The following is a 57,671-nucleotide window of genomic DNA, read 5'->3' as shown; positions in this document are numbered from 1 at the left end:
ACTTCCCCGACGGCGTGCTCTACGCCGACCTGCGCGGCTTCGGCGCGGGTGACGCGCGCCGCCCGCGCGACCTGCTGGCCCGGTTCCTGGGCGATCTGGCCGACGGCGGCGCGCCGGGCACCGGCGGCGCGCTGCCGCTGCCGGACGACCCGGACGACCTGTCGGCGCTGCTGCGGCAGGCGCTGCACGGCCGCCGGGTGCTGCTGGTGCTGGACAACGCGGGCGACGCGGCGCAGGTGGTGCCGCTGCTGCCGGGCCGCGGCGACAGCGCGGTGATCGTGACGAGCCGCAGGACGCTGGCGGATCTGCCCGGAGCGGTACGGCTGCCGCTGGAGCCGCTGGGCGCGGAGGAGCAGCACCGGCTGCTGGTCGCGGTGTGCGGGCAGCAGCGGGTGGCGGCCGAACCTGCCGCGGCGGCAGGGGTGTTGGCGGCCTGCGGCGGACTGCCGCTGGCGCTGCGCATAGCGGGCGCCCGGCTGGCGGCCCGCCCCAACTGGCCGCTGACCGCGCTGGCGGAGCGGCTGGACGGCGCGGGCGACCGGCTGCACGCGCTGTCCGCGGGCGGCCTGGCCGTGCAGGACACCTTCGCGATGAGCTATCTCGCGATGCGCGACAGCCCGCAGGCCGCCGAGCGCGAAGCGGCCCGCGCCTTCCGGCTGTTGGGCCTGTGGCCGGGCCACCCGCTGGACCTCGTCCCGGCCGCCGCGCTGATCGGCCGCGACCCCGCCCCGGCCGAGGACCTGCTCGAAGCGCTGGTCGACACGCACCTGTTGCAGACTCCGCGGGCCGGCCACTACTCCTTCCACGACCTGCTGGGCGAGTACGCGGCGACCCGCGCCGCCGAGGAGGTGCCGCCGCGGGTCCGCGAGAACGGCCTGCGCCGCCTGCTGGTCTGGTACACGGTCACGGTCGCCGGGACCGCGGCCCTGCTCGCGCCCGAGGGCCATCCGATACCGCCGCTGCACGAGCAACCGGCCGTGCCCCCGCTGGAGTTCGACAGCGAGGAGGCCGCGCTGCGGTGGTGCGTCAAGGAGCTGCCCGCGATCAAGGAGGCGATACGGCTGGCGGCGGCGCGCCGCTGGCCCGACGTGGCGTGGCGGCTGGCGGCGGGTCTGTTCGGCTACGCGCAGGCGTACTGGTGGACCGGTGAGTGGGACCTGTGCCTCCAGGAGGCGATGGCCTGCGTGGAGGAGACCGGGGACGTCCAGGGCCGGGCGTGGATGCACAGCAGGCTCGGCGTCGCGCACGGCATGGCCGACCGGGTGGACCCGTGCCTTGAGCATCTGGGCGTCGCCCGGCGGTACTTCGAGGCGGCGGGCGACCTCCAGGGGCAGGCGGCGATCCTCAACAACCTCTCGGGACTGCACCACGCGCTGGGCGACCACGATCTCGCGCTGGAGTACGGCAGGCAGTCGCTCGACCTGCATTACGCGGTGGGCGACGCCGACCGGGTCGCGACCGTGCTGGGCAATCTCGGTGACGCGCACCTGGGCGCAGGCGACCCGGCCGCCGCGATCGCCTGCTACCGGCGGGCGTTGGGGATGTGGCGCGAGCGCGGGCTGCTGACCAGCACGGCGCGCAGCCTCACCAGCCTCGGCGAGGCGCTGCGCACCGTGGGCCGGTACGACGAGGCGGTCGCGGCGCTGGAGGAGACGGTCGCGATCCTGGACCGGCTCGGGGACCGCGGTACGGCGGCCGACACCCTGGAGGTGCTGGCCCGTACGCACTTCGAGCGCGGCGACCCCGCCTCCGCCCGCAAGCACTGGGACCGGGCCCTGGAACTCGCCCGCACCTACCGCCTGGAGGCGAAGGCGCGGACGATACTGGCGGGCCTGGCGCGACTGGACGCGTGCGAGTCGGCGTGCGTGCGGCAGAGCGAGGACGGGGTCGCGTAGCAGCGGGGCCGGGCGCCCGGCCCGAACTCCGCCGCGCGGCAGGGGCCTTGGGCCCGCGGGCCCGGTGGTCAGACGGCCATCTCGCGCGGCACGGCCGCCAGCGCGTCCTGGATCGCGGTGATCAGCGCCCGCGCGGAGTCCGCGGTCAGCTCCAGGGCGACGCGGGCCGAGGGCCCCTTGGCGGGGGCGGCGAAGTCGATGTTCAGGGTGTGCTCGGCCAGCGCGTGCACGGGGTGGTCGAAGTAGACGGTCACGTCGGTGACGTGGAACCAGGAGCCGCCCGGCCCCTTGGCGCTGCCCTCGACCTCGGCCTTGACGGTGGAGTACGTGCACATGGTCAGCCCTCCAGGTGCTTGCCGTAGAAGTCCGCGATGCGCTCCCAGCCGTCCTGGACGGCGGGCACGTTGTAGTTGGGGCGGTCGACGGCGAAGAAGCCGTGCCCGGCGCCCTCGTAGCTGTGGAACTCGTACTCCTTGCCGAGGTCGGTGAGGATGCGCTCCAGCTCGGCGACCTCGGCGGGGCTCGGGTGGCTGTCGGCGGCGCCGAACAGGCCGAGCAGCGGGGCGCCGAGGCTGGGGAGCTGGTCGACGAGGTTGGTGATCCGCAGGACGAAGCCCTCGGGGACGGTGCCGGTGACGAAGGCGCCGTAGCAGTCGACGGCGGCGTCCACGTCGAGGTGGCAGGCGCTGAGCACGGCCTGACGGCCGCCCGAGCAGTGGCCGATGACGCCGGCCTTGCCGTTGGAGGTGGGCAGGGCGCGCAGGTACGCGACCGCGCCCTCGACGTCGCCGACCAGCCGCTCGTCCGGGACCCCGCCGTTGGCGCGGCCGACCGCGGCGGCGTCGTCGGGGGCCGCGCCGGGGGCCTCGCGGTGGAAGAGGTTGGGGCAGACGGCGTCGTAGCCCATCTCGGCGAACCGCCGCGTCATCTCCTTGGTCGGGCGGTCGTATCCGGGCAGGTGGTGGATGACGACGACACCGCCGCGGCGGTGGTCGCCCTCCGGTCGGGCCACGTACGCCTCGATCTCGTCGCCGCCGTGGCCGGTGATCGTGACGGTGGTGGCGGTCAGCGAACCGCTGGGGGAAACAGTCATGCGCCAGCTATACCATAAGCCTGGACTGATAAGTTTATACTGATCATCATGACGACCAGCAGCGACGCGGCTGGCACCGCGGCCGACGCGACCGGCACGGCGGCGAGCCCGGACGACCCGGCGGGTCCGGGTCGTCCGGCCGAGGCCGGACGCATCGCGGTGGACCTGCGCGTGGCGCTGAGCCCGCTGGTGCGGCGGCTGCGGCAGGTGAAGCCGGACGGGGAGCTGACCTTCTCGCAGATCTCGGCCATGGTCCGGCTGGACCGGGAGGGCCCGGCCACCGCGACGGAGCTGGCCGCGGGCGAGGGCATCAGGCCGCAGTCGATGTGCACGATCATCGGCGTGCTCCAGGAGCGCGGCCTGGTCGTCCGCGACCCCGACCCGTCCGACGGCCGCCGCATCGTCGTCTCCCTCAGCCAGGCCGGTCTCGACGGCCTGCGCGGCGCCCGCGCCGAGCGCGCCCGCCGTCTGGCCCGCGCGATCGACGAGGAGCTGACCCCCGAGGAGCAGCGGCTGCTGGCCGACGCGATTCCCCTGCTGGAGAGGATCACCCGCCGTGTCTGACCCCGCGGAGCCCGACCCCTCGGACATACCCGCCCGCGCCGCCCCGCCCGGCCCCGCGGGCACCCGCCCCGACCGCTACAAGTGGATCGCGCTGTCGAACACCAGCCTCGGGATGTTCATGGCGACCGTGGACTCCTCGATCGTGATCATCTCGATGCCCGCGATCTTCCGCGGCATCCACCTGGACCCGTTCGCGGCCGGGAACATCAGCTACCTGCTGTGGATGATCATGGGGTATCTGCTGGTCACCGCGGTCCTGGTGGTCACCCTCGGGCGGCTCGGCGACATCGTCGGCCGGGTGCGGATCTACAACCTCGGCTTCGTCGTCTTCACCCTCGCCTCGGTCGCGCTCTCCTTCGACCCCGCGCACGGCGGCGCGGGCGCGATGTGGCTGATCTGCTGGCGGATCGTCCAGGCCGTGGGCGGCTCCATGCTGATGGCGAACTCCGCCGCGATCATCACCGACGCGTTCCCCGCCGAGCAGCGCGGCATGGCGCTGGGCATCAACCAGATCTCGGCGCTGTCCGGCCAGTTCGTCGGCCTGGTGCTGGGCGGGCTGCTGTCGGCGTGGGACTGGCGGGCGGTGTTCTGGGTCAATCTGCCGTTCGGCATCCTCGGCACCGTGTGGGCCTACCGCTCGCTGCGCGAGACCTCCACGCGCAGGCAGTCCCGTATCGACTGGTGGGGCAATCTCACCTTCGCCGTCGGCCTCGGTCTGCTGCTGGTCTCCATCACCTACGGCATCCAGCCCTACGGCGGCCACACCATGGGCTGGCTGAGCCCGAAGGTGCTGACCGGGCTGATCTCCGGCGTCGTGCTGCTCATCGTCTTCGTGGTCGTCGAGACGCGCGTGGCGCAGCCGATGTTCCGGCTCGCGCTGTTCCGCAGCCGCGCCTTCGCCGCGGGGAACGCGGCCTCGCTGCTGGCGGCGGTCGCCCGCGGCGGCCTCCAGTTCATGCTGATCATCTGGCTCCAGGGCATCTGGCTGCCGCTGCACGGCTACGCGTTCGACGACGCGCCGCTGTGGGCCGGGATCTTCCTGCTGCCGCTGACCGCCGGGTTCCTGATCGCGGGGCCGCTGTGCGGGTGGCTGTCCGACCGGTACGGCGTACGGGCGTTCACCACCGGCGGTCTGCTGGTCTTCTCGCTCAGCTTCGTCGGCCTGCTCCTGCTGCCGATCACGTTCTCGTACTGGGCGTTCGCGCTGCTGATCATGTGCAACGGGATCGGCTCGGGGATGTTCTCCGCGCCGAACACCTCGGCGATCATGAGCAGCGTGCCCGCCACCGACCGCGGCGCGGCGTCCGGGATGCGCTCGACGTTCCAGAACTCCGGGATGTCGCTGTCGATCGGGGTGTTCTTCTCGCTGCTGATCGTGGGCCTGGCCGACCGGCTGCCGTCGGCGCTGGACAGCGGGCTGCGCGCGCAGGGCGTGCCGCCGGACGTGGCCCACCACGCGGCGTCGCTGCCGCCGGTCTCGACGGTCTTCTCGGCCTTCCTCGGGGTCAACCCGGTGCAGACGCTGCTCGGGCCGACCGGTGTGCTGGACACGCTGCCCGCGCACAACAGGGCGGTGCTGACCGGGAAGGAGTTCTTCCCGCACCTGATCTCCGCGCCCTTCCACCACGGGCTGGTGATCGTCTTCGCGACGGCGGCCGGGATGGGCCTGCTGGCCGCCACCGCGTCGCTGCTGCGCGGTGGACCCGCGACGCGGGCGGTGACGGCCGAGGCCACGCCGCCCCAGGTCAGGGCCGGTTCAAGACGATCGAGTTGACCGGGGTGAGGTTGTACGACCAGTGGTCGTTCAGCTCCAGGGTGATCCGGCAGTCGCCGCCGTTGTACTGCCAGCAGAGCTGCGAGCGCGGCGGCGCCCCGCGTGATCCTGCGCATGGTGATGTCCCTCCGTCCGCGGCCGGACCCCCGCCGGCCGTCGCGTCGGCGGCCGGGTCCCGCCGGCCGCCGTCACCGCCTGACGCTAGGAGAGGCCGGGCCCGGTCCGCTCCTGACGAATGACAGGGACCGGCGCGATGGTGCCGTCGAGGCGGACCTGGAGGGCGGGGTGCGGCGGGGTCGCGAAGCCGAGGCCGGTGTAGAGACCGGCGCCGTCCGCGGTCGCGTTGAGGTTGATCACCCGCGCCTGGGTCTCGTCGGCGAACCAGTCGAGCACCGCCTCCATGCAGGCCCGCGCGTAACCGCGGCGCAGGCGGCGCGGGTCGGTGCAGACGTTGGAGATGTGGCCGTGCAGACCGCTGAGGTTGGTCGGGCCCGGCGCGTGCCGGTCGCAGGCGCCCACCGCGTTGCTCACCACGCCCAGTTCGGGGTCGTCCACGACGAAGGCGGCGAACTCGCCCGTGGCGGCGAGGCGTTCGGTGAACCACGTACGGGCCCGCGCCCGCCACGGCGCGTCGTCCCCGCCGACCCGCGTGCCCATCGCGTCGAGCATCACGGCTCTGAGGCGTACGAGGGCGTCCGCGTCGGCGGCCGTCGCGCGGCGCACGATCACGTCGGGGGCCGAGTCCGAGGCGGCCGGGTCCGGGGCGGCCGGGCCTGAGACAGCCGGGTCCGAGACAGCCGGGTCCGAGCCCAAATCCCGCTCGGGCGCGGGGAGTTCACCGTCGGTGCCGATCTTCATACGGCGCATTGTCACTCATACGGACAGCGCACGGCATCTCAGTTCCCCGAGCCCTTCACAACAGCGCTCAGGAGTGGTAGGTGGGGCGGATGGTACGTGAAGGTGGTACGGGCGGCCTCGCGGTCGTCCGTACCACCGGGTTCCGGAGTCGGTGCTCCGGACTCAGTACCGGATCAGCGCTCGGGATCGATCCTTCGCTCGGGGTCGATCCTCCGCTCGGCGCCCAGCCCACGGTCGGAACGCGCACCGCGGTCCGTGCTCATCGCGCGGTCCGAGCTGAAGCCGCGCTCCGCGCGGTCCGAGCCCATCCGGCCGCCGCCGGCCGGGAGCCCACGGCTCCTGGACCGGCTACGGCCGAGCATGCCCATGCCCATCGTGGCGAGTCCGACCAGGCAGATCACCGCTCCGGTGATCACGTTGCTGAGGATGGTCTTGTGCACGTGGGGGCTACCGGACACCACCCAGGGTGCGACGATCGTGAACGCGCCGATCACCACGGCGGCCCAGCCCAGTCCGTGCGTACGTTCCAGGACGGAGCCGAAGCCCAGGGCCAGGACGGCCAGGGCGATGCCGAGGATCAGGTTGGTCACGGTGAGAGCGTGGAAGCCGGTGAATCCGGCCACCCACGGCGAGATCGCCAGGTAAAGCCCGGCCAGCAGGGCCAGACCTTCAACGAGACCGGCCCATGGCTTCGCCGCCGCTTCCTCGTACCGGCCCCGAAGGGCCATCAGGTCCGGGTGGGTATCGATTCCCGTCGTCGGGTTGGTCGATTCGGTGGCCATTCCAGCCACCTCCTTTGCTGAGTGCAGTCGCTTCTACCACCGGATGTCCTTCGGGTCTCCGCCCCGAAGCTGCCGCATCCTCACACAGCGTAAATCGCCTGATACCACTCAGGCCACTCGGATGGCGTACATATCTCCTCATATCGCCCCGCGGCCCCCCGCCGGACCCTTGCGACGACCGCCCAAGGGCGTTCCTCGCCGATTTCCTCACCGAATCGCGGGGCAGGGGTGCCAGCGGCGGCGCGGGCGGGGGTGCGGGCGGGGGCGGCCCGGCCCGGGACCCGGCGGATCACGGGCGGGGGGTGCGGGCGAGGGGTGGCCGGGGCGCACGGCCTCGGCTCGGCCCGGCCCGGCTCGGCTGATGGCTCGTCGCCCCGGCCGTACGCGTCAGGCGGTCGGGGCTCAGCGGGCGCCGAGCGCCTCCACCGTACGGACCAGCGGCGCGAGTTCGGGCTCGCGGGCGGCCTCGTCGAGGGCTTCGCGCAGGGCGCGGTCGTTGGTGGGGCGGGCCTCGGCGAGCAGGGCGAGCCCGGTCTCCGTGACGTCGGTGTAGATGCCGCGGCGGTCGGTGTCGCAGAGGTAGCGGACCAGCAGGCCGCGGTCCTCCAGGCGGCTGACCAGCCGGGTCGTGGCGCTCTGGCTGAGCACGACCGCGTCGGCGACCTTCTTCATCTGGAGGTGGCCGCCGGGGCCGTTGTGCTGCTTGCTGAGCACGTCGAGCAGCGAGAACTCGCGCACGCTCAGCTCGTGCCCCGCCTGGAGCGCGCGCTCGATGTGCGCCTCGATCCTGCCGTGCAGCAGGGACAGCGCGCACCAGCCCTGGGCCAGCGCCACGGTCTCGGTCATCCTCGGCTCCTCCACCGGCCTCGCGGCGGCTCGCACCACCCTCGTCCCCGACCGGCCGGTTCGCGCCGGCCGGTCCCGCGGTCGTCGTCGGCCGCGTCTTCAGGATAGCCCGCTTCCGCAATAGGCGGCGTTTGCACTTATCCCGCGTCTGCAATTATTGTGGGCGCTGGTTAACCGCGCACCGGTCCCGTACCCGTCCGTACCGCCGGTTCCGTCCCCTCTCCTCCGGAAGGTGTTTCCCATGCCGCTCGCGCTGCTCGCCCTGGCCCTCGGGGCCTTCGGCATCGGCACGACCGAATTCGTGATCATCGGGCTGCTGCCCGACATCGCCGGGGACTTCGGGGTGTCCATCCCGACCGCGGGCTTCCTGGTGACCGGCTACGCGCTCGGCGTCGTCGTCGGCGCGCCGCTGATGACCGTGCTCGGCACCAAGACCTCCCGCAAGCGGATGCTGATGCTCCTGATGGGGCTCTTCATCGCCGGGAACCTCGTCTCCGCGGTCGCGCCCACCTTCGCCCTCATGCTGGCGGGCCGCATCGTGGCCTCCCTCGCGCACGGCGCCTTCTTCGGCATCGGCTCGGTCGTCGCGGCCGGTCTGGTCGCCGCGGAGAAGAAGGCCGGGGCCATCGCGATGATGTTCACCGGCCTGACCGTGGCCAACGTGGTCGGCGTACCGCTGGGCACCTTCGTCGGGCAGTCCGCCGGGTGGCGCGTCACCTTCTTCGTCGTCGCCGGTTTCGGCGTCCTCGGCCTCGCGGGCATCGCGAAGCTCGTCCCCGAGATCCCCCGGCCCGAGGGCGTACGCCTCGGGCACGAGCTGGCCGCCTTCCGCAACGTCCAGGTGCTGCTCGCCATGGCCATGACCGTGCTCGGCTTCGGCGGCGTCTTCGCCGCGATCACGTATCTCGCGCCGATGATGACGAACGTGACCGGTTACGCGGACTCGTCCGTCACCTGGCTGCTGGTGCTCTTCGGGCTCGGCATGGTCGGCGGGAATCTGCTCGGCGGCCGGTACGCCGACCGGCGGCTGATGCCGATGCTCTACGCCACGCTCGGCGGGCTCTCGCTCGTCCTCGCGCTCTTCACCGTCACCGCGCACAACAAGGTGGCCGCCGCCGTGACCGTCTTCCTGATCGGCGCGCTCGGCTTCGCGACCGTCCCGCCGCTCCAGAAGCGGGTGCTCGACCAGGCGTCCGGCGCCCCGACGCTCGCCTCCGCCGTCAACATCGGCGCCTTCAACCTCGGCAACGCGCTGGCCGCGTGGCTCGGCGGGCTCCTTCTCTCGGCCGGGCTCGGCTATACCGCCCCGAACTGGCTCGGCGCGGCCCTCGCCGCGGCGGCGCTGGCGCTGGCCGTGACCTCGGCCGCCCTCGGCCGCGGCTCCGCCCCCTCCGGCCGACGGCCGGGAAGCGTCACGGCCGCGCGCGCCCCGAAGGAGCGCGGGGAACCGCGCGAGCAGCCCACCGCCGGGCCGGTGGCCCGACGACAGCCGGACTACCCCGCTGGGGCCGGTGGTGAACTGCGCGAACACCGTGGCTGAGCGCGCGGTTCCCCGCGCCCCCGAAAAAGGCCGGCTCGCCGTCGCGCCCAGGGCACCGGCCCCGCGGGGGCCGGCGGGCGACCCGTGGAGGCCGGCGGATCGCCCGTGGGGGCCGGCGGATCACCCGTGGGGGCGCGTCGGCGCAAGGTAGTGACGGAGTGTCAGCGTCCGTGCAAGAGTAGTGAGTTATGACTCATGGGGACGGGGAGCCGGGCCGCAGGATCCGGATTCGGGTCACTGGCGACGACGCGCAGGATCTGGAAGCGCTGTACCGCTGGCTGAGCCTGGAGGACTGGTTCGCGCAGGCCGAGGCCGCGCATCAGCTCACGGCGGAGGTCCGCGAGTACGACGGCGGGCGGCACGACCCGGAGGAGCGGCGGGACGGCCCGCCGATGAGCGGCGGCCTCGTCGAACTGGTGCTGGTGATCGCGGGCGCGGCCATCACCCCGGTCTTCGAGGACCTCTACAACCGCGCGAAGGTCGCCGCCCACGCGTGGGCGGCCAACAGCAGCAGCGACGACCACCCCATGGTGACCGACGTCCAGGCGGACGGCGCGGGCGACGGGGTCGACGGCGGCGACGGGGACGGGGCCGGGGACGGGGACGGGGACGGGGACGGCGCAGCCGACGGGGGCAACGGGGCGGACGACACGGACGACGCCGACGAGGAGCCGGAGGACGACGAAGGCGGAAGGAACACCTAGCCATCGTGTCCTCGCATGCTTACGACCCACGCGGCAAGGCCAATCGCGCACTGCTCTTCGGGGTGTACCGGTACGACCACTTGGACGACCTGCCGGGCGTGCGGCACAACCTCGGCCAGTTGGTCGAAACCCTGATGGCCGGAGGGGTGTTCGGGGCCAACGAGGTCCGGCAGGTGCTCCCCAGGACCCAGCTCGAATTCCTCTCGCACCTGGAGAACGAGGCCAAGGCCGCCGAGGGCCTGTTCCTGCTCTACTTCGCCGGGCACGGCGGAGTGGACCGCAACGGCGACAATTTCCACCTGCTGGTCGGCGAGTCCCGCAGGATCGGCCGCGACGACTACGCGGAGGCGGTGTCCTGGAGCAGCCATGTGCTGCCCAGGCTCAGGGACATCGCCGAACGCCGGCTGGTCGACCGGATCGTGGTGATCCTGGACTGCTGCTACGCGGGCAACGCGCTGCTCGAATTCAAGCCGGGCACGCTGCACCGCGGCAGGGACCGTATCTCGGTGCTGACCGCCGTCCAGATCAACCGCCGGATACCGGGGGGCAACGGGCACGAGCCGACGCCGTACACCAAACAGCTCATCCGGCTGCTGCACGACGGGCTGCCGAGGACCGATGAGGACGTCGGGCCGGAAGAGGCCGCGCGGATCGAGCTGATCCCGCTGTCGGCCGCGCTGTACGAGGCGATGCGGCACAAGTTCACGGAAGGCGGCGACGACCCGTGGGTGCCGCGTCACCACGCCGCCGAGTCCCGGCAGGACGTGCTGCTCGGGCTCTCGCCGCGGCTGCTGGAGGAGATCGACCGGCGGAACGCCGCGGGCCGGGCGGCCTGGTGGCGGGCGGCGCTCGCGGCGGCCGGGATCGGCGCGGGCGAGGGGCGTACGGGGCGGGGCCGTCGCGGAGAGCGCGGAAGCCGCGGAGAACGGGGCCGTCGCGGAGAGCGCGGAAGCCGTGGAGAACGGGGTGGTCGCGGGGAGCGGGGAAGCCGTGGGGAGCGCGGCCGTCCTGGGGAGCGCGAGCAGCGCAAGGGCCGTCCCCGTAAGGAGAGTTCGGGCACAGCCGGTCCCGGCAAGGGCCACAACCTCAAGGTCCTGATCCCGCTGTTCACCGCCTTCGCGGTGCTCCTCGCCGGAGGCGGCTACGGCGTCTACACCTGGGTCGGCGGGAGTACGGCCTGCGCGCCGCCGGTCGAACTGCGGCTGCTCACCGACCCGGACGCGGCGCCGACCGTGAAGAAGGCCGTGGCCGCGTATCTGACCTCGGGCGCCAACCATACGGGGAGCGGCTGCCGCCGCTCCGGGATCAGCCTGGTCGACCCCAAGTCCGCCGACGCGGTGACCGGTTTCCAGCACGCGGCCGACTGGCGTACGCCGCGCTCGACCGGTGAACTGCGCCCGCAGCGCGACATCGGCGCGCAGCCGGACATCTGGATACCGGGCTCCGACGTCACCCTGGCCCGCGCCAAGTCCCTTGTCGGCAAAGGCGACGACGTGGAGCTCGGCTCGCTCGGCCCGGTCGCGTACACCCCGGTCGTGCTGGCCATCCCGACGACCCTGGCCAGTACCCCGGCCTCGGTCACGGGCACCCCGCTCGGTCAGCTCCTCGACCAGCTCAAGCGCAACAACCCCAAGACGGTGCCGGTGCTCCGCGCCGATCCCGAGTCCACGGATTCGGCGCAGCTCGCGACGGTCGGGGTGTACGGGCAGAACGGCGTCGCGCCCGTGAGCGACGCGGTCGTCGGGCAGTTCGAGCGGCAGGCGGCCCAACTGCGGCCCGCGCAGCCCGACTCGTACGCGCTGATGTGCGCGCTGGCCGGGGCGGACCCCGAACTGAAGGACAACGCGGCGGTGTTGGTGCCCGAGCAGGTGATGACGCAGTTCAACACGCACGCGGACGCCAAGGCGCGGGTGGGCTGCGACAACAACAGGCTCCATCCCCGCGCGCCGCAGTATCCGGCCGATGTCGCGCCGCTCGACCTGCCGTTCGTGCACGTCACGTGGAAGGGCGCGGAGCGCGACGCGACGGCCAGGAAGGACGCCGTCGACCGTTTCCACACCTGGCTGACCGGCGCGGCCGGGCAGAAGGTCTTCACCGACGACGGCTACCGGACGGCCGGGGGCGCGACCGGCACCACCAGCGGTTCCGCGAGCGGCACGGCGACGGACACGGGCTCCGGGGCCGTCGTTCCCGGCAGTACGGTCATGCCCGGCACCTACCCGCCCGACGCCCAGTGGCTGGCGAGGTACGCCGCCGCCGTGGGCAGTGCGCTGGACCGCTACCGGCACGCGCTCGGCCCCGGCCGGGTGCTGTATCTGCTGGACAAGTCCAGCTCGATGGACACCTACTGGAGCAATTCCGCGGGCGCCCTCGACCTGCTGTCGCAGTCGCTCGACACCTTCGGGCCGGACGACGCGTACGGCGTGTGGACGGTGGTCGACAAACCGCCGACGCAGCAACTGGTGCCGCTGGGCAGGCATTCCGACCTGGCCGGTATCCGCCGCGAGGTCAAGGCGACGAAGCTGGTGGACGAGGAGTCCTACCCGGGACCCGCGCTGGACGCCGCGCTCACCGAGATGACGGAGCGCCAGAAGGCCACGGGCGGGGCGCAGTTGATCGTCTACATCACCGACGACGAGGACGACGAGCACTTCAAGGGCCGGGATCTCCCCGACCTGCTGGCGCGGATCGCCGCCCGTCCCGTACCGGTGGAGTGGGTGTCCCTGGCGCCGGGCGGCGGCTGCGCTGCCGGTTCGGTCGGCGCGCAGATCGCCAGGACCAGCGGCGGGCGCTGTCTGAACGCGTCGAGCAGCCAGGTCTCGGAGCTGCGCGACGACGTCGCCCGCGCGGGAACGGGGAACGCCCGGTGAGGCGGCGTCGCGCGGCGACCGCCGCCGCCCTGTGCCTGCTCGCGCTCGCCGCCGCCGCGTGCACCGGCGGGGGCGGCGGGGGCCGTGCCGCGCAGCCCACGACGACCGGCGGCGGCGAGATCATCGTGGCCAGCGGTCTGGACGTGACCGGCAGCGACGGGGTGCGCCAGCAGCTCATCGAGCAGTGGAACGGGACGCCGGAGGGCAGGCGGCACCCGGCGCGGCTGGTCGAGCTGCCCGGCGAGGCCGACCAGCAGCGCAGCCAGTTGCTCGGCGCGCTCCAGTCCGGCAGTTCCGCGTACGACGTGGTGAATCTGGACGTCACCTGGGTGCCGGAGTTCGCGCAGGCCGGGCTGATCAGCCCGCTCGACCACCAGATGAATCTCGACGACGGGGACGTCATCCCGTCCGTCGCGGGCACCGCACGGTGGGACGGCCACACCTACGCGGCGCCCTTCAACAGCGATGTGGGGCTGCTCTATTACCGCGCCGACACCATCAAGGCCATCGGCATCGATCCGGCGAGCTTCCCGAAGGCCGACACCACCTGGCAGGAGCTCCAGACGCTCATCAGCGATGTCGACGCCGACAAGGACCACCAGCCCAAGGGCTACATGGCGGGGTGGACGAGCCAACTCGGCGCGTACGAGGGGCTGACGGTCAACGCCATCGAGGCGTTCGCCTCGGTGGGGGTCCAACTCGCGGACACCGAAGGTCATTACACGGCCGATCCGGCCAAACTGCGGGCGGCTTTGAGCGAGTTGAAGTCCCGCGCGGGCCATGACGAGACGCTGCCCGAGGCGCTCACCTCCGACGAGTCGACATCGCTCGGCGACTTCGCGGCCGGCCACACCGTCTTCCTGCGGCATTGGCCGTACGCGTACGGCGCGCTGTCGCGGACGTTCGGCCCGTCGCGGATGCAGGTGGCGCGGCTGCCGGGGAAGGCCGTGCTCGGCGGGCAGAATCTGGCGGTGGCGGCGGGGTCGCCGCGCGCGAAGTACGCGCTGGACCTGGTCAAGTACCTGACGAACGCGCAGTCGGAGCGGTGCCTGCTGGACGCCGGATTCGCGGCGACGCGGGAGTCGGCGTACAAGGACGCGAAGGTGCGGTGCACGCTCGCGCCGGGCACGAAGGGGTCCGGGGGTTCCGGGGGTTCCGGGGGTTCCGGCGGTTCCGGCGGTTCCGGCGGCTCTCCGAGTCCGGGGGCCTCGGCGTCGTCGGAGTCGCTCGACATGCCGCGCGACGCCGACGGCCGCCCCGCGTACGCCGCTTCCACGCTGCTGCCCGCGCTGACCCAGGCGGTGCAGCGCCCCCGCACCCCGTACTACGGCGCTCTCACGCAGCTTCTCCAGGCGCAGTTGCACGACTGGATCTCCGACACCGGTCCGTTCAGCGGCGGCGGCTCGTCCATCGACCCGGGGCCGCTCGCCGACTCCCTCGACCGGTCGCTGGCGAAGATCCTGAAGGGCAAGTAGGTCGCTGGTGATCGTCTTTGACACGCCTGGGGCCGGTGAGGCAACTCGGCCGGTGCTCCAGCGTGTTGACCGGAGTATGAGATCTCCTCTTCGATCCACCGTCCGCACGGCGGCGGCCTCGCTGCTGCTGGCCGCCGGGCTCCTGGCGGCGGGCACGCAGACACCGGCCGTCGCCGCCGTACTGCATGCGACCGCCGAGACCGCCGCCACGACCGCCGCCGGCGTCGGGACCGCCGAATACGACCTCGGGGACACGGCGTTCACCGATCCGGAGTCCGGCACGGTCAGCGAGGTGCGGGCCGTGGTGCACTACCCGCGTCATCTGACCGGGCGGCTGCCGCTGGTCGTCATGTCGCACGGCTCCTGGTACGCCTGCGACGACGCGGACGCGCAGACCTGGCCGTGCCCGGCGGGCTCGCACCCGTACCCGAGCTACCGGGGCTACGACTACCTCGGCCGCGCGCTGGCCGAGCGCGGCTTCGTCGTGGTCTCGCTCAGCGCCGACGCCATCAACATGACGTCCTTCGACTACGGCGACCGCGCCCGCCTGATCAATGAACACCTGCGGCTGTGGCGGGACTTGGCCAACGGCGGCGGCGCCCTGAAGGGCCGCTTCACCGACCCGGCGACCGGCCGCGAGGTCGCGCCCGCGTTCACCGGCCACGTCGACATGACGCGCGTCGGCACCCTGGGGCACTCGCGCGGCGGCAAGGGCGCCATGTGGCAGGCGTCCGACAAGCACCGCGCCGAGTGGCCGACGGGCGTACGGGTGAAGGCCGTTCTCGCGCTGGCGCCGGTCAAGTTCGACTACCCGGAGGGCGAGAACAGCGACACCCTCGATACGAAGGTGCCGTTCGCGGTCGTCACCAGTACCTGTGACGGAGCCGTCCACGAGCAGGGCCAGGAGTATCTGGACGACATCGCGGGCCTGAACACCGTGACGGACTTCTCCGTCTCTCTCCAGCACGCCAACCACAACTACTACAACCGGTCCTGGACCCCGCCGGCCTCGCTCGGCGAGGATGACAGCACCTGCCCGGCGCAGGAGTTGACCCCCGCCCACCAGCAGGACGCCCTCACCGCGTACGCCGTCGCCTTCTACCGCTACGAGCTGTACGCCGACCCCACCGGCCTCCCCGTCCTCACGGGCCGCCACCCCCTCCCCCACACCCCCGCCACCACCCGCATAGCCCTCCCCGCCCCCACCTCCTAAGCCCGCTCAGCGGCCCGCAACACGGCGCCGTACTTCACCAACCGCCGCCGGGACAGCAGCACCCCCAGCCCCCACAACCCGACGAAGAACGCCCAGACACCGCCGCAGACGAGCAACGGCCCCGCCGTGAACCCGAACTGGGACAGCGGGATCAGCAACGCCAGCGGCAGCACCACTACTTGGATCAGGCCGCGCCTGCGATGACCTCGCGCGTAGTCCACCTGAATACGCGCGTGCAGCAGCTCGACCTCTTCTCGCACCTCCGGCGACGGCCGCAGCCGCCGCCGTCCCGGCCGCATTCCCGGCAACTGGCCGCCGCGCAGTCCCTCGGGATACCGCGCGGCGGCCAGGGTCGCCCGTTCCGCCGCGTCCGCCTCCCGCCGGAACCCGAAATACGGATTCGGACTCCCCTTCGGCGATGTCGCCGCCATCCCCTCGTACCGGTAGCCGTACTGCTCGGCGACAAAGGCGAACGCCGCGAATCTCCGCCACGACCCCACCAGATTCCGCGCCTCATGCCGCGCCGCCCCCCGCGCCCCGTCCCGCATCAGCGCCTTGAGCTGAGCCTCCACGAACATCACGACCTCCGGCCTCCGTGGTCTGGCATGACCTTCTGTCCGGTCCCCGCCGGCGGACCCGCATCCGGGACTCGGCGGAACCATCCATACCGCAAGGATCTTCTTATAGCTTGGTCAAGAAAAAGTCATCTCTGAACGAAGCGGCATGAGTTCGTCATGCGGATGGGGGGGCGAGCGTGGGCTCGTTGAAGTATCCGAACCTTGGCTTCGATCCGGCTCCGGGGGATCTGGAAACCGTCCGTCTGATGGTCTCCGCGGTGGGGCAAGTGGCCCACAATAGCGGCAGCGCCCAGAGCCAACTGAGCAAGATCGGCACCTCGGACGGTGTATGGGTGGGGAAGTCCGCCGACGCCTTCACGGAGTCCGTGGAAAAGATTCCGCCATATCTCAAGAAGGCCCTTGACGCGGTGAATTCGGCGCACCGGGCCCTGGCGGGCTGGGAGACCAGTCTGGACGGCTTCCAGTCGCGGGCCCGCGGGCTGGAGGAAGAGGCGGCTGCCGCGGCGCGGAAGGTCGACTCGACCAAGAGTTCCTTGACCGGTCTTCCCGCGGACACCTCCACGATGTCCGACACGGAGAAGGAAGCGCACGAGCGGGACAAGAAGGGCAAGCAGCAGGCGTACGACACGGCGCACGGCGAACTGGAGTCGGTCCGGGGGCGCGCCCGTACTCTGCACGTCGAGTACACCACCGCGGCCGACTCGACGGCGCGCGCGCTGAAGGACGCCACCGACGACGCCCCGCCGAAGCCGGGTTGGTTCGACAATCTGGTCGACAGCGTCACCGACTTCCTCGCCGACGCGTGGAACGTCCTGTCCGATCCGAACTTCTGGAAACTGGTCGGCGACATACTCGCCGACGTCGCGATGGTCATCGGCGTGATCTGCCTGGTCGCCCTGGCTCTCGGCACCGGAGTGGGGGCGCTCGGCCTGATCGGCTTCATCGTCGGCGTGGGCGCGCTCGCCGCGCACAGCGCCGCGATGATCGGCGGCGCCGAAGGTGTGACCTGGCAGACTCTGGCCTGGGACGCCGCGGGTGTGATCGCGGGCGGTATCGGTCTGGCGGGCGGCAGCATGATGAAGGCCGGGCGCGCGATGGTACAGGCGGGGCGTGAACTGCGGGTCGCGGAAGGCATCGTGGCGACGCTCGGCAAGATCCGGCCCGGCGCTCTGGGCAACATCGCCAAGATACCCAGCGGTGTCGCCAACACCCTGCGCGGTTTCAGCATGGCGGGGCAGGGCTGGACGTATGTGGCCACGGGCAAGGTGTTCGACTTCGTGGGCACCGTCACCGGCGCGGGCTTCGCGCTCGGGTCCAACGCGAACGACGGCCGGTGGACCGACGGCGACTGGAACATCTCCGACATCCCCGTAGTCGGGCCGATCGCCGGATTCGTCAACTACAAGGCGCCCGACAACAATCCCACGGTCATGGCGCCCGGCCCGCTCGGCCCGACGTTCGACGTCCCCACGACCTTGACGTCAGCGGGCAACAGCTTCGCCAAGGGGCTGGAGCAGGGGCAGTACGGGACAGCGGCGTGAGCGGCCCGACTGCCCAAGGCACGGCAAAGGGCGCGGGGCGGGAGATCCCGTACGCGTTCGGATACCAGGTACCCGACGAGTTCATCCGGCTGCCGGAACCCACTGAGTCCGAAGGCTGGCACGAGGCGCTGGCCACGTTGATGCCCGACGCCGACGAGGAGCAACTGGCTTCTGCGGGAGCGCAGATGCGTGCCAGTCTGCCGGGTCTGGCCGCGGGCAGCGGGGACACCGTCGTCCTCACCGCGATGTGCCTGGGTACGGAGGACGTGGAGGGCGACGAACGCCTGTCGATGGGCCTGCTGGCCGTGACGGTACGGCCCAGCACGCACCGGGACCGGTTGCTCGCCGCCGAGGCGATCTTCCAGGCGGAGCAGCGCAAGCTCTTCGCACGCGAGGGCCGGCTTCAAGAGCTGAACTTCCCTCTGGGCAAGGGTGTGCAGGGCAGGCAGGACATCCTGATCGCCGCGAAGCTGCCCGCGGGGCCCGGCGTGATGTCGACCTCGCTGCGGCTGCTGACGCTCCCCGCGGGCATGGCCGCCGCGGCCGGAGTCGAGGATCCTACCGGCGCCGCGGCGACAATACGGCCGACGCTGCCCGTGGCGGCGCTGCAACTGATCGTCCCGGCGCCCCGCGACTACTGCGTCTACGTGACGATCTCGACGCCGTCGCTCTTCCTGCTGGACTCCTACAGCGGGCGGCTCGCACACATCGGGCGGACGTTCACCTTCAATCCGTCCCAGGAGCACGACGGTTGAGGCCGAGGCGCGGGGAGTGAGCCCGCGGGGCGAGCGGCGGACGGATTACTCGCCGCCGCCCTCGCCCGCCTTCTTGAGTTCGTCGAGGAGCTTCTGATCGATCTTGGCGAACTCCTCGGCGGCCTGATTCGCGAACTCCGAGACGCCCTGGGTGAGTTTGGAGAGCTGGCCGAATCCGTAGTCCCAGGAGTCGGCAAAGTCGTCACACGCCGATTCCAGGCCGGAGTGGCCGATCTCCTTGGTGTTGGCGTGCTTCATCTCCTTCGAAGCGCTCTTCATCTGGTCGCCGCTGGTCTCCAGCTTGCGTGCCATGTCCTTGACCTCGTCGCCCGCGAACCGCAGAAAAGACATCCGGCCCCCCGTCCGTATCGCGTCTTCGTGTTGCGCCTCTGCCGATTCCCAGAATAGGTCCAACTGCCCTGGCGCGGCGGTGAGCTCAGGGTTTGAGGAGGGCGTGGAGTTCGGCTTCGTAGAGCTGGGCGGGGTCGAGGGACATGCCGGTGAAGTGGCCGGCGGCTTCGAGGGAGAGGACGCCGTGGAGGCGGGTCCAGCAGGTGAGGGCGCGGTGGAGGGCGGTGGTGGGGGCGGGGTGGGGGTCGGCCCATGCGCGGTGGGTGGCGAGGTGGGTGTCGAAGGGGGTGACGGGGGCGGTGGCGTCGGGGTCGAGGGCGACGCAGGCGTCCAGGAGGACGGCCATGATCTCGGACGCGATGCCGGTGATGTCGTCGGGGGCGTGGTAGCCGGGGACGGGCGTGCCGTAGAGGAGGAAGTAGCGGTGCGGGTCCTCCAGGGCCCAGCCGCGCAGGGCGTGGGCGAGGGCGACCAGTTCGGGCCGGGAGTCGTAGGCCGAGGCGGCGGCGTGGACGCTGAGGAAGGTGTCGGCGAGGCTGCGGTAGCCGTCCCTGACCAGCTCGGTGATGAGTTCGTCGCGCCCGGCGAAGTAGCGGTAGAGCGCGGGGCCGCTCATGCCCATCTGTTTGGCGATGGCGTTGAGGGAGAGCGCTGAGGCGCCCGCCGTCGCGATCTGCTCCCACGCGTGTTTCTTGACCTCCTCGCGGACCTGGGCCCGGTACCGCTCGCGCGGGGTGCTGGTGGTCGTACCCGGTTCAGCCACTGGCCTTGCCTCCTTCCCGTACGTCGTGCCCGTACGTCGTGTCCGCGTTCCCTTTAGTTAGAGGCTATCACGAACGCTATTGACACTCCCGATCGTGAGGTGTTAGAACTTCTAACGAACGCAAACGTCAGTAACGAGCAGCTCGCAGCGGAGGCCGCCATGAACACCACCGAAGAACTCACCGAGGTCGTCCTGCCCGGCAAGGTCGAGCCGGAGGACCTCCAGGTCAGGCACGGCGCCGTCCCCACGCCGGGCCCCGGCCAGGTCGTGGTGCGGATGGAGGCCACCGGCGTCTCCTTCGCCGAGCAGCAGATGCGCAGGGGCCGCTACTACGACCAGCCCCCGTTCCCCTTCGTGCCGGGTTACGACCTGGTCGGCACCGTGCAGGCGGCGGGCGAGGGCGTCGGCACGGACCTGGTCGGCACGCGGGTCGCTGCGCTCACCAAGACCGGCGGCTGGGCCAGCCACGTCGTGGTCGACGCCGCCGACACCGTCCCGGTGCCCGAGGGGGTCGGCGCGGCGGAGGCCGAGGCGATGGTGGTCAACGGCGCCACCGCCTGGCAGATGCTGCACCGCAAGGCGCGCGTCCGCGCAGGACAGACCGTCCTCGTGCTCGGCGCGAACGGCGGCGTCGGCTCCGTCCTGGTCGAACTGGCGCGGGTCGCGGGCGTCAAGGTGATCGGCACGGCGTCCGTACGGCACCACGACGCGCTCAGGGAGCGCGGCGTCACACCGGTCGACTACCGCGCGGGCGACGTCGCCGCCCAGGTCCGCGCCCTCGCGCCCGGCGGGGTGGACGCCGTCTTCGACCACGTCGGCGGCCGGGGCGTCGTCGACTCGTGGCGGCTGCTCGCGCCCGGCGGCACGCTCGTCTCCTACGGCACCGCGTCCACGCTCAACGACGAGGGCTCCAAGCAGTGGCCCGTGCTCAAGATCATCGCCCGCGTCTGGGTCTGGAACACGCTGCCCAACGGCCGCCGCGCCTACTTCTACAACCTCTGGGCCGGAAAGGCCCTGGCCAAGGACCGCTTCCGGGCCCGGCTGCGCGCCGACCTCACCGAGGTCTTCGCCGCGCTCCAGCGCGGCGACGTCACCGCCCGGGTCGCGGCCCAACTGCCGCTGGCACGCGTGGCGGAGGCGGTCCGGCTGGCCGAGTCGGGGACGGTCGCCGGGAAGGTCGTCCTCACGGCGTGACGCGCCCGCCGCCCCGGTCGAGCACGGGCCCGGCCGGTCCGGCACCGGCACCGCCCCTCAACCCCGGCACCGGCACCCACCCCGACCCCGCCACCGACGCGCCGCTGACGCCCGGACGGGGTCACGGCATCGGCAGGGCATCGGCCTTGCGGAGCAGCAAGGCGCGTTCGCGGGTGTTGGGGCAGTGGCGGGCGGCGAGCTGGAGTGCGGCGCGGGCTTCGGCGGTGCGGCCGAGGCGGGCGAGGAGTTCACCGCGCACGGTGGGGAGGAGATGGGAGTGGGAGAGGTGACCGGCGGCGGCGAGTTCGTCGACGAGGTCGAGGGCGGGCTGCGGCCCGTGGGCCATCGCGACGGCGACCGCGCGGTTGAGGTCCACGACCGGCGAGGGGGCGATACGGCCGAGGGCTTCGTAGAGCACGACGATCCGTTCCCAGTCGGTCGCGGCGACGGAGGGCGCGGAGGCGTGGCAGGCCGCGATGGCCGCCTGGAGGCCGTACGGGCCGAGGCCGCGCCCGACGGTGGAGGCGCGTTCGAGAGCCGCCCGGCCACGGCGGATCGCCGAGCGGTCCCACAGGCGCCGGTTCTGGTCCTCCAGGAGTACGGCCTCGCCGTCGGGGCCGGTGCGGGCGGGGAAGCGGGCGGCGGTCAGTTCGCAGAGGGCGAGCAGACCGTGCACCTCGGGCTCGCGCGGCAGCAGGGCGGCCAGTACGCGGGTGAGCCGGATCGCCTCGTAGGCCAGGTCGGGGCGGAGGAGGTCGTCGCCGGACGTCGCGGTCGACCCCTCGGTGAAGATGACGTAGAGCACGCTGAGGACGCCGCCGAGCCGTTCCCGCCGTTCCTCGGCCGGGGGCAGGGCGAACGGGACCTCGGCGGCGGCGATCGTACGTTTCGCACGGGTGATCCGCGCCTGGACGGTCGGCACCGGCACCAGGAAGGCGCGCGCGATCTCCTCGCTGGCCAGGCCGCCGACCGCGCGCAGGGTCAGGGCCACGCGGGCCTCGGGCGAGAGGACCGGATGGCAGGAGATGAACATCAGGGCCAGGATGTCGTCGTCGATACGGTCCGGGTCCCAGGGCAGGTCGGCGTCGGCCGCCGAGCCCACACCCGTATCCGGGCCCGCGGCCCTTCCCGTGGCGACGCCCGTACCCGCGTCCTCGGCCGCCTCCCCCGCGAGCAGCGCGTACCGCTGGTCCAGCGCCGAGCGGCGGCGGAAGGCGTCGATCGCCCGCCGCCGCCCGGTCGCGAGCAGCCAGCCCACCGGGTTCGCCGGTGTGCCGTCGCGTGACCAGCCGACCAGCGCCTCGGCCAGGGCCTCCTGCGCCACGTCCTCGGCCAGTTCGAAGTCCCCGGTGTAACGGGCCAGGGCCGCGACGACGCGGGCCGACTCGATCCGCCAGACGGCCTCGACGGCGCGGCGCGCGGCCTCCGTACTGCGGGGAGCCGGTCCGTCGGGAGCCGACTCACCGGGGGCCGACCCACCCGGAACCGGCCCGCCCCGAGCCACCTCGTCAGGAACCGACCCGCCCCGAGCCACCCCGTCAGGAACCGGTCCGCTCAGATCCGGCCCGTCAGGAACCGTCCCGCTCAGATCCGACCCGCTCAGATCTGGCCCGTCCGCTCGCGCCACGCCCGCTCCTTGGTGATCCACTCGTTGTCCTGCGGGAACTCCTCGATGCTCGGCACCCGGCGCACCTCGCACTTCGAACCGGCGACGGCGGGCAGCCGCTTCGCCCACTCGACCGCTTCCTCCTTCGAGGCCACGTCGATCAGGTAGAAGCCGCCGAACAGCTCCTTCGTCTCGCCGTACGGGCCGTCGGTGACCACCGGCGCCTCACCGCTGAAGTCGACCACGACCCCCTGGCCCGGGTCGTCGAGCCCCTCCGCCGCCACCAGGACCCCGGCCCGGATCAGCTCTTCGTTGAACCGGCCGACCGTCTCCAGCATCTCGTCGAACGGGGTCTCCATCATCTTCGCGACGGACTCGTCCGTACCACGCATGATCAGCATGTACTTCGCCATGACGGCTGTCTCCACTCTGTTCTGTTCCGTGCGTTCAGCGCTGACGCGCTCCGGGGCCCGTTTTCCGACCCTCTCACCCCCAAGGTCGAACGGCGCGGGAGCGGATCGACACGGCGGCCGGATCGGATTCGGAGAATTCACGGGACCTGGCCGGAGGCCACCGCCAGGTCGGCGTCCGGGACCGGCCCGGCGTCGGTGTCCGCACCGCCGTGGGACGGCGTGCGGTACGCCCGGAGCGGCGCGTTCGTCGCGGCCACGGCCAGCACCGCCAGGACGGCGGACACCCCGCCGAGGACCAGGGAGAACGGGGCGGAGGTGGCCGAGGCCAGCAGGCCGCCCCGGAAGTTGCCGAGTTCGGGCCCCGCGACACCGATCACGTGCTCCACGGAGGAGACCCGCCCCCGGTACGCGTCCGGCGTCTCCAACTGGACCAGGGCGCTGCGCGTGACGACGGACACGGTGTCGGCGGCCCCCGCCGCGGCCAGGCAGCCGAGCGCCAGCCACAAAGGCCCCGCCAGCCCGAACCCGGCCAGCGCCAGGCCCCAGACCACGGCGGCGGAGAGCTGTACGAGGCCGCCGCGCCGCCAGCGGGTCACCGTGCCGGAGAGCAGACCGGCCGTGATGCCCCCGACCGCGACGGCCGAGAGGAACAGGCCGAGGGTCCGCGGGTTGCCGCCGAAGCGGATCTCGTTGACGAGGGGGAAGAGCGCCACGGGCATGGCGAGGAGCGTCGCAGCCAGGTCGGTGGCCATCGAGCCCCAGAGGGTGGGTCGGCGCAGGACGATCCGCCACCCGCCGCGCTCGGCACGCCGCCGCCCGCCGCCCTTCCCGAGCGCGCGCCCAAGCCCACCGCACTTCGCGCGCCGACGCCAGCCACCGCCCCCCTCGGACGCCGTCCCCTCACCCCCCTCCGGCCGCATCGCCGGCAGGCGAATCACCGCGAGCATCGAGACCGCCATGGCCACGGCCTGAATCCCGTACGCGGCGGGGAAATCCCAGCGGGCGATGATCAGTCCGGCCGCGGCGGGCCCGGCCAGCATCGCGGCCTGGAAGGAGACGTTGGTGAGGGCGAGACCGGCCGCGACCTGGTCGCCGGGCAGCAGCCGGACGGGAAAGGTGCGCCGGGCGGGAGCGCCGAGCGCGCTGAAGACGGTGGCCAGGGCGACGAGGGCGAGCAGGAGCAGGACGTTCCTGTTGTGGGCCAGGGCCTGGGCGCACAGGGCGGCGGCGACCAGGAGTTGGCCCGTGGTGGTGGCGCGTACGAGCGCGCGGCGGTCGACGGTGTCGGCCAACGCGCCGCCGAGCAGCCCGAAGAGCAGCATCGGCAGCCCGGTGGCGAGCCCGATCGCGCCGGTGCCGACCGGGCTGCCGGTGAGGTCCCAGACCTGGGCGAGGACGGCCACATTGGCTATCTGGCCGCCGAGTTGGGAGACGGACGTGCCGATCCACAGGTCGCGGAAGGGCTGACTGCCGCGCAGCGGACGGGTGTCGAGGAACCGGACGCGTATCCGTCCGCTCACTTCGGCGGCTCGACCAGGCGGTTGAGGATGCGCTGGCGCATCGACCGGTGTTCCAGCGCGCGCCGCACCTCCTCGACGACGGCGGTCATGGCGTACGGCACCTCGGCGTCCAGTTCGGCGACGGTCTCGTGGGTGGCGCGCCACTCCGCCTCCAGGAACGGTACGAGCGACCGGCCGCGTTCGGTCAGGTCGATCCGCCGGGTGCGGGCGTCGGGGCCGGGCTCCGAGGTGACCAGGTCCTCCTTGCGCATGGCGGCGACGGTCTGGCTGATCGCGGAGTGCGAGCGGTTCAGGGACTTGGCCAGCTCGCGGATGGTCAGCGGGCCGGTGTGCGCGAGCCGGATCAGCGGATACGCGAACCGGGGCCGTACGCCCGTGATGCCGCGCTCGACGTAGAGCTGCTCGATCTCGGCGTCCATGGCCGCCAGCAGCTCGTGCAGGGTGTGCCAGGGGTCGGGGAGCGCGGTGGGATCAGAAGTTGTCACAGCGCTAATATAACAGCGCTGCGACAATTGCGGAGGCTACGGCTCCGGGCGCGCCGGGGCCGGCCGCGAAGTGGCCCCCGGACCCCGGAGATCGGGGCGGCTTTCCCTTGCCCGAATCGACATTTCGTGGCTCCAGCGGACCGCCCGTACGGTCCCTGGCATGGACAGAAGCTTTCAGACGGCGGAAGAACTCAGTGCCGCCCTGCGCGCCGGTGACGTGACCTCGGCGGAACTGACCGACGAGGCGATAGCCCGTATCGAGCGGGACGACGAGGCGGTCAACGCGATCTGTGTGCCGGACTTCGACCGCGCTCGGGCCGCCGCGCGGGAGGCCGACGCGGCGCGGGCCCGCGGCGAGGACCGGCCGCTGCTCGGCATTCCCGTGACGGTCAAGGAGTCGTACGACGTGGCCGGGCTCCCCACGACCTGGGGCATGCCGCAGCACCGGAACCACCTGCCGGCCGAGGACGCGGTGCAGGTGTCGCGGCTCAGGGCCGCGGGCGCGGTGGTGCTCGGCAAGACCAATGTGCCGGTCGGGCTCCAGGACATCCAGAGCTTCAACGAGATCTACGGCACCACCAACAACCCGTGGGACCACGGCCGCACGTCGGGTGGCTCCTCCGGCGGATCGGCGGCGGCCCTCGCGTCCGGCTTCGGCGCGCTGTCCATCGGCTCGGACATCGCCGGTTCGCTGCGCACCCCCGCGCATTTCTGCGGGATCTACGCGCACAAGCCGACGCTCGGGCTGGCGGCGAACCGCGGCATGGCCCAGCCGCCCGCACCGGCGCTGCCGGTCGACCTCGACCTCGCCGTCGTCGGCCCGATGGCGCGCTCCGCGCGCGACCTCACGCTCCTGCTCGACGTCATGGCAGGGCCCGACCCGCTGACGTCCGGTGTGGCGTACGAGGTGAGGCTGCCGCCCGCGCGCCACGAGCGGCTCGGCGACTTCCGGGTCCTGGTCCTCGACCAGCACCCGCACATTCCGACCGGGGCCGCGGTACGGGCGGCCGTGGGCCGGGTGGCCGACGCCCTGGCCGACGGCGGCGCCCGCGTCGAACGGCACAGCCCGCTGCTGCCCGATCTGGCCGAAGCCGCGGTGGTCTACACACAGCTCCTGATGTCGAGTTCCACGGCGCACTTCCCGGTCGAGGCGCAGGAGCAACTACGGGCCCTCGCAGCCGAATTGAGCCCGGACGACCAGAGTCTGGAGGCGACGCGGCTGCGCGCCATGGTGTTGAGCCACCGCGACTGGCTCGGCGCGAACGGCCGCCGCGAGCTCCACCGGCACGGCTGGCGGCGGTTCTTCGCCGAATTCGACGCCGTGGTCTGCCCGATCACGCCCACTCCCGCCTTCCCGCACGACCACGGCCCCGATCCGAGGCGACGCCGGATCGACATCGACGGCGCCGGGTACCCGTACTTCGACCAGCTCGTCTGGGCCGGTCTGCCCACCATGCCCGGCCTGCCCGCCACCGCCATCCCGGCGGGCCGGTCCCCCGAGGGCCTGCCGGTGGGCGTCCAGCTCGTCGGCCCGATGTTCGAGGACCGCACCCCGCTGCGCCTGGCCGAACTGCTCGAACCACTGACCGGCGGCTTCCACCCCCCGACATAACCCCCGCCTCAGCGGGCCGGGGTGGTGGGGTGGTGGTCGGGCCAGGGGAGGGCGTAGGCGGAGGTGGCGGCGGGGCGGGGGCGGGTGAGGCGGGTGAAGCGGAGGAGTTCGCGGACGATGCCGGCGGTGCCCATGGCCCAGCCGGGGTGGGGTTCGAGGGTGCTGGGGGTGGCGCGGTGCTCGATGTTGGACCAGCGGGCGCCGTCGCGGTCGCGGGTGGCGCGGGAGGAGAGGTCGGCGGCGAGGAGTCGGGCGAAGTCCGGGGGGTCGCCCTGTTCCGCCAGCCGGTCGCAGGCGAGGGCGAGGACGCCCGCGGTGCCGCAGCAGCGGCCGTTGTTGTCCCAGAAGCGGGGCCGCAGGCGGCGGGGCAGGCCGGAGTGGGTCACGGTGTGCCAGCAGCGGTCGGCGAGCGCCTGCCAGGCGGCGGGCTCGTCGAGGACGTCCCGGAGCAGCCGGAAGACCTGGGCGTCACCGGCCGGTCCGTGACACCAGCCGTAGCTGTAGCGCTCGATGAGTTCGGGCCGGTCCTGCGGGTCGGAGTGGGGTACGAGGAAACCGTCCGGCCCGTCCTCGTCGCGCGCCACGACGTCGGCGGCGCCCGCCCGCGCCAGCTCGACCAGGTCGGTGCGGCCGGTCGCCGAGCCGACGCGGGCCAGCGCGTACACGATGCCGAGCGTGCCGTGCGAGATGTGGTGCAGGCGCGGGGCCGCGTCGGTGCGCACCTCCCAGTGGACGCCCGCCGAGGTCTCCTCGGCCGTCCGCAGATACGGCTCCACGGCGAGCACGGCCAGGTCGGCGTCGCCCATCGCCAACGCGCCCAGGCCGATACCGGCGTTGCCGCCGAGCAGTTCGAACAGCACGCCCCAGCGCGTCCCGTCGAAACGGGAGCGCACCAGGTCCAGGGCCCGCGCGGCGCCTGCCGCAGCCTCCGGGGCGCCCAGTTCGTCGTGGACGGCCCGCAGCGCGAACGCCATGCCGGTCAGGCCGAAGTACAGCGAGCTGCCGTCCCAGCCGTCGACGGCGGCGGCCACACTGCGGGCGGCGCGCACGGCCGCGTCGCCGTACCGGTCGTCCCCGAAGTGCCGCCGCGCTTCGAGGAGTACGGGGATCACACCGGCCGTACCGCTGTAGAGCGAGGCGTTCGGCTCGTCGTCCGAGGGCGTGGTGGTCCAGGCGAGCCCGCCGTCCTCGCCCTCCCGCGCGTTCCCGAGCAGCCAGCGCAGCGCGTCCGCCGACAACTCCTCGACCTCATCCGCTGTTACGTCTGTTGCGTCAGCCGTCATAACGCCCACTTTGGCACGCTCTCGCTACGGGGCCGCTTCCAGGGGAAGGGGGAGGTCGAGTTCGGCGCGGAGCGTCTTGCCGACGGGGTCGCGGGGGAGGACCGACCAGCGGGTGGCGAGGGCTTCGACCAGGAGGAGCCCCCGGCCGGAGTCGGAGAGCGGGGAGGCGGGACGGAGCTGGCCGGGGTCCGGGGGACGGCGTTCCCCGCGGGCGTCGGAGACGTCGATACGGAGCAGGGTCGCCGTGAGGCGGATACGGAGTTCGAAGTCGCGCCCGGCCACGCGGCCGTGGGTGGCGGCGTTGGTCGCCAGCTCGGCCACCAACAGGGCGGCCGTCTCGGCCAGTTCGGTGCCGTGCGCGACACCCCACAGGTGGAGCTCGTTCGACGCCGCGTGCCGCGCCAGCCGGGCCCCGCGCCGCGTGGCGCTGAACCGCTGGCTGAACTCACGTTCGGTCACGGGGAGTTCGTGCATCGTTGGTGCTGTCATACCGCCCAATGTGACCCCGGCCCCGCCCCTCCCACCAGGGTCCCGCCGCGTACGCTGCGCCAGCGTACGCGCACAAAACGTAGACAGTACCCGTCACCCCCTGTGAGCATTGTCCGACTCGATGTGGTCAAACGGGCGGGCGCGCGGGAGGTGGCCGAGGATGGCCGATGGCATGGACGGTGCGGGAGAGGCGGAAACTTCCGCCGGTACGGGTGCCGGCACTCCCGGCAGCGAGCCCGAGACCTCGGACAGCTTGCGCACCTTCGGTGCGTTTGTCCAGGCGCTCCGGGAACACGCGCGCCTCAGCCGCGAGGAGTTCGGCAACCAGGTGCGCTTCTCCAAACACACGATCGCCTCGATCGAGCAGGGGCGACGCATGCCCGACGCCGACTTCGTGGACCGCGCCGAACCGGTTCTCGGCAACACCGGAGCTTTACGCAAGGCGCTCGACCATGTCGGGCGGCAGCCCGGCCTCGCGGCCTGGTTCCACCAGTGGGCGCGCCTGGAGAAGACGGCGATCAGCCTGTACACGTACGAATGCCGCCTCATCCCAGGGCTGTTGCAGACGGCGGCGTACGCCCGTGCCGTGTCGGAGAGCGTCCCGCCGCTCGCCAGTGAGAAGGCCGTCGCCGAGCGGGTCGCAGCGCGACTCAAGCGGCAAGAGTTGCTGTCTACCAAGCGTGAACCGCCCTGTGCGTTCAGTTTCATCATCGAACAGGCCCTCTTGGAGCGGCACACAGGTGGCGAGGACATCACGCGTGACCTGCTCGACCACTTGCTGGATCTCACTGCGCGGCACTGGAACGTTGAGTTGCAGATCATGCCGCTGCGATGCCCCTCGCATGCTGGCGTAGACGGTCCCTTGCAACTGCTGGAGACGCGCCAGAACAGGTGGTTCGGATACTCCGAGGGGCAGAAGAACGGTCGGCTGATCGGAGACCTCAAAGAGATCAGCGAGCTCCAACAGCGGTATGCAAAACTTCGCTCGCAGGCTCTGACCCCCGAAGACTCGCGGGGCCTGCTGGAGCGAATGCGAGGAGCCCTATGAACACATCGGATCTGGCCTGGTTCAAGAGCAGCTACAGCAGCGGCAGCGAAGGCGATTGCATCGAAGTGGCCGCCACCTGGCACAAGTCCAGCCACAGCGGATCTCAGGGCGACAACTGCGTAGAGGTCTCGGCCTGCCCGAGCACCGTCCACGTGCGGGACTCGAAGGACAAGGAAGGGCCCCAACTCGCCTTCTCCCCCGCCCAGTGGGCGGACTTCCTGAGCTTTGCGAGCCAACTCTGAGGCTGGCGGGGTAGGAGGAGGCCATGAAGGTCGGATTCGCACTGCCGCAGTTCAACAAGCAGGCTTTCGAGGTCGCGCGGGCCGCCGAGTTCGCGCGCGGGATCGAGTCGGCGGGCGGAGCCAGCCTGTGGGTGGGCGACCGGAATCTGGCCGCCGTCGATCCGAGCGTCGGGTACGGCGGCGGGAGCACGATTCCGCCGGAGTTGAACGCGGCGGCCGATCCGTTCGTCCTGCTGGGCGTGGCCGCGAGCGCCACCGAGCGCGTCCTGCTCGGCAGCCACGTACTGGTGGCGCCGCTGTATCCGCCGGTCCAACTGGCCAGGTCGCTCACGACCGTTGACCTGATCAGCGGGGGACGCCTGCTCGCGGGGTTCGGCGTGGGCTGGTCGCCGGAGGAGTACGAGGCCGCGGGCGTGGACTTCGCCACGCGGGGCGCCAGGATGGACGAGACGCTGGACGTACTCGAAGAGATCTGGACGAAGGACCCGGCCGGGTACAGCGGGGCGCGGTTGTCGGTGCCGCTGCACCACGCGCCGCTGAAGCCCGCGCGGCGGCCCCGGCCGCCCGTGTACCTGGGCGCGCGCTCGGGGCGGGCGCTGCGCCGGATCGGGGAACGCGCCGACGGCTGGCTGCCGGTGTGCGTGGTGCCGGGCTTCGTGGACTTCGACGGCATCGTCCGGCAGCGGGCGCGGGTGGACGAGGCGGCGCGGACGGCGGGCCGCGATCCGCGCGTCATCGACGCGGTCTTGCGCGTCAACATCGAGGCGGGCACGTCCACGGAGCAGGTGGTGACGGTGATCAAGGCCGCGGGCGAACGTACCGGCATCGACCATGTGATGGTCGACACGATGTACAGCGACGCGGGCGTCGACCAGTCCGTGGAGCGGGCCTTGGCGATCCTCGACGGCGTCCGCGCGGGCTGATCCGAGGAGCCGGTACCCCGGCCGGGCGCCGTACGTCGCCCGGCCGCCGGTTCGTACCCTTGCGCGCTCGCGGGCCCGCGGACTCGCAGACTCGCGGGTTCAGAGGATCTGGATGCTCTTGACCCGCGGGGGGCGGTTCGGGAACGTGATGTCGGTCCAGCGGTTGATCCGCACCGAGTCGCCGTTGACGTCGTAGTAGATCAGGTCGTTGTTGCCCGTGACGATCCGGTCGACCCACCAGCCGCCGAAGTCGGTCCGGCCCGAATTCGCGTAACAGTCCACGCTGTCACGGCCGTTGAGGTGCGAGTAGATCTTCAGGTAGTCCGCGCCGCCGACGCACTCGACGTGGTCGATGGCGAAGGCGGGGCCGCTCGGCACGGCGACGGTCAGCGCGGCGGCGGCGGCCAGCGCCATGGTCATCGAGCCGATGACCTTCTTGGCTTTCGAGATCACGCAAATCCCCTTCACACGGAGCCCGGCACCCGGCCCGGCTCGCTCGCTTCTTCGGGCCGGACAGCGGCCCGCCGCCGATCTTGGTGTGATGCCTCTGGCAAATGCGGCAAGCGGAGCGATGTCGTCGGTTTTTGACTCGATCGAGCGAAGGTGTGTTTGTTCCGGGCGCGATTGGTTACGGGGCGGGCTCGGGGCGGGGGCGGTCCGTACGCGCGTAGACCAGGGCGGCTTCGGTGCGGTTGCGGACGCCGAGCTTCTCCAGGATGTGGGAGACGTGGACGGCGACGGTGCGGTCGCTGATGTAGAGGGAGCGGGCGATCTGGCGGTTGCTCTCGCCGCGGGAGAGCAGGGCGAGGACCTGGGCCTCGCGTTCGGTGAGGTCGAGGCGGGCCTGGGCGGCGACGGACCGGGTCGTGGGGTCGGGCGGCCGGGTGAGACGGCCGCGGGTGGCCAGTTCGTGGGCGAGGCGCAACAGCGGTGCTGCGGACAGGGGTTCGGCCAGGCCGAGGCAGGCGGCCAGGGCGCGGCCCGCCTGTTCGCGGCGGCCCGCGCGGATCGCGGTCCCGGCCTCGCGCAGGCGTGCGTACGCCTCGCGGTAGGGCTGGTCGGCGGCGCGCCAGGCGTCGGCGACCTGCCGCCAGGTCGCCCGGTCGTCGGAGCCGTCGGCGCGGGAGTGTTCGGCCGCGGCGAGGGCGCCGAAGGCGGCGACGACGGGTTCGCCGCAGTGGCGGGCGGCGATGGCGGCGGCGCGTTCGGCGAAGGTCACGGCGGAGCCGTCCCAGGCGGCGGGCAGGCCGTGGGGGCGTACCGGGCCCGGCAGCAGGGCGAGTTCGGCGGCGAGGCGGGCGCCGTCGGCGAGCAGCCGGATCTCCTCCTCGGCGAGGGCGCCGCCGCCGACGGCCCGCAGGCCGTGCAGGACGTGGTCGGCGGCTGTCGCCAACTCCCCCGCGTCCAGCGCCTGTTCGGCCTGGCAGGCGTGGCATGGGCCGAGCAGGCGTGGGTCGTCGGGGGCTTCGGCGAGTACGGCGGTGAGTTCCGCGGTGCGGCGGCGGTCGCCGCGGGCGACGGCCAACTCCAGTTGGAGCAGGTGCAGATAGCGGGTGATGTGGGCGGTGGACTGGCCGACGAGTTCGGCCAGGAGTTGGTCGGCCTCCGGCCAGCGGCCGGTGGCGACGAGGACCGCGGCCGTGTTGAAGTCCAGGACGGCGGTGAGCGGGGGCGGCGCGCCGAGTTCGCTGGCCGCGCGGCGTCCGGTCAGGGCCACTTCGCGCGCCTCCGCGAAGCGGCCCCCCGTACAGAGCAGGTACATGTGGTTGCTGGCCGCGCGCAGGACATCCTCGACGGAGTCCGTACGGCGGGCCAAGTCGCGTGCGGCGCACAGGGCTTCGAGGCCCGCCTCCAGGTCGCCGCGCTGGGCGCGGACGATGCCGAGGGTGGTGAGGGCGTGGGCGTGCTCGGCGAGGGCGCCGATGCGCTCGGCCATCCGTAAGGCCCGTTGCGCCAGCGGCAGCGCGCCGTCCGGGTCGCCGACCTGGACGCGCATGTCGGCCGCCGCCGCCAGGACTCTGGCTTCGAGGGCGCCGGTCGCCTCGGGCGCCGTGGCCAGGAGCCCTTGCGCCTCTTCCAGTGCGGCGATGGCGCCCCAGGGGTCTCCGGCCTCGCGGCGGTAGGCGCCGAGGCGTTCGAGCAGGCGGGCGCGGTCTTGTGCGTGTGCCTGTGCCTGCGCTTCTGCGTGGGCCTGTGCCTGTGCCTGCCCCTGTACGGCGGCTGCCGCGTGGCTTCCGTCGGCGCGGTACGCCTCGGCCGAACGCGGGCCGTGGCGTGGTGCGTTGAGGGTGGCCGGGCCGCCGCCCGCCGACAGGGCCAGCGCGCGGGTGACGTACTCCGTGGCGCACTGGGGCTCGCCCGCGTAGCTGGCCGCGCGGGCGGCCTCCGGCCAGAGAGAGGTGGCGGCGGCCTCGGAGAGGTGGTCGGAGAGGGTGACGGCGAGGGCGTAGAGGCGGTGGGCCTCGGGGTACGCGCGGGCGTTGACCGCCAGGCGGGCGGCTGTCAGGGCCGAAGTGGCCGCGCGGGCGGGGCAGTCGGCGAGGTGCCAGTGCCGGGCCAGGAGGGCGGGGTCCGAGGCGGTACGGGCGGCGAGGGCGTGCGCGTAACGGCGGTGCAGGCGGCGGCGCTCGCCCGGGAGCAGATCGGCGTACAGGATCTGGCGGATCAGGCCGTGCGGGAGGGCGTAACCGTCCTCGGTGGAGGTGAGCAGGCGCTGCTCGACGGCCCGGCGCACGGCGGCCAGCAGCGTTCGCTCGGGTAAGGGGACGGTGGCGGCGAGGAGTTCGTGCGTCATGCCGTCGTCGGTCACGGATATCTGGTCGATGACCTCGCGGACGTCGGCGTCCACGCAGCTCACGCGGGCGAGGACCACTTCCGCGATGGACGCGGGCGGCCAGGGGCGGGCCGCCCGCGCCAACTCCTGTGCGTACAGCGGGTTTCCCTCCGCCGCCGATACAGCCGCCGCCACGTCGGCGGCGTCCGCGTCGGCCGGGAGCAGCGCGGTCACCAGCTCGGCGACCTCCGCGTCCGCCAAGCCGCTCAGCCGCAGCCGCGTCACCCTCGGACATCGGCCCAGCTCCGCGAACCAGCGCCGCGCGTCCGCCGTCAGCTCCTCCTCCCTCACCGTGGCCACGATCAGCACCGGCTGTCGTCTCAGCCGCACCGCCAGAAACGCCAGCAGATCGCGCGTCGACGCGTCCGCCCAATGCAGGTCCTCCAGCACCAGCACCAGCGTCGTACGCGCCGACATCTCCCCCAGCACCCCCAGCACCCGCTCGAACACCCGCTGCCGCGTGGCCGGCCGCCCCCCACCGAACGCGTACGCCGCGCCCCGTCCACCAGCCGGCCCGGTCTCAGCCCACCCGTCAAAGCCCCCGCGCCCGCGCGCAGCACCCCCGACTGCGGGCGCGGGGCCGACCCCCGCATCGCCGGACCCCCTCCCCGCGCCGGTACGGCCGGACCCACCGGCCACGCCGTCCGCCACCGGGCCGCCGTCCGACGGACCGGCCGCACCCCCGAAGCTCCCCGGCGAACGCGCGCCGCCGTCCGGCGAGGGTTCGCGCTCGTGTGGAGCGGCACCGGGGGCGGGGTGGGGGGCCGCGCCGGAGGCGAAGAGGTCGCGGAGGGCGGCGATGAAGGGGCCGTAGGCGAGGGTGGGGCCGGTGAGGGGGACGGAGTCGCCGGTGCGGAGGCGGGCGTGGCGGGGGGCGGTGGTGACGAGGGTGGCGAGCTCTTGGACGAGGCGGGTCTTGCCGAGACCCGCCTCGCCGGTGACGAGGAGGAGTTGGGCCTGGCCGGCCGCCGCGCGGTCGAAGGCGGCGACGGCGGCGCGCTTCTCGGGGTACCGCCCGACGAAGGGCGCTGACTTGGTCATGTGCGCAGTGTGAGCACGCGGCAGCGGTGTGTCGACGGCGAAGCGAAGAAGCTGCCATCGGGGGCGGAGCGAAACCGGCCCATTTTCATCGTGGCCGGTACGGGCGTTCCGCAAAGGCCGCGTGAAGGTTTGGTGCCTGGTGGCGGACGGTGTTCGCTCACCGGACGCGGCGGGAATCCGGCGTAATTCCCCGCGCCGCGCCCCGGCGGCGGTCTCGTATCTGTCGCAAACAGAAATCCGTGAAGTCCCCGGCCGTACACGGGTATACGCCGAAAAGGGGTCACCCGGCGGTCGTGGACGAGTACATCTAGTCAATTCCCACATACGCGCCTACGTCATGTTGCAGACGTGCGCGAGCGCTTTACCACCGCATAGTTGGCCCGGTTCGGCCCGGCGGCCAGCCGCGGCCGAAGACCGCTCGACGGAACCGGGAGGAGGAAACCCCATGAAGAAGATGTCGATCCGCAAGGCCGGCACCATCCGCCTGACCAGCTCCGCGTACTACTGCTGCTCGGCCCTCTAGCAACACCGCCGGAGCCGGGCCCTGTTGACCACTTCGCGCAGGCCCCGGCTCCGGTGACCGGCTCCGGTCACCGACTTCCCCGTAGAGAGGCACCCCGCATGACCGTGACCTCGTCGGACGGCACCACGACCGCGCCGGACGGCGGCGGCGGCGCGGTCCTGCTGCACAAGCTCACGATGATCCCCGAGGACGACGGCGTGATGGTCGGCCGTCCGGACACCGCCTCGTACGCCGTCTTCCCCGAGGAGGGCGCTGAGGCGCTGCGGATGCTGGAGGCCGGGGTGCCGGTGGCCGAGGTGGCCGCCTGGTACGAACGGACCTGCGGCGAGCCGCTGGACGTGGACGACTTCCTCGACGTCCTGGCCGATCTGGGGTTCCTGCGCGGGGACGGCGAGGATGAGCCGGCCGGCCCGGTGCGCTGGCAGCGGCTCGGCGCCTGGACGTTCTCCTGGCCCGCCTGGCTGGTCTACCTCGCGCTGATGGTGACCGCCGCCGCCTGGATGATCAGGGACTCGTCGCTGCGGCCCTCGTACCACGACGTGTTCTTCACCGACCATCTCGCGCTGATCCCCATTGCCCTGACGGTCGTTCAGATCCCCTGCATCCTCGTGCACGAGGGCTATCACGCCCTGTCCGGGCGGCGGTTGGGGCTGCCGTCCACGCTCACGATCAGCCGCCGGCTGTACTACCTGGTCGCCGAGACCCGGCTGGACTCGCTGTTCAGCGTGGAGCGCAAGCGGCGCTATCTGCCGTTCGTGGCCGGGATGCTGGCCGACGCCGTGCTGATCTCGGGCCTGACGCTGCTGGCCGTGGCGTTGCGCGGACACGGCCCCGCGTGGATCTCCGCCCTGATGCTGGCGATCTCCTTCACGTGTGTGATGCGGCTGCTGTGGCAGTTCATGTTCTACCTGGAGACCGACCTCTACTACGTCCTCACCAACGCTCTGCGCTGCTCCGACCTCCAGAACGCCGCCCGCTTCCAGGTGCGTACGCTCTTCCGCCGCTGGACGCGCAGGCCGCCCCCGGTGGCCGACCCCGACGCCGAATGGTCCGACCGCGACCGGCGGATGGCGCGCTGGTACGCGCCGATGCTGGTGGTCGGTTACGGATTCTCGCTCGGCAGCCTGCTGTGGGCGGGGATTCCGACCACCGTGCACTTCTGGTCGCAGATCAACAACCGCTTCAGCGATTCCGGGACGGCCACCAGCGGGATTCTCGACGCGATCAGCTTCGTCGGCCTCACCGCACTCCAGTTCGGGCTGCTGCTTTACGTGACAGTACGGGACCGGCGCGCCGCGAAGGAATCCCGTGGGGATTCGGAACGGGAAGAGGAGCAGGGCCCGAACGGCCAGGAGCCGGAAATCGCAGGCGTCGCTTAAAGCACGCCTTTCCTCTTGGAGCGCTCGGCTCGCTTCTCCCGCTCTGTTCGCTCGCCCCGCTTTGTTCGCTCACCCCGCTCGGCTCGCATGAACCCCACGAACCTCAGGAACTCCCAGGAACTCCAGGACCACAAGGAGCACTTCATGACCTCGTCCCCGCCTCGGCACTGCTGGGTCGCCGCCACCGGCACCGCCGCCGACCCCGCCGACCCGGCCGGTTCCGTCACGTACGGCGACCTCCCGCCCACGCCCGAGCCCGATATCGACGTGCGCTGTCACCGCCGGCTGCGGGGCCCGTACACCGGGGGCGGGGCCCTGCTGCGCGCGGTGATCCCCGAACTGGCGGGCGAGCACGACGAGTTCATTGCCGCGCGGGCCACCGAGGTGATCTCGCTCGCACCCGACCTGGCACCCCGGGTGCCGATCGCGCCGCAGACGCTGACCGCGCTCGCCAGCCGCGCCGAGCGCACCCGCTTCTACTCCGTCGCCCGTACGCTGCGCGTCTCGCACGGCGTCGCCGAGCTGCTGACGGACTGGGCGCGTACCGTCCGCCCCGGCGGTACGGTGATCCGCTTCCGTGAGCTGGACGACGCCGACCCCACCGACCGTGAGCTGGTCTCCGTCCTGCTGCGGCGCTGCGACCCGGCCGTCCTGCGGCTGGTGGTGGAGACGGACGGTCTCGCCGACGACGAGTTGGGGCAGGCGCTGCGCACGTACGCCGACCGGGCCGCGCCGGAAGCGGCCGGGACCCCGGACGAGCGGCCTGCCGAGCGGCCTGCCGAGCTGCCGGACGAGCACCTGGACGAGCACCTGGCGGGCGCCGATCTCGCGCAGCTCTTCATCGACGCGGACGGCACCAGCAAGGACCCGCGACTGATCGCCGCCTACGAGGCGTTGGACCCGGCCGAGCGGGCCGCCCGGCACAGCGCCCGCGCGGAGCTGCTGGCCGAACGCGCCGAGCCGGGTGTGTCGTTGGGCGCGCACCTGTACCACCTGGAGCACGGCACCGACCCGGCGGCCGGGGCGGGCACCGCCTTCGTGGACGCCTGCGAGTCCTGCTTCGACAGCGGCTTCTACGAGGCGGCGCTGGAGATCTCGCAGCGCGGGCGGGCGCTGTTCGGCGACGCGCGGCCCAAGCCGTACTGGAATCTCACCAACAAGATCGGCGCGTGCCTGTCGTATCTGCGGCGCGGCGAGAAGGGCTTCTCGTACTTCGCCGAGCTGCGGTCGGGCAGCACCGAGCCCGAGATCCACATGAATAGCTGCTACATGATGGCGATGCTCTACACCCGCCACCTGCCCAAGGGCATGCACGACGAGATGCGGGCGCTGGAGTGGGTCAACACCGCGATCGCCATCGCGGACTGGAACCCGGACCCGCACCGCCGGGTCTTCGTGGGCGCTTTCATGCGGAACGCGAAGGCGCTGGTCGAGCTGCACCGCGCCGACCTGGACGCGGCGCTGGCGCTGGTCAACGACGCCATCGCGATGACGGACGAGGATCTCGGCCCGGACGAGCAGCTTCTGCACCGCTCGGTGCTGCGCTACAACCGCGCGCAGATCCTGGCCGCGCGCGGCGACCACGAGGGCTCGCTCGCCGACTACGACCTGGTGATCAGCCGCGACCCCGACTACGGCGACTACTACTTCGAGCGGGCCGGAGGGCGGCGCGCCAACGGGCAGTTCGACGCGGCGCTCGCCGACTACGCCGAGGCGATCCGGCTCAGCCCGCCGTTCCACGAGGCGCACTTCAACCGGGCCGATCTGCTGCGGGAGTTGGGCGACGAGGAAGCCGCGCTGCGCGATCTGGACTACGCGGCGATCCTCGACCCCGGCCACGTCGACACCCTCGTCAACCGGGCCGACCTGCTGATGGCGCTCGGGGAGATCGAGCAGGCGACGGCGGACGTCGAGGCGGGTCTCGCGCTGGACTCCAAGAACGCCAACCTGCTGTGCGCGCAGGGGACTCTGCTGGCCGAGTCCGAGCAGGTCGACGCGGCCTTCACCAGTTTCACCGCCGCCCTGGAGTCCGACCCGTCGTTCGTGGCCGCCTGGGTCAACCGGGCCGTGCTGTCGTACTCCGCCGGGCGGCTGCCGGAGGCCGTGGACGATCTGGACCACGCGATCGAGCTGGCCGACGACCCGGTGCTGCGCGGCAACCGGGCGCTGGCGCTGTACGACCTGGGCGCGTACGAACGGGCCCTGGCCGACCTGGACATCGCGATCCCGGCGCTCGCCGACGAGGACCCCGACCTGCTCTACCGGCGCGGCGCCGTACGCCTCGCGCTCGGCGAGACGGACGGCGCCTTCGCCGACTGGCGCGACCACCTGGCGGCCTACGGGGAGGGCGAGGCGTCGCCCTTCGTGGAGGAGATCGCCGAGCGGATGCGGGAGTTCGTGCCCGGCGACGGGGAGTCCGCGACGGTCGGCCGGGAGTCGGTACCGAGCGGCCGGGAGGGCGCGGCGTGACCGCGTCCGCCGAGGCGCCCGCCTCCGTACCGGAGTTGGAGGCGGGTGTGGGGCCCGGGCTCTACCGGGCGGTGATGCGGCAGCACGCGAAGGGCGTCGCCGTCATCACCGCGGGCGAGGACGCCGGGCCGCCGGTCGGCTTCTGCGCCACCTCGCTGACGTCGGTCTCCCTCGACCCGCCGCTGGTCTCCTTCACCGTCGGCCTGCAAGCGGCGTCCTTCACCGCCGTGGAGAGCGCCCGCCATGTCGCCGTCCACCTGCTCGCCGAGGGCCAGGAGGACACCGCCCGGCGCTTCGCCCACGGCGGGGCCGCGAAATTCGGGGCGGCCACCGCCTGGCACCGGGGGCCGCGCGGCCTGCCCGTGCTGGACGACGTCCTCGCCGCGCTGATCGTCTCCCTCGTCCAGCTCGTGCCGGTCGGCGACCACGCCCTGGCCATCGGCCGGGTCGTCGAGGCCACCCACGCCCCCTCCCCCGCCCGGCCGTTGATCCACCACGACGGCGCATTCGTCCATCTGGCTCTTCCCTAGGGCGTGTTGACGGCCCGGCGGGACGAGGCCGCGGGCTCCCCGTCCACCGTTCGGTGGACAGCGGAGTACCCGTACGGTCGTCCCGCCGGGCCGTCCGCCCGGTCGACCGGCTCGGCGCCCGGCCGGAGCGCCCCCGGCTGTCCGAGCGCGATGCGGTACGGATTCTGCGAACCCCTCTTCCGCGTCGCCGACTTGACGGGGGGTCAGCCGGTGGCGGTCACCGGCGCCATCTTGTCGGCGATCCCCGGATTCTTCGCGAGCCACTTCTTGACGCCCGCCGCCGTGTTGTCCTGGCCGGCGGACTGGATGTCGGCCTCCAGGGAGCTGAGCTGCTCCTCGGTGAGGTGGAAGTCCTTCATCCAGGCGGTGACCTGCGGCAGCTTGTCCGCCCGGCCCTTGTTGGCCAGATTGTGGATGGAGTCCGCCTTGCCCCACAGGCCCTTGGGGTCGGCGAGCTTGGTCAGCTCGTACGTGCTGTAGGCCCAGTGCGGGGACCACAGGACGACGGCGACCGGCTTGTGCTGCGCGTAGTCCCGCTTCAGCTCGGCGAGCATGGCGGAGGTGGAGCTGCTGACGACCTTGTACTCGCTGTCGAGGCCGTAGCCCTTGAGCACCGTGGAGTTGAGCAGCTTCATCTCGCCCGCGCCCGGCTCGATGCCGATGATCTTGCCGCCGAACTCCTTGCCCCGGCCCTTGAGATCGGCCATGGACGAGACGCCCTTGACGTAGGACGGGACGGAGACCTCCAGGGACGTCTGGTCGTACCACTTGCCGAGGTCGGCGTAGTCCTTGCCGTACTGCTGGAGGTAGGACGCGTGCGTGGTGGGCAGCCAGGCGTCGGTGAGGTAGTCGAAGTTGCCGGTGGACAGGCCGGTGAAGGCGGCACCGGGGTCGTAGGTGTTGACCTGGGCCTTGTAGCCGCGCGAGTCCAGGACTTCCTTCCACAGGTTGGCCGACGCGATGGACTCGTCCCAGTTGAAGGAGCCGATCTTGACCGTCCGGCCCTTGCCGACGTCCGCCGAACCGGCCGTCGCGGGGCCGTCGTCGGAGTCGCCGCCGAAGATGCCGGTGCCGCAGGCGATCAGGGCGAGCGCGACGACGGCGGACAGGCCGACGGCGGGGCGCGGGCGGTAGCGCAGCACGCTCAGGCCGCGCGTCGGGAGCTTCGCGCGGGCCAGCGCGAGGGCGCGGCGGCCCAGCGGCGAGACCTGGTCGCCGAGCGCGCCGGTGATCCGGTCGAGGTAGATGGCCAGGATGACCACCGCGATGCCGCCCTCGAAGCCGAGGCCGATGTTGACCTGGCTGATCGCGCCGAAGACGGTCGAGCCGAGCCCTTCGGCGCCGACCATGCCGCCGATGACGACCATCGACAGCGTCAGCATGATGACCTGGTTGACGCCCGCCATGATGGTCGGCAGCGCCAGCGGCAACTGCACGCGCATCAGCGTGCGGCCCGGCGACGTACCGAACGCGTCGGCGGCCTCGACCAGTTCCTCGTCCACCTGCCGGATGCCCAGCTCGGTCATCCGGACGCCGACCGGCATCGCGAAGACGATGCAGGCGATGACGGCCGGGACCGTGCCGAGGCTGAAGAAGATGATCGCCGGGATCAGGTACACGAAGGCGGGCAGCGTCTGCATGACGTCGAGCACCGGCCGGACGACCATGCTCGCGGTCCGGCTGCGTGCCGCCCAGATGCCCAGCGGCACCGCGAGCAGCAGGGCCACGACACCGGAGACGACGACCAGGGACAGCGACTGCATCGCCTCGTCCCACTGCGCGATGGAGTCGATCAACGCGAAGCCGAGGAAGGCGAGTACGCCCGCCGGGAGGCCGCGCATCCACAGCGCGATCACCGCGAGGATGGCCGCCATGAGCAGCGGCGGCGGGCCGCCGAGCACCCATTCCACGCCGTCGTACATGTGGTTGACGACGCTGCTGATCGCGTCGAAGAGCCAGGAGAGGTGGTCCGTCAGCCAATTGACGGCGTCCTCCGCCCAGTTACCGAGGTGAATCCTAGGCACGGGCGGCCTCCTTCCCCTCGAAGGACCCGGATTCGACGGAGCCGGAATCGACGGAGCCGGATTCGGGCGCGGAATCGACGGTCCCGGCTTCGGGCGCGGTCTCGTCCTCGTGGTCGCCGAGCGCCGCGAGCAGCGCCACGCGCGGGATCACTCCGGTGAGCCGCCCGTCGTCGTCCACGACGGCCAGCGGCAGCTTCGTCCGCGAGGCGGGCGTGAGCAGGCCGGACAGCGGGGTGTCGGCCTGGGTCGTCACGCAGTCGGTGTCCATGAGGTCGCGCACGGTGCCATCGTTGTCAGCCTGCGTGCAGCTGACCTCGGTGACCGTGCCGACCAGCTTGCGACCGCCCTCGGCCCCGCCCTCGACGACGAAGGCGGCGGACGCGTGGTCGTCGCGCAGGACGCTCATCGCGGCGCGCGGCCCGTCGTCCGGGCTGACCATCACGCGCGGTTCCTCCATGATCGAGGCGGCGGTGAGCACACGGGAGCGGTCGACGTCCTGCACGAAGCTGGCCACGTAGTCGTCGGCCGGTTCGGTGAGGATGTCCTGCGCGGTGCCGATCTGGACGATCCGGCCGTCGCGCATGACGGCGATACGGTCGCCGAGCCGCATGGCCTCGTTCAGGTCGTGGGTGATGAAGACGATGGTCTTGCGCAGCCGCTGCTGGAGTTCGAGGAGCTGGTCCTGCATGTCGCGGCGGATGAGCGGGTCCAGCGCGGAGAACGACTCGTCCATCAGCAGCAGTTCGGCGTCGGTGGCCAGCGCGCGGGCCAGGCCGACGCGCTGCTGCATACCGCCGGACAGCTCGTCGGGCCAGGACTTCTCCCAGCCGCTGAGGCCGGTCATCGCCAGCGCCTCGGCGGCCTTGGCCTCGCGCTCCTCGCGCGGGCGGCCCTGGACTTCGAGGCCGTAGGCGGCGTTCTCCAGCACGCTGCGGTGCGGGAAGAGCGCGAAGTGCTGGAAGACCATGCTGATCCTGCGGGAGCGCAGGTCGCGCAGGGCCTTCGCGGACAGGGCCGTGAGGTCCCGCCCGTCGAACAGCACCCTGCCCGAGGTGGGCTCCAGCAGACCGTTCAGCATGCGCAGCAGGGTGGACTTGCCCGATCCCGACAGGCCCATCACGACGAATATCTCGCCGGGTTCCACGGTGAAGGAGGCGTCGACGACCGCCGCGGTCGTCCCTTCCTCCCTCAGTTTCTCGCGGTCGGCGCCTTCCTGAAGCCGACGTACTCCTTCCTTCGGCCTTCTGCCGAAGATCTTGCTTACGTGCTCGACGACGAGCTGTGTCACGGTGGCCTTTCGGGGCAGGGGACAGAGCGGAGCCGAACCTTCCGACTCCGCGTCGCCGCCTACCCGAGGTCACACGCAGCGCAAACAAGACGGCTTAAATCGGTCCCCTATGCCCGATTTGATGTCGCTTTGCGGGGCAGCTCATTGTGACCGGATCGTGTCCAAGAACGCAGGGGACTCGTCAGCCCCGCCTGACACTCAGGCCCCGTGCGGCGCACTGGCGGCGTCCGTCTCCGTCATCGTGTCCGTCTCGACCGCCGCGTCAGGCTCCGCGTCCGTCCCGGCCGCCGCGCCTGTCCCGGCCGCCGCGTCCGGCTCCGCGTCCGGCTTCAGGGTGCCCGCCGCGACGCTCGCGATGACACAGAAGGCGACCGGCAGGGCGAAGGTGGCGTTCAGCGGCATGAAGTGGGTGAGCGGGCCGATGACGGCCGGGCCCGCGAGCATGCCGAGGTAGCCGAGGCCCGCCACGCGGGAGACGTTGGCGCCCGCCGCGTCCTTGTCCGCGTGGCCGGCGGCGCTGAAGAGCTGCGGGATGCAGCCGGACAGGCCGATACCGAAGACCGTCCAGCCGATGAGGGCCAGCGGGACGCTGTTGGACAGCGCGGCCGTGGCGAGACCGACGGCGCCGAGGGCGGAGCCGTACCGCAGGACCGCGACCGTGCCGACGCGGGCGGCGACCGAGTCGGTCAGGAAGCGGCCGACGGTCATCGCGGTGGCGAACGCGCCGTACGCGAGGGCGGCGGTGGCCTGCGGGGCGTCGAGGACGTCGCGCAGGTGGAGCACGCTCCAGTCGTTGGCGACGCCTTCGCTGAGCATGAGCATCAGGGCGAGGGCGGCGAGGATCCAGATGCGGGAGGGGGTCTTGCGCGCGGACTTGGCCGCCGCCTTGGGCGTATCCGTGGCCGTATCCGTATCCGTACCCGTACCCGTGGCCGTCGCCGCGCCCGTGGCCGTATCCGTGGCCGCGCTCGCGTCCGCCCGCTCGGCCACTTCCTTGGGGAGCAGCGCCGGGGCGGCCAGGGCCATGACGGCGAGGCCGACCAGGGCCGCGGCGCCGAGGGTGACCGCCGGGCTCCAGCCGAGCTTCAAGGTGAGCGCGCCGAGCAGGGAGGCGATGACGCCGCCGACCGAGAAGACGGCGTGGAAGGCGGACATGATGGGCCGCGCGTATCCGTGCTCGACCTGGACGGCGTGGGTGTTCATGCTGACGTCGAGGGAGCCGTTGCCGAAGCCGAAGACGAACAGGGCGGCGGCCAGCGCCCACGGGTTGGTGGCCAGGCCCGGCAGGACGACGGCCGCGGCGCACAGCGTGGCGCTCGCGGGTACGACCTTGCGGGAGCCGATCCGGTCGGTGAGGGGCCCGGCGAGCTGCATGCCGATGAAGGCGCCCCCGCCGAGCAGCAGAAGGAGCCAGCCGAGCACGGCGTGGCTGATGCCCACGCGGTGTTCGATGGCGGGAATGTGCACGATCCACATGCCCAGGACGAAGCCGTTGAGAGCGAAGAAGGCGAAGGTGGCCAGCCGTCCGGCCCGCAGGGATCTCTCCATGGTTCGAACGTAACGAACAGATTCTCTGTTTGTAAAGTTGCAATCCGAACATCTCGGGTGTTCGATTGCGTCATGGCGAGTACGGCGGGCGGTACTGAGGGAACGGGCGGCGCGGCGCACGCCGGGGCGGCGGAACGGCTGCGGCGGATCGCGGAGGCCGTGCGCGAGGCGGGCCGGATGAGCGTCGCGGACCTGGCGGAACTCACCGACACCTCCGAGATGACGATCCGCCGCGATCTGGAGGCGCTGGCCGAGCAGGGCGTCATCGAGCGCTACCGGGGCGGCGCCCGGAGCCTGCTGCTGCGCGGCGAGGAGCCGCCGTTCGCGCTGCGCGCGCAGGACGGGAGCGACGCGAAGCGGCGGATCGCCGCCGCCGTCGCGCAGATGCTCACCGACGGCGAGTCCGTCGTGCTCGACAGCGGCACCACATGTCTTGAGGTCGCGCGCGCCCTGGAACACCGGCGCCTGACCGTCATGCCGCTGTCCCTCCACGCGGCCAACGCCCTCACCGGCGCCGCCCACGTCAAGCTGCTGCTGCCGGGAGGCGAGCCCCGCCCCGGCGAACTCGCCCTCACCGGACCGCTCACCGAGGCGTCGCTCGCCTCCCTGCGCTTCGACACCGCCGTCATCGGCTGCTGCGGCCTCACCGCGGCCGACGGCCTCACCGCCTACGACCTCGCCGACGCCGCCGTCAAGCGCGCCGCGATCTCCGCCGCCCGCAGGGTCATCGCCGTCGCCGACGCGGCCAAGTTCTCCCGTACGGCGCTGGCGTTCGTCGCCGCGCCGACCGCCCTCGACGCCGTCGTCACGGACGGCGCGGCCCCCGCCGAGGAGACGGAAGCCCTCGCGGCGGCCGGAGTCACGGTCCACACCGTCTGAGACGTGTCCCTCGGGGGCCCTTCCCGCCTCCCGCGAACGGCGCGCGGGCAGGGGGCGCGCCGGGGTGAAACCTTGTGACGGGGGGATCACCCGAACCCGTGAAGGGTGGGGAAAACGCCTGGCGGCGGCGTTGTGGCGGCGGCCTGAGGTGATCGCGGGGGCGCGCGCCCCTTCCCGCCTCGGCCGGCAGGTTTGCACCACTCGCGGCGCGAAGTCGCCCCCCGCGCGCCGTACCGGGACGGCGCCCCGGGCTGTTTCGCTGGTTCCCGTGCGGTGGGCCGTCCGGTCCCGGGGCCGTTCGGTCCCGCGGGCCGTCCGGTCCGCGACCGGCCTGTGCGCACAGCTCTGTTCCCCGTCCCGGAGGCAAAGTGCCCGCTTCGGAAAGCACCATCAGCCCCACGACCGACGAGCCGCCGCCCGCCGCACCCGGCGACGGCGCGCGGCTCACCAGCCTCAGCACCCTGGGGGCGCGGCAACTCGCCACCACCACCAAGTCAGAACCGCAGATGCGCGGGATCAGCTCGCGCTGGCTGCTCAGGATGCTGCCCTGGGTGGACGTCCCGAGCGGCACCTACCGCGTCAACCGCAGGCTCCAACTCCACGTCGGCCAGGGCAGGGTGAGCTTCGACCAGAACGGCGCCGACGACGTCCGGGTGATCCCGGAGACGCTGACCGAACTCCCGGCGCTGCGCGGCTACCAGGACACGGACGTGCTGCGGGAACTGGCCGGCCGCTACGAGGTCCGCCAAGTGCGCGCCGGAGAAGCGCTGTTCACGGCAGGGCAGCCGATCACCGACACCTACCTCGTCGTCCACGGACGGCTGACCCGGTACACCGAGGGCAGGTACGGGGAGGAGGCGGTCACCGGAGTCGTCACCGACGGGGGCCAGTTGGGAGACGAGGCCATCGGCCAGGACGAGCCGCGGTGGACGTCCTCGGCGCGGGCCGACACCGCGGCCGTCCTGCTCACCGTCCCCTGGACCGTCGTCGCCGAAGTCGCCGGCCGCGTCCCCTCCTTCGCGGCGCACCTGGCCGCGTACGCCGAGCGGCAGCGGCGGCCGACGAACCGGCGCGGCGAGGCGGACGTCCCGACGCAGGCGGGGCACCGCGGCGAGCCGTCGATCCCCAGCGGCTACGTGGACTACGAACTGGCCCCGCGCGAGTACGAGTTGTCGCTGACCCAGACCACGCTGCGCGTGCACAGCAGGGTCGGGGACCTCTACAACGACCCGATGGACCAGACCCAGCAGCAGCTCAAGCTGACCATCGAGGAGATCCGCGAGCGCCAGGAGTGGGAGCTGGTCAACAACCGTGACTTCGGGCTGCTGCACAACACCGAGTACGACCAGCGGATCAGCACCTTCAGCGGGCCGCCGACACCGGACGACCTGGACGAGCTGCTGTCCATGCGGCGCGGCACCCGCTTCCTCATCGCCCACCCGAAGGCGATCACCGCCTTCTTCCGGCAGGTGAGCAAGCGCGGTCTGATGCCGGGCCTCGCCGACGTCAACGGGCACGCGGTGCCCGCCTGGCGCGGTGTGCCGCTGCTGCCCTGCGGCAAGATCCCGGTCACCGCGCACCACACCAGCAGCATCATCGCGCTGCGTACCGGTGAGGACGACCAGGGCGTGGTCGGCCTGCTCCCGACCGCGCTGCCGGATCAGCTCCAACCGGGCCTGAACATGCGCCGCATGGGGGTGAGCACGACGGCGGTCATCAGCTATCTGGTCACCGCCTACTACTCGATGGCGATCCTCGTGCCCGACGCGGTCGGCATCCTGGAGAACGTCCAGCTCGGCAGGACCGTCGAGTGACCGGGCCGAGCGTGGACCACGCGACGGGCGCGCCCCCGGACACGGACGTGTCGCGGGCGGCGGCCACCACGGTGGCCACCGTCACCCCCACCGTCCCCCGGCAACTGCCCGGTCCGCAGAACCTCACCCGGACGCTCAAGGCCCGGCGCACCGGGGCCGTTCCCGGTCTCAGGTACCAGCCCGCGCCGCCCGTGGACCAGGCGAAGGTCGACGAGGTGGACCGGCGGCTCGAGGAGTGGGCGCGCGGCCTCGACCTGTTCCCGCCCGCGTGGAACGGGGACTTCGCGGGATTCCAGTTCGGCCGGGCCGTGGTGCTCCAGCATCCGGGCGCCGCCGACCTCGAACGGCTCACCGTCGCGGGCGAGTTGCTGCTCGCCGAGAACCTGGTGGACTCCTGCTACTGCGAGGAGGAGGAAGGAAGAGGCGGTTCCCACCAGGGCCTCGGCGGGCCGCTGCTCATGGCCCAGTCGGCGATCGACCCGCACCACGGCACGCCCGAGTCCGAGGCACAGTGGCGGCTCGGCATGCAGGCGGACGGGCCCCTGCGCTCGTACCACTGGGCGATGAGGGACTACGCGGAGTTCGCCACCCCGAGCCAGACCACCCGCTTCATGCACGACATCGCCCGGCTGCACCTGGGCTATCTCGCCGAAGCGGCCTGGGCGGAGAAGCGTTTCGTCCCGCAGGTGTGGGAATACCTGGTGATGCGGCAGTTCAACAACTTCCGCCCCTGCCTGTCGATCATCGACGCGGTCGACGGGTACGAGCTGCCCGAGGCCGTCTACGCGCGGCCGGAGATCCAGCGGATCACGGCGCTGGCCTGCAACGCGACGACCATCGTCAACGACCTCTACTCCTTCACCAAGGAGCTGGAGGGCGACCCGACGCACCTCAATCTGCCGCAGGTCGTGGCCGCCAACGAGGGATGCGGCCTCAAGGCGGCCTATCTGGAGAGCGTCGAGATCCACAACCGGATCATGGGCTCCTTCGAGGAGGAGGCCGCCGCCGCGTCGGCGACGTCACCGCTGGTCGCGCGGTACGCACGCGGGCTGTCGGACTGGGTGGCCGGCAACCACGAATGGCACGCGACCAACACCCACCGATACCGCCTGCCCAACTACTGGTAGGCGCAGGCCGCTTCACCCGCTCCACGGCACGATGACCGATCCCAGTACCAAGAGGAGTCAGCGTTGACCATTTCGCACCCCGGCGTCGCCAAGGCACCGGTTCCGGCCCAGTCCACGTACCAGACCCGCGTCGCGGACTACTGGAACGCCGAACAGAATCCGGTCAACCTCGAACTCGGCAGGATCGACGACCTGTACCACCACCACTACGGTGTCGGCGACGTGGACTGGTCCGTACTCGACGAGACGGACCCCGCCAGGCGCCGGGATCTGATCACCACGGAACTGCACCGGCTCGAACACGCCCAGGCCGAACTCCTCGCCAAGCACCTGGGCCCGCTGAGCCCCGAGGACCGGGTCTTCGACGCCGGCTGCGGGCGCGGCGGCGGCAGCGTCACCGCGAATCTGCGCTACCAGTGCCACGCCGACGGCGTCACGCTCTCCACCAAGCAGGCCGACTTCGCCAATGAGCAGGCGCGGGCGCGCGGTATCGACGGCAAGGTCCGCTACCACCACCGCAACATGCTCGACACCGGCTTCCAGACCGGCGGTTACGCCGCGTCGTGGAACAACGAGTCGACGATGTATGTGGAGTTGGACCTGCTCTTCGCCGAGCACGCCCGGCTGCTGCGCCGCGGCGGTCGCTACGTCGTCATCACCGGTTGCTACAACGACACGTACGGGCGCGCGTCCCGCGAGGTGTCCCTGATCAACGCCCACTACATCTGCGACATCCACCCGCGCTCGGCGTACTTCCAGGCGATGGCCAAGCACCGGCTGGTGCCCACCCACGTCGAGGACCTGACGGCCGCGACCATCCCGTACTGGGAACTGCGCAAGTCCGCGGACCACTTGGTCACCGGAGTCGAGGACGCCTTCCTGACCGCGTACAAGAACGGCAGCTTCCAGTACCTGATGATCGTCGCCGACCGCGTCTGACCTTCGGCGCGCGAGACCTCCGGGGGGACCCCGGCTCGGACCAACACGAGCCGGGGTTCCGGGGGTCAGTGGCGGCGCGGCGGAAGGGGGGCGGACAGGCCCGTACCGAACAGGCGGTGGTCGACCTCGTCCAGGGCCAGGCGCAGGGCGCCCAGGGCCACGCCCTCGTCGGCGAGCGTGGAGGCCCGGATCTCGGGGAGGCGCAGGCACAGGCGACGCAGATCGCGTTCGCTCCACGAGCGGGGGGGTGCTGCGGCGCGTGCACGGCGGGGCGCTGCCGCTCGCCACGATCGAGTCGCCGCACGTGGACACGGTGTTCCTGGCCGTACACGGCGTCCAGCCGGCCGATTCACCGCCGCGAGCGAGCCGGAGGCCGACATCGGGCGGCCCCTGATCGCCGCCGCACGGCGAACCGTCGTGCTCCCCGACTGATCCTGGCCGGCGACCCATCCGCGGCCGGAGCGGCTCCGAATACGGGGCAGGAGAGCGTCTCCGTGTGGTCGTCGTACGGGAAGGACCGGGCCTGCCGCTTACCTCCACTGAGCTGTGGAGGTGTCGTTTCCGGACCGCGGGATCTGCTGAATTTCTGCGCATTCAGCCCGCGTCCGGAATTTGTCGTGCCCGAATACCGGGACGCTCCCGATGAGCTTTGTGGTGCGTGAGTGAATTACTCGCGAGTAAAAGGATCACCGTAATGATCATCACCACTCTCGCCGCGCTGACCAGCATGTTTGATCGCAGCGGGCATATTCGGGATTCACTCCGTGTCCGAGATTGAACGGAAAGTGAGAGGGCTTGTCAGTTTCGTTCAAGTGTGCTGATATTCGGGCTGGATTCCTTTCGCTCCGAGGCGCTGCGGAGTCGGCTTCCTCAGGGGGGAGGCCGATTTCGCGGAAGCGGGCACCAGCCCGTGACGCCCCGGTCCCGGTCGTCCGGGCGGCGGTCGTCACCGCCGCGCGGGCGCCGTTCCCCTTCCAACCCGTGAGCGGTCCATGTCGCAGAACTTCTTCGAGCCCCGCACACCGGTACGGCGGCCACGGCCGCCGGGACCGGCGCTCGGCCTGCCGCCCGGCCTGGTGCCGGGGCTCGAACCCGCGGCCCGGGAGGGGAAGGCCGCGGGACCGTCCGGGGGCGGGGGGCCGTCGGGGCCTGGTGAACCTCCCAGACCCGGCGGCCCCGACGAGCCGTCCTGGCTCCGGATCTACTGGAACACCCTGCGGTCCTTCGTCCGGCGCCACCTCGGGCTGAGGCCGAAGGCGCCGGCCGCGCCCGGCGAACAGGCCGCCCGGCGGCACCGGGGCCGGGCGCTCGCGGTCACCGTGCTCGTCCTGGCGGTGGTGTCCGCGGCGGCCGTGGTCGTCCTGCGCGACCGCGGCGGCTCCGGGACCGGGACCGAGGGCTCCGACCGGCCGACGGCGGCCGTCGATCCGAAGGCGTCCGCGTCCGGGTCGTCGTCCGGGTCGTCTTCCGCGTCGGTCTCCCCGTCCACGCCGCCGCCGATCCGCGACGCCGTCGCGACCTGGGTGGCCGGGCACATCGGCCCCACCCACGTCGTCGCCTGCGACGTCGCCGTCTGCGCCGCGCTCGTGTCGCACGGCTTCCCCGCGGGCTCCACCCTCACCGTCACCTCCTCTCCGCAGCAGCTGCTCGGCGCCGATGTCGCCGTCGTCACCGGCCCGTTGCGCGCGATGGCGGGGGACGCGCTACGGGATCTGACCGGCCCGCAGCCGCTCGCCGTGTTCGGCGGGGATGAGGGTGACGGGGCCGGGGCGGGTGACGAGGCGGGTGACGGGCCCGGCAGCGGCAGCGGGACGGACGCGGCGGCCGACGCGCAGCGCGCCGAGGTGCTGCCGATCGCCCACGCCGGGCGTACGGCGTACGAGCGCGTGGCCGCCGCGGACCGCGCGGAGCGGCGCTTCTCGGGGGCGGCGCTCGCCGCCAACCAGCGGATCACCTTCCAGGGCGGCACACGCGCGCTTCTGACGAGTGGTCATGTCGACCTGCGCGTCTGCGCGTTGCTCGCCGTCCTCAGCAGCGGTCACACCCTCACCGTCGCGTCCTTCGACGCGCCCGCGCCCGGCGCCGGTGCCGACGTCCCGCGCGGCGGCGTGGCGATCTCGCGCGTGGACGGCGCCCCGGCCACGGGGAGCGGACCGCAGGCCGCCGCGCTGCGCGCCCTCGTCGACGCCCAGCAGCCGCCCTACCGCCCGCTGCGGACCGCGGCGCGTACCGGCGGCGCCGGAACCCCCGCCGTCCTGACCGTGCTGTACGACCAGCCCGCGCCCGACGGCCTCGTCAGCGCCAACTCCCCGTCGTGAACGCCGCATCGCCCCCGCCCGGCCCGCCCTCCGGGCCCGGCCCGAACCCGGACCTCGACCGTGAACGCCGAAGCCGACCCCGTACCGGCCCCCGGCTCGACCGTGAACGCCGGACCGACCGGCCCACCCTGTTGGGCGGCCCGACCCCAACCCGACCCGACACAGGCCCCGCCCCAGGCCCCGCCCCCGAACCCCGAGCCGACCGGCACACCCGCCCGTCAGACGGCCCGGCCCCGCCCCGCACCGACACACGCCCAGACCGCGCCCCCGCCCCCGACCCCGACCCCGACCCACTCCTGAACGCCGGACCAATCGGCGCATCCGCCCGTCAGAAGGACTTCGCATGAGGCTTTTCCCGCGGGCGACCGCGCGCACCGGATCGTCGTCCAGACCGTCGTCCAGATCCTCGGCGCGGGCCGCCGCGCTCGGCGCCGCCGCCGTTCTCACGCTCAGCGCCGCGGTGCTGGCGGGCCCGGCCGCGGCCGGTGCGTCGGCGGCTCCCGCCTGGTCCGGCGGCTGGCTGCGGCTGGCGCACTTCTCGCCCGGTACGCCGCCGGTGGACGTCTACCTCTACCCCTTCGGCGGATCGAAGGCCGCGATGGTGCTCAAGAGCGTGTCGTACGGGCACGCTTCGCCGTACGAGTCTGTCGCCACCGGCCAGTACACGGTCGCGATGCGCAAGGCGGGCGACCCGGCGTCGGTGTCGCCGGTCATCTCCTCGACCGTACGGGTCGTGCAGGGCCGCGCGTACACCGTCGCCGGGCTCGGCCCGAACTCGGCGCTGCAACTGCGCACGCTCTCCGACCAGTTGTCGGCCCCGCAGGGCCAGGCCGCGGTACGGGTCATCCAGGCGTCGCTGAGCCAGCCCGCCGTCGCGGTCCACGTGGCCGCGCTGAACCAGGGTTCGCTGCGCTTCCCCGCCTCGACCCCGTACCGCACGGTGTCCGCGGGCAGCACGACCGTACGGGTCTCGGCCGGGGCCGCGACGACCTCCCGTACCGTCCAACTGACCGGCCGCAGCACGCACACGCTGGTCGTCCTGTCCTCCACCGGCTCCGCGCCCGGCCTGCTCGACCTCACCGACTCCGCGGGGCCGAGCCGTCAACCCCACGGCGGCGTGGACGCGGGCTTCGGCGGTCTCGACCAGCGGAAGGCGGCGGCCGAGGGCTCCCGTACGCCCCAACTGGTCGGCTGGGGAGCCGCCTTGGTCATCGGTTCCGGCCTGCTGGTGCTGTCGGTACGCCGACTGCGGCGCGGCTGAGCGGCGTCATGGCGCCGCGACACGCACGGCCCCGGCCGCGTCATCGGGGAGCGGCCGGGGCGCTCGCCGTCCTCGGAGCGGTGACGGTCGCGGGCGGCGCCGTCGGCCTCGCCGCGAATCTGGGGACGCGGCCGGGCTCCGGCCACGCGCGCGCCGCCGTCGGGGCGGTCGCCCCGGAGCCGGGCCGGGTCGTCAGCCGGCCCGTGGCCCCGACGGAGCCGACCGCCGCCCGGCCCCGCGCGCTCGCCATCCCGGCCATCGACGTCGACACCCCGCTCGAACCGCTCGGCCTGACCCCTTCCGGCGCCCTGGACACCCCCTCGCGGCCGAGCCGGGCGGGCTGGTTCGACGCGGGTCCGGTCCCCGGTGCCCCCGGCCCCGCCGTGCTCGTCGGCCACGTCGACTCCCCCGGCGGCCCCGCCGTCTTCTCCCGTCTCTCACTCCTGCGGGTCAACGACATCATCCGCGTCGCCCTCGACGACAACCGGACCGTCCGCTTCCAGGTGACGTCCGTCCGGAGCTACGCCAAGGACGCGTTCCCCACCGAGGCCGTCTACGCCCCGCGCCCCGACCCCCAACTCCGCCTGATCACCTGCGGCGGCCGTTTCACCGGCCACACCTACCTCGACAACATCGTCGTCTTCGCCCGCCTCCTGCCCTGAGGCCGCCCGCCTCGTCCCCCGCGACACAGCGCGCCGTGAGGATTCCGAATGCGTTTCGCGGGAGCGGTCTGACATTCCCGCAACGCCGTTCCGGATAGCCGTACTTCGCGGAAAACGGAATGCCACGCCTTACTTGCAGCGTGAATCAAGTTGAATCCGGAATTCCGCGCCTGAGGGCCGTTTCCCGGATCTGATTCAAGCCGCATACCGCCGAGAACGCGCCAAGCCTCGGTACGGGATTCGAGGTCGGCCGGATCCGCGCCTATCGTCGGCCGGGTTGCCGCGGACCACCCGGCACCGGCACGGGGGAGCACACATGCGTGGGATCAGAAGACCGCCCATCGGCGCAGCGCAGCACGTGAGACGGTACGGGCCCGCAGCGGCGACCGCCTGACGCGTCGCCGCGCGCACCGGCGCCCGCCCGCCCGCGCCGGGCGTCCACGTACCCCGTACCGCCCGAAATCCGGCCCGCGGCCGGACATCGCGCGGTGCGGAATTCCCGCTTCCCATTCGCCTGCCGACCACCGCCGTCGCCGCCCGCTGACGCCGGTGGATTCAGGCATGGGCGGACCGTTCCGACCCGCCCGCGACAGGCAATTCCCGGAGCGCAATTTCATGGTTGCCAGTGCAACTGAATGTGTGCCAGGGTTCTGCCTCGTCCGATCAAGCCCACGAGAAAGCGGAGTTCATTCATGAACAAGAAAACCGGAATTAAGGTCGCCGTCGCCGCTGTCGCCCTCAGCTTCGCCGCCGCCACGCCGGCCCTGGCCACCTCGGTCGACGTCGGCGGCGGCAAGTGGAGCTACGACCACGGCGCCAACACCGCGTGGTCGAACTACAAGCACCCGACGAACAAGCACGCGTCGTCGGTGAAGATCGGCACCGTCGTGTTCGGCAGCGGCTGCACGGCCAAGGGCGTATGGTCCCTGGCCTCCGCGGGGCTGAACGGCAACTCGGTCAGCTACTACTACAACCCGTCCTGCTGACCCTCCGTCAGCGAGGGGGCCGGTCATGGCTGACCGGCCGGGCGGTACCGGTCGGGCGGTAGCGGTCGGGCGGTAGCCGCCGGGTGGTAACGGCCGGGTGGTAACGGCCGGGTGGTAACGGCCGGGTGATCCGGCGCGGTTGTGGAGGCGGGGACGTCACCGCCTCCACGGCCGCTCGCCCCTCCCGCGCCCGCGCCCGCCGTGAGCCGTAGCCGTAAGCGGTAAGCGGTAAGCGGTAAGCCGTGAACAGCCGGTACACCGTACGTCGCCGTCACGCCGTCACGCCCGTCTGAATTCCCGAGCGCCCTCAACCGAGGAATCACCATGCTGCATCGCGGTATTCGAGTCGTCCACGCCGCCCTTCTGGCCTTCTCCGCCGTCTTGGCCTTCCTCTTCGTGCGCGGACTCGACGAGGACGGGGTGCTGGGCAACTCCGCCATGGTCGACGTGCTCGACTCCGACGGATCGACGAGCGCGCCCCACGTCGTCCAGGCCGTCGAGTCGTTCGCGGCGCGGCACGGGGTCGGGGTCGCGCGCGAGGTGCCCGACCTCAAGAACCCCGACACGGTCCGCCACCTGTACCTCGCGCCCGGCGGCACCGGTACGCGGACCGCGAAGTGGCTGGACCACGGCTACCCGGCGTTCAGCGAGAACTTCACCACCCGCGTGCACCCGCTCGCCGACGTCGGCCAACTCGACCCGCGCGGCACGTACTACGTCTTCGGGCCGGCGGGCGCCGCCGACGCCCTGCGGCTGGAGTTCACGCACCTCGGCATGACGGTCGAGGTCAGCCACCCGCTGTCCGCACGGGGGTTGATCGACCGGTACAAGAACGACTCGCTCTTCCGTTCCTTCTACGTCGTCGCCCTCGCGGCGCTGACGATGACCGGCGCGAGCGTGCTGCTCAACGCGCGGGCGTACGGCGTACTGCGCATGCAGGGCATGTCCTTCACCGGCATCCTGCTGCGCGACCTGCGGCGGCTCGCCGTCTTCTGGCCGCTGTCGGCCGCCGTCGTCGCGGCCGCGGTCCTCACCTTCCTCGGCCTCTACAACGGCCTCGCGTGGCTCGGCCTGTTCGCCGCCGTGGTCGCGGTCCTCGCCGTCCTGCTGGCCGCCGTCGTCCTGGCCGCGCACGCGGCGGCGCTCGCGCTGACGTTCAAGGTCGGCGTCCTGCCCGCGCTCAAGGGCGAACTCCCGTCCCGAGCCGCGTCCTTGAGCGTCTATCTGGTCCGTGTCCCGGCGCTGCTGCTCGCGCTCAGCATCGCCACCAACGCCACGCTCGCGAGCCGCGACGTTCTCACCCGTGAGGACAACCGGGACGCGTACCACGCGGTCGGCGACGCCGTGTCGATCCGGCTCAGCGGCGCATTCGCCATGCACATGGACCAGTTGAACCAGCACGTCGGGCCGTGGCTGCGCAGAGCCGACGCGCGGGGCGAGGTGATCGTGGCCGGGCGGCGGGACCTCCAGATGTCCGCGCCCGGTGAGCACCTGCCCTCCGGCGAGATCCTCGTCGTCAACGACACCTACCTGGCACGGCAGCCGATGGTCGACCCGGCGGGGCGGCGCTACGCGTCGCAGGCCGGGAGCGCGACGGCCGCGGACGCCCGCGCGGTACGGCTGCTGATCCCCGACACGCTCGCGTCGGACACCCCCGCGATCACCAAGGCCGCCGAGGCGATCATCGACCCCGACCTCACCGGGCGCGTCCCCATGAAGGTCTCGGCGACCCGCGGCGGCCAGCGCGTCTTCGGCTACAACACCGGTGAGTACTCCTACCGTTCGGGCCACGACGCGGCCGAGGACCGTTCCATGGTGCGCGACCCGGTCGTCATCGTCGTCCCCAACGGATCGCGCTTCCTCACCGACGACGCCTACACCGCCATCGCGACACAGGCCGGAGTCGTCTTCCCCGACCCCGCCGACGTGACGGCGGGCATCCGCGCGGAACACCTCCAGGACTACGTGAACTCCATGAGTCCGGTGGGCGAGAAGACCGCCCTCGACCTCAGGAAGGCGCTCACCGAACTCCGGGTCCAGATCTTCAACCTGGTCATCGCCGCGATGGTGCTCCTCATCGCCGCGGTCGGCGTCTGCCTCATCTACGCCCGCAAGAACGCGCAGAGCATCTTCGCCCAGCACGTCAGCGGCTGGCGGTACGTCGCCTCGCACCGCTTCCTCCTGGCCGTCGAGGTGGCCATCGCGGTGATCTTCGCGACCCGGGTGCCGTTCCAGGCGTGGCAACAGCGCCAGCACCTGCGGCAGTTGGCCGCCGCCGGTGAGCCCGCGACCTTCGAGCCGACCCGGCTGACCGCGCTCGACCTCGGTGTCATCAGCGGTCTGGTCGTCTTCGAACTGGCCGCCGTGCTGCTCGCCCTCGCCTACTTCCACCGCCGCATCGTGAAGGAGGGCGCGACCGGGACCTGAGCCGGCCGCGCCCACGGAATTCCTCCACCGAGCAGGAGTGTGCCTGTCATGACGAAGCTGATCGAGATCGAGAGTCTTTCGAAGTCCTATGGTTCCCGCACGTTGTGGGACAACGTCAACCTCACCGTGGAGCGCGGCGAGATGCTGGCTCTCGTCGGTCCCAGCGGATCGGGAAAGTCGACCCTCCTCAACTGCCTCGGACTGCTCGACCGCCCGACGTCCGGTGCCATCCGGTACGAGGGGAAGGACATCACGCGGTTCGGCCGCCGCGACATCCGGCAATTCCGCCGTGACACCCTTGGATATCTCTTCCAGCACTACGCGCTCATCGAGAGCGAGACCGTCGAGCAGAATCTCGAAGTCGCGGCCAGGCCGCGGCCGTTGCTGCGCGGCAAGGCAGGGCCCGCGATCGCCGAGGCCCTGGAGCGGGTCGGCCTCGCGGGGCGCGGCAAGGAGACGGTCCATCACCTCAGCGGCGGTGAGCAGCAGCGGGTCGCGCTGGCGCGCGTGCTCGTCCAGCGCTCGGCGCTGGTGCTGGCGGACGAGCCGACGGGCGCGCTCGACGACGCCAACTCGGCCGTGGTGGTGGACATTCTGCGGGAGCTGAGCCGGTCGGGGTGCGCGGTGGTGATCGCCACGCACGACGCGGGCGTGCGGGACCGCTGCGACAACGTGTTCGCGGTGGGGAGGGGCGCGGGGGCCGCACCGGGGGCAGGGGCCGCACCAGGGGCAGGGGCGGCACCGGCATCCCCCCGGCAGGCCGCACCCGCGCCCGCATCGACCGCCGCATCGACCGCCGCGCCGAACAACGTACCGAACAACGCGCCGAACACGGCGCCGAACAACGTTCCGGCCACCGTGCCGACGGCCATTTCGAGCGGTGCGCGCGCGGAGAAATGACGTTCCGAAAGTCCTTCGCGCGCGCCGGAGTAGGATGCGTGTCACCGCCATCAGTGGGTGTCGATCACGCTTCCTCCAGGCGGTTCACAATTCAACAAACTGCCTCGGGTGCCTCTTTGACGTCCACCGACAGCAAATCCCGCTCGATACAAAGCCGTTCGGGATTCAAAGCAACCATCACGGCCTCTCGGGCATCTTTACCGAGTCGGGCGATGCTGATCTGGCTGATTCCGCCGCTGTGGACTCTCGCCCTCGGCCTCTGGGGACTCTCCCGGCAGCACACCGTCTGGCGTGACGAGGCGGCCA

At 72.2% G+C, this 57,671-nt stretch carries 48 protein-coding genes (2 of these 48 cut by a window edge); 29 read left to right on the top strand and 19 right to left on the bottom strand.

What is annotated here, in order from left to right; all coding sequences use genetic code 11:
* On the top strand, positions 1-1,895 hold the 3' portion of the coding sequence (locus ACIOC1_RS22310; protein WP_391162525.1) for a BTAD domain-containing putative transcriptional regulator. Its footprint begins 952 nt before the window's first position; only the last 1,895 of its 2,847 coding nucleotides appear in the window; the start codon falls outside the window, past its left edge; the stop codon is at positions 1,893-1,895.
* 68 nt (positions 1,896-1,963) lie between these two features.
* Here the strand turns inward: ACIOC1_RS22310 and ACIOC1_RS22305 are convergent, their stop codons facing one another.
* Both ACIOC1_RS22305 and ACIOC1_RS22300 read right to left on the bottom strand, forming a co-directional pair.
* On the bottom strand, positions 1,964-2,230 hold the full coding sequence (locus ACIOC1_RS22305) for a DUF6295 family protein (RefSeq protein ID WP_355336387.1): 267 nt from the start codon (positions 2,228-2,230) through the stop codon (positions 1,964-1,966).
* 2 nt (positions 2,231-2,232) lie between these two features.
* Positions 2,233-2,988: a dienelactone hydrolase family protein gene (locus tag ACIOC1_RS22300; RefSeq protein WP_401716661.1), complete on the bottom strand. Its 756-nt coding sequence runs from the start codon at positions 2,986-2,988 to the stop codon at positions 2,233-2,235.
* Between the two features lie 48 nt (positions 2,989-3,036).
* Between ACIOC1_RS22300 and ACIOC1_RS22295 the strand changes: the two genes are divergently transcribed.
* Both ACIOC1_RS22295 and ACIOC1_RS22290 read left to right on the top strand, forming a co-directional pair.
* The gene (locus tag ACIOC1_RS22295) at positions 3,037-3,552 is read left to right on the top strand and encodes a MarR family winged helix-turn-helix transcriptional regulator (protein ID WP_401856152.1); all 516 of its coding nucleotides are present in this window, start codon (positions 3,037-3,039) and stop codon (positions 3,550-3,552) included.
* Between the two features lie 112 nt (positions 3,553-3,664).
* Positions 3,665-5,326: an MFS transporter gene (locus ACIOC1_RS22290; RefSeq protein ID WP_401856241.1), complete on the top strand. Its 1,662-nt coding sequence runs from the start codon at positions 3,665-3,667 to the stop codon at positions 5,324-5,326.
* 201 nt (positions 5,327-5,527) lie between these two features.
* On the opposite strand, the gene ACIOC1_RS22285 is transcribed toward ACIOC1_RS22290, so the two are convergent.
* From ACIOC1_RS22285 to ACIOC1_RS22275, 3 genes are all read right to left on the bottom strand, one after another.
* Complete coding sequence (locus ACIOC1_RS22285; protein ID WP_401309873.1) at positions 5,528-6,184, bottom strand: GNAT family N-acetyltransferase; 657 nt, start codon at positions 6,182-6,184, stop codon at positions 5,528-5,530.
* A 173-nt stretch (positions 6,185-6,357) separates the two neighbouring features.
* On the bottom strand, positions 6,358-6,966 hold the full coding sequence (locus tag ACIOC1_RS22280) for an SPW repeat protein (RefSeq protein WP_391042974.1): 609 nt from the start codon (positions 6,964-6,966) through the stop codon (positions 6,358-6,360).
* Between the two features lie 402 nt (positions 6,967-7,368).
* Complete coding sequence (locus tag ACIOC1_RS22275; protein ID WP_391042971.1) at positions 7,369-7,812, bottom strand: MarR family transcriptional regulator; 444 nt, start codon at positions 7,810-7,812, stop codon at positions 7,369-7,371.
* A 241-nt stretch (positions 7,813-8,053) separates the two neighbouring features.
* Between ACIOC1_RS22275 and ACIOC1_RS22270 the strand changes: the two genes are divergently transcribed.
* From ACIOC1_RS22270 to ACIOC1_RS22250, 5 genes are all read left to right on the top strand, one after another.
* Entirely contained in the window at positions 8,054-9,352 is a 1,299-nt protein-coding gene (locus ACIOC1_RS22270; protein WP_401856151.1) for an MFS transporter, read from the top strand.
* Between the two features lie 188 nt (positions 9,353-9,540).
* On the top strand, positions 9,541-10,056 hold the full coding sequence (locus ACIOC1_RS22265) for a hypothetical protein (protein ID WP_401856150.1): 516 nt from the start codon (positions 9,541-9,543) through the stop codon (positions 10,054-10,056).
* A 5-nt stretch (positions 10,057-10,061) separates the two neighbouring features.
* Positions 10,062-12,926, top strand: coding sequence for a substrate-binding domain-containing protein (locus ACIOC1_RS22260; protein ID WP_401856149.1), 2,865 nt, complete (start codon positions 10,062-10,064; stop codon positions 12,924-12,926).
* Positions 12,923-14,401 carry an extracellular solute-binding protein gene (locus ACIOC1_RS22255; RefSeq protein WP_401856148.1) on the top strand — a complete coding sequence of 493 codons (1,479 nt, stop codon included), beginning with the start codon at positions 12,923-12,925 and terminating at the stop codon, positions 14,399-14,401. The genes ACIOC1_RS22260 and ACIOC1_RS22255 overlap by 4 nt, the downstream gene beginning before the upstream one ends.
* Positions 14,402-14,477: 76 nt before the next feature.
* Positions 14,478-15,614: an alpha/beta hydrolase gene (locus ACIOC1_RS22250; RefSeq protein WP_401856147.1), complete on the top strand. Its 1,137-nt coding sequence runs from the start codon at positions 14,478-14,480 to the stop codon at positions 15,612-15,614.
* Here ACIOC1_RS22250 and ACIOC1_RS22245 read toward each other — a convergent pair.
* The gene (locus tag ACIOC1_RS22245) at positions 15,611-16,192 is read right to left on the bottom strand and encodes a hypothetical protein (RefSeq protein WP_401310136.1); all 582 of its coding nucleotides are present in this window, start codon (positions 16,190-16,192) and stop codon (positions 15,611-15,613) included. The genes ACIOC1_RS22250 and ACIOC1_RS22245 overlap by 4 nt on opposite strands.
* Before the next feature lie 176 nt (positions 16,193-16,368).
* On the opposite strand from ACIOC1_RS22245, the gene ACIOC1_RS22240 reads away from it, so the two are divergent.
* Both ACIOC1_RS22240 and ACIOC1_RS22235 read left to right on the top strand, forming a co-directional pair.
* Positions 16,369-17,733: a putative T7SS-secreted protein gene (locus ACIOC1_RS22240; protein WP_401856146.1), complete on the top strand. Its 1,365-nt coding sequence runs from the start codon at positions 16,369-16,371 to the stop codon at positions 17,731-17,733.
* Entirely contained in the window at positions 17,730-18,488 is a 759-nt protein-coding gene (locus tag ACIOC1_RS22235; protein ID WP_355336374.1) for a hypothetical protein, read from the top strand. The genes ACIOC1_RS22240 and ACIOC1_RS22235 overlap by 4 nt, the downstream gene beginning before the upstream one ends.
* A 45-nt stretch (positions 18,489-18,533) precedes the next feature.
* On the opposite strand, the gene ACIOC1_RS22230 is transcribed toward ACIOC1_RS22235, so the two are convergent.
* Positions 18,534-18,839, bottom strand: a complete 306-nt coding sequence (locus ACIOC1_RS22230; protein ID WP_355336373.1) for a hypothetical protein — start codon at positions 18,837-18,839, stop codon at positions 18,534-18,536.
* A gap of 85 nt (positions 18,840-18,924) precedes the next feature.
* Positions 18,925-19,602 (bottom strand): TetR/AcrR family transcriptional regulator, encoded by a 678-nt coding sequence (locus tag ACIOC1_RS22225; RefSeq protein ID WP_355336372.1) that lies wholly within the window; start codon positions 19,600-19,602, stop codon positions 18,925-18,927.
* A 159-nt stretch (positions 19,603-19,761) separates the two neighbouring features.
* On the opposite strand from ACIOC1_RS22225, the gene ACIOC1_RS22220 reads away from it, so the two are divergent.
* Positions 19,762-20,796, top strand: a complete 1,035-nt coding sequence (locus tag ACIOC1_RS22220) for a medium chain dehydrogenase/reductase family protein (RefSeq protein ID WP_401856145.1) — start codon at positions 19,762-19,764, stop codon at positions 20,794-20,796.
* A 121-nt stretch (positions 20,797-20,917) separates the two neighbouring features.
* Here ACIOC1_RS22220 and ACIOC1_RS22215 read toward each other — a convergent pair whose 3' ends face one another.
* From ACIOC1_RS22215 to ACIOC1_RS22200, 4 genes are all read right to left on the bottom strand, one after another.
* Positions 20,918-22,300: an RNA polymerase sigma factor gene (locus ACIOC1_RS22215; RefSeq protein WP_401856144.1), complete on the bottom strand. Its 1,383-nt coding sequence runs from the start codon at positions 22,298-22,300 to the stop codon at positions 20,918-20,920.
* 95 nt (positions 22,301-22,395) lie between these two features.
* A complete protein-coding gene (locus ACIOC1_RS22210; RefSeq protein ID WP_188285869.1) occupies positions 22,396-22,815 on the bottom strand; it encodes a YciI family protein in 420 nt (139 codons plus the stop codon).
* Between the two features lie 137 nt (positions 22,816-22,952).
* Complete coding sequence (locus ACIOC1_RS22205) at positions 22,953-24,335, bottom strand: MFS transporter (protein ID WP_401856143.1); 1,383 nt, start codon at positions 24,333-24,335, stop codon at positions 22,953-22,955.
* Entirely contained in the window at positions 24,332-24,820 is a 489-nt protein-coding gene (locus tag ACIOC1_RS22200; RefSeq protein ID WP_355336369.1) for a MarR family transcriptional regulator, read from the bottom strand. Before ACIOC1_RS22200 ends, ACIOC1_RS22205 begins: the two co-directional genes overlap by 4 nt.
* A 160-nt stretch (positions 24,821-24,980) precedes the next feature.
* Here ACIOC1_RS22200 and ACIOC1_RS22195 point away from each other — a divergent pair, with 160 nt between their 5' ends.
* The gene (locus tag ACIOC1_RS22195) at positions 24,981-26,432 is read left to right on the top strand and encodes an amidase (RefSeq protein ID WP_401856142.1); all 1,452 of its coding nucleotides are present in this window, start codon (positions 24,981-24,983) and stop codon (positions 26,430-26,432) included.
* Positions 26,433-26,440: 8 nt separating this feature from the next.
* On the opposite strand, the gene ACIOC1_RS22190 is transcribed toward ACIOC1_RS22195, so the two are convergent.
* Entirely contained in the window at positions 26,441-27,715 is a 1,275-nt protein-coding gene (locus tag ACIOC1_RS22190; RefSeq protein WP_401856141.1) for a lanthionine synthetase LanC family protein, read from the bottom strand.
* Between the two features lie 24 nt (positions 27,716-27,739).
* Positions 27,740-28,204, bottom strand: coding sequence for an ATP-binding protein (locus ACIOC1_RS22185; protein WP_355336365.1), 465 nt, complete (start codon positions 28,202-28,204; stop codon positions 27,740-27,742).
* Positions 28,205-28,376: 172 nt separating this feature from the next.
* Between ACIOC1_RS22185 and ACIOC1_RS22180 the strand changes: the two genes are divergently transcribed.
* The 3 genes from ACIOC1_RS22180 to ACIOC1_RS22170 are packed head-to-tail and all read left to right on the top strand — an operon-like array spanning position 28,377 to position 30,417.
* Positions 28,377-29,252 carry a helix-turn-helix domain-containing protein gene (locus ACIOC1_RS22180; protein WP_401310131.1) on the top strand — a complete coding sequence of 292 codons (876 nt, stop codon included), beginning with the start codon at positions 28,377-28,379 and terminating at the stop codon, positions 29,250-29,252.
* Positions 29,249-29,494, top strand: a complete 246-nt coding sequence (locus ACIOC1_RS22175) for a DUF397 domain-containing protein (protein ID WP_401309823.1) — start codon at positions 29,249-29,251, stop codon at positions 29,492-29,494. The genes ACIOC1_RS22180 and ACIOC1_RS22175 overlap by 4 nt, the downstream gene beginning before the upstream one ends.
* A 23-nt stretch (positions 29,495-29,517) precedes the next feature.
* Entirely contained in the window at positions 29,518-30,417 is a 900-nt protein-coding gene (locus ACIOC1_RS22170) for a TIGR03619 family F420-dependent LLM class oxidoreductase (RefSeq protein ID WP_391162541.1), read from the top strand.
* Positions 30,418-30,516: 99 nt separating this feature from the next.
* Here the strand turns inward: ACIOC1_RS22170 and ACIOC1_RS22165 are convergent, their stop codons facing one another.
* A complete protein-coding gene (locus ACIOC1_RS22165; protein ID WP_355336359.1) occupies positions 30,517-30,870 on the bottom strand; it encodes a beta/gamma crystallin domain-containing protein in 354 nt (117 codons plus the stop codon).
* A gap of 175 nt (positions 30,871-31,045) precedes the next feature.
* Positions 31,046-34,291, bottom strand: coding sequence for a helix-turn-helix transcriptional regulator (locus tag ACIOC1_RS22160; RefSeq protein WP_401856140.1), 3,246 nt, complete (start codon positions 34,289-34,291; stop codon positions 31,046-31,048).
* A 621-nt stretch (positions 34,292-34,912) separates the two neighbouring features.
* Here ACIOC1_RS22160 and ACIOC1_RS22155 point away from each other — a divergent pair.
* From ACIOC1_RS22155 to ACIOC1_RS22145, 3 genes are all read left to right on the top strand, one after another.
* On the top strand, positions 34,913-36,193 hold the full coding sequence (locus tag ACIOC1_RS22155; protein ID WP_391042920.1) for a hypothetical protein: 1,281 nt from the start codon (positions 34,913-34,915) through the stop codon (positions 36,191-36,193).
* Between the two features lie 87 nt (positions 36,194-36,280).
* On the top strand, positions 36,281-38,662 hold the full coding sequence (locus tag ACIOC1_RS22150; RefSeq protein WP_401856139.1) for a tetratricopeptide repeat protein: 2,382 nt from the start codon (positions 36,281-36,283) through the stop codon (positions 38,660-38,662).
* 74 nt (positions 38,663-38,736) lie between these two features.
* Complete coding sequence (locus ACIOC1_RS22145) at positions 38,737-39,192, top strand: flavin reductase family protein (protein WP_401856240.1); 456 nt, start codon at positions 38,737-38,739, stop codon at positions 39,190-39,192.
* Positions 39,193-39,395: 203 nt separating this feature from the next.
* On the opposite strand, the gene ACIOC1_RS22140 is transcribed toward ACIOC1_RS22145, so the two are convergent.
* The 3 genes from ACIOC1_RS22140 to ACIOC1_RS22130 all read right to left on the bottom strand — a co-directional run bounded on the left by ACIOC1_RS22140 (position 39,396) and on the right by ACIOC1_RS22130 (position 44,052).
* The gene (locus ACIOC1_RS22140; protein ID WP_391162545.1) at positions 39,396-41,216 is read right to left on the bottom strand and encodes a glycine betaine ABC transporter substrate-binding protein; all 1,821 of its coding nucleotides are present in this window, start codon (positions 41,214-41,216) and stop codon (positions 39,396-39,398) included.
* Positions 41,209-42,504, bottom strand: coding sequence for a glycine betaine/L-proline ABC transporter ATP-binding protein (locus ACIOC1_RS22135; RefSeq protein WP_401856138.1), 1,296 nt, complete (start codon positions 42,502-42,504; stop codon positions 41,209-41,211). Before ACIOC1_RS22135 ends, ACIOC1_RS22140 begins: the two co-directional genes overlap by 8 nt.
* Positions 42,505-42,702: 198 nt before the next feature.
* Complete coding sequence (locus tag ACIOC1_RS22130; RefSeq protein WP_401856137.1) at positions 42,703-44,052, bottom strand: MFS transporter; 1,350 nt, start codon at positions 44,050-44,052, stop codon at positions 42,703-42,705.
* Between the two features lie 72 nt (positions 44,053-44,124).
* Here ACIOC1_RS22130 and ACIOC1_RS22125 point away from each other — a divergent pair, with 72 nt between their 5' ends.
* The 11 genes from ACIOC1_RS22125 to ACIOC1_RS22075 all read left to right on the top strand — a co-directional run.
* The gene (locus tag ACIOC1_RS22125; protein ID WP_355336345.1) at positions 44,125-44,931 is read left to right on the top strand and encodes a DeoR/GlpR family DNA-binding transcription regulator; all 807 of its coding nucleotides are present in this window, start codon (positions 44,125-44,127) and stop codon (positions 44,929-44,931) included.
* 368 nt (positions 44,932-45,299) lie between these two features.
* Complete coding sequence (locus ACIOC1_RS22120; RefSeq protein ID WP_401856136.1) at positions 45,300-46,745, top strand: family 2B encapsulin nanocompartment shell protein; 1,446 nt, start codon at positions 45,300-45,302, stop codon at positions 46,743-46,745.
* Positions 46,746-46,816: 71 nt separating this feature from the next.
* On the top strand, positions 46,817-47,872 hold the full coding sequence (locus tag ACIOC1_RS22115) for a family 2 encapsulin nanocompartment cargo protein terpene cyclase (RefSeq protein WP_401310128.1): 1,056 nt from the start codon (positions 46,817-46,819) through the stop codon (positions 47,870-47,872).
* Between the two features lie 63 nt (positions 47,873-47,935).
* Complete coding sequence (locus ACIOC1_RS22110) at positions 47,936-48,811, top strand: geranyl diphosphate 2-C-methyltransferase (RefSeq protein ID WP_355336343.1); 876 nt, start codon at positions 47,936-47,938, stop codon at positions 48,809-48,811.
* Between the two features lie 992 nt (positions 48,812-49,803).
* Complete coding sequence (locus tag ACIOC1_RS22105; RefSeq protein WP_401856135.1) at positions 49,804-51,129, top strand: hypothetical protein; 1,326 nt, start codon at positions 49,804-49,806, stop codon at positions 51,127-51,129.
* 343 nt (positions 51,130-51,472) lie between these two features.
* Positions 51,473-52,390: a DUF4397 domain-containing protein gene (locus ACIOC1_RS22100; protein ID WP_401309796.1), complete on the top strand. Its 918-nt coding sequence runs from the start codon at positions 51,473-51,475 to the stop codon at positions 52,388-52,390.
* Between the two features lie 8 nt (positions 52,391-52,398).
* Entirely contained in the window at positions 52,399-53,052 is a 654-nt protein-coding gene (locus ACIOC1_RS22095; RefSeq protein ID WP_401856134.1) for a class F sortase, read from the top strand.
* A 692-nt stretch (positions 53,053-53,744) separates the two neighbouring features.
* A complete protein-coding gene (locus ACIOC1_RS22090; RefSeq protein WP_355336333.1) occupies positions 53,745-54,038 on the top strand; it encodes a lactococcin 972 family bacteriocin in 294 nt (97 codons plus the stop codon).
* Positions 54,039-54,362: 324 nt separating this feature from the next.
* Positions 54,363-56,465: a hypothetical protein gene (locus tag ACIOC1_RS22085; protein ID WP_401856133.1), complete on the top strand. Its 2,103-nt coding sequence runs from the start codon at positions 54,363-54,365 to the stop codon at positions 56,463-56,465.
* 48 nt (positions 56,466-56,513) lie between these two features.
* On the top strand, positions 56,514-57,365 hold the full coding sequence (locus tag ACIOC1_RS22080) for an ABC transporter ATP-binding protein (protein ID WP_401856132.1): 852 nt from the start codon (positions 56,514-56,516) through the stop codon (positions 57,363-57,365).
* A 212-nt stretch (positions 57,366-57,577) separates the two neighbouring features.
* Positions 57,578-57,671 carry the start of a hypothetical protein gene (locus tag ACIOC1_RS22075; protein ID WP_401856131.1) on the top strand. It continues 1,553 nt past the right edge of the window, so 94 of the gene's 1,647 nt are visible here — the first part of the coding sequence; its start codon is at positions 57,578-57,580; its stop codon lies off the right edge, out of view.

Source organism: Streptomyces sp. NPDC088197 (assembly GCF_044741185.1).
In the GTDB taxonomy this organism is placed as follows: domain Bacteria; phylum Actinomycetota; class Actinomycetes; order Streptomycetales; family Streptomycetaceae; genus Actinacidiphila.
The sequence above is the reverse complement of the archived record's forward strand: the minus strand, read 5'-3'. Positions and strand labels throughout refer to the sequence as shown.

Excerpts from the sequence above, each read along its gene's own strand:
- ACIOC1_RS22305 (WP_355336387.1), bottom strand. The coding sequence starts at position 2,230 with ATGTGCACGTACTCCACCGTCAAGGCCGAGGTCGAGGGCAGCGCCAAG.
- ACIOC1_RS22300 (WP_401716661.1), bottom strand. The coding sequence starts at position 2,988 with ATGACTGTTTCCCCCAGCGGTTCGCTGACCGCCACCACCGTCACGATC.
- ACIOC1_RS22295 (WP_401856152.1), top strand. The coding sequence starts at position 3,037 with ATGACGACCAGCAGCGACGCGGCTGGCACCGCGGCCGACGCGACCGGC.
- ACIOC1_RS22290 (WP_401856241.1), top strand. The coding sequence starts at position 3,665 with ATGTTCATGGCGACCGTGGACTCCTCGATCGTGATCATCTCGATGCCC.
- ACIOC1_RS22285 (WP_401309873.1), bottom strand. The coding sequence starts at position 6,184 with ATGAAGATCGGCACCGACGGTGAACTCCCCGCGCCCGAGCGGGATTTG.
- ACIOC1_RS22280 (WP_391042974.1), bottom strand. The coding sequence starts at position 6,966 with ATGGCCACCGAATCGACCAACCCGACGACGGGAATCGATACCCACCCG.
- ACIOC1_RS22275 (WP_391042971.1), bottom strand. The coding sequence starts at position 7,812 with ATGACCGAGACCGTGGCGCTGGCCCAGGGCTGGTGCGCGCTGTCCCTG.
- ACIOC1_RS22270 (WP_401856151.1), top strand. The coding sequence starts at position 8,054 with ATGCCGCTCGCGCTGCTCGCCCTGGCCCTCGGGGCCTTCGGCATCGGC.
- ACIOC1_RS22265 (WP_401856150.1), top strand. The coding sequence starts at position 9,541 with ATGACTCATGGGGACGGGGAGCCGGGCCGCAGGATCCGGATTCGGGTC.
- ACIOC1_RS22250 (WP_401856147.1), top strand. The coding sequence starts at position 14,478 with ATGAGATCTCCTCTTCGATCCACCGTCCGCACGGCGGCGGCCTCGCTG.
- ACIOC1_RS22245 (WP_401310136.1), bottom strand. The coding sequence starts at position 16,192 with ATGTTCGTGGAGGCTCAGCTCAAGGCGCTGATGCGGGACGGGGCGCGG.
- ACIOC1_RS22230 (WP_355336373.1), bottom strand. The coding sequence starts at position 18,839 with ATGTCTTTTCTGCGGTTCGCGGGCGACGAGGTCAAGGACATGGCACGC.
- ACIOC1_RS22220 (WP_401856145.1), top strand. The coding sequence starts at position 19,762 with ATGAACACCACCGAAGAACTCACCGAGGTCGTCCTGCCCGGCAAGGTC.
- ACIOC1_RS22210 (WP_188285869.1), bottom strand. The coding sequence starts at position 22,815 with ATGGCGAAGTACATGCTGATCATGCGTGGTACGGACGAGTCCGTCGCG.
- ACIOC1_RS22195 (WP_401856142.1), top strand. The coding sequence starts at position 24,981 with ATGGACAGAAGCTTTCAGACGGCGGAAGAACTCAGTGCCGCCCTGCGC.
- ACIOC1_RS22190 (WP_401856141.1), bottom strand. The coding sequence starts at position 27,715 with ATGACGGCTGACGCAACAGACGTAACAGCGGATGAGGTCGAGGAGTTG.
- ACIOC1_RS22185 (WP_355336365.1), bottom strand. The coding sequence starts at position 28,204 with ATGACAGCACCAACGATGCACGAACTCCCCGTGACCGAACGTGAGTTC.
- ACIOC1_RS22180 (WP_401310131.1), top strand. The coding sequence starts at position 28,377 with ATGGACGGTGCGGGAGAGGCGGAAACTTCCGCCGGTACGGGTGCCGGC.
- ACIOC1_RS22175 (WP_401309823.1), top strand. The coding sequence starts at position 29,249 with ATGAACACATCGGATCTGGCCTGGTTCAAGAGCAGCTACAGCAGCGGC.
- ACIOC1_RS22170 (WP_391162541.1), top strand. The coding sequence starts at position 29,518 with ATGAAGGTCGGATTCGCACTGCCGCAGTTCAACAAGCAGGCTTTCGAG.
- ACIOC1_RS22160 (WP_401856140.1), bottom strand. The coding sequence starts at position 34,291 with ATGACCAAGTCAGCGCCCTTCGTCGGGCGGTACCCCGAGAAGCGCGCC.
- ACIOC1_RS22155 (WP_391042920.1), top strand. The coding sequence starts at position 34,913 with ATGACCGTGACCTCGTCGGACGGCACCACGACCGCGCCGGACGGCGGC.
- ACIOC1_RS22150 (WP_401856139.1), top strand. The coding sequence starts at position 36,281 with ATGAACCCCACGAACCTCAGGAACTCCCAGGAACTCCAGGACCACAAG.
- ACIOC1_RS22145 (WP_401856240.1), top strand. The coding sequence starts at position 38,737 with ATGCGGCAGCACGCGAAGGGCGTCGCCGTCATCACCGCGGGCGAGGAC.
- ACIOC1_RS22130 (WP_401856137.1), bottom strand. The coding sequence starts at position 44,052 with ATGGAGAGATCCCTGCGGGCCGGACGGCTGGCCACCTTCGCCTTCTTC.
- ACIOC1_RS22125 (WP_355336345.1), top strand. The coding sequence starts at position 44,125 with ATGGCGAGTACGGCGGGCGGTACTGAGGGAACGGGCGGCGCGGCGCAC.
- ACIOC1_RS22105 (WP_401856135.1), top strand. The coding sequence starts at position 49,804 with ATGTCGCAGAACTTCTTCGAGCCCCGCACACCGGTACGGCGGCCACGG.
- ACIOC1_RS22100 (WP_401309796.1), top strand. The coding sequence starts at position 51,473 with ATGAGGCTTTTCCCGCGGGCGACCGCGCGCACCGGATCGTCGTCCAGA.
- ACIOC1_RS22095 (WP_401856134.1), top strand. The coding sequence starts at position 52,399 with ATGGCGCCGCGACACGCACGGCCCCGGCCGCGTCATCGGGGAGCGGCC.
- ACIOC1_RS22090 (WP_355336333.1), top strand. The coding sequence starts at position 53,745 with ATGAACAAGAAAACCGGAATTAAGGTCGCCGTCGCCGCTGTCGCCCTC.
- ACIOC1_RS22085 (WP_401856133.1), top strand. The coding sequence starts at position 54,363 with ATGCTGCATCGCGGTATTCGAGTCGTCCACGCCGCCCTTCTGGCCTTC.
- ACIOC1_RS22080 (WP_401856132.1), top strand. The coding sequence starts at position 56,514 with ATGACGAAGCTGATCGAGATCGAGAGTCTTTCGAAGTCCTATGGTTCC.